A 56323-nucleotide genomic window follows, 5' to 3' on the forward strand; every position below is an offset into this window, starting at 1 on the left:
TGCTGGTCAGCTCATAGGACGTCCGCGCCTTGAGCTGATAAGGCAATGCCCGTTCGATCAACTCCCGACCATAGCTGCCCTTGCGCTCAGGATGCGGCTCGACCTCGCCGTAGAACTCCTCACTCCAGGTCCATCTTCAATGCCGGCGTGCCATCTTCCCAGCGATGGACATGCCAACGCACGGTCAGCTTTCCGGTGTCGGAACCGAGCGCGCCGTACTTGGCTGCATTGGTCGCCAGTTCGTGCAGCGCCAAGGAAAATGTCTGCAATGTGGTCGATCGCAATCCCACGCCTGTTGGCCCATCGAGCACCACGCAGCCGCGTTCGGCACCGTGCGCTTGCAGCTCCTGATGCAGCAGCTTATCAAACGCCACCTTGCCACCGTCGTCAAGACTGGACAGCAGCGACTGGACGCGCGCGATGGCCTCAATCCGGTTGCCGTAAGCGTCGCGGAACTGGTCAATACTTTCGCATTCACTGAGCGTGCGGTCAGCCACCGCACGGATCACCGCCATCAGGTTGCGGGTGCGATGCTGCAGCTCGGCCATCAGCACCTGGGCACGGCCAGCGGCTTCCTTCTCTTCGGTGCAGTCATGGCCAATGCCACCGATGCGCACCACGCGACCTTCGGGATCAAGCAATGGGAATTTGGTGTTGCGCATCCAGCGGATGGCACCGTCTCCTCTGAGAATCCGGTACTCGATCACCATCCGTTGGCCCATGCGGACGCGCTTCAGTGCGTCGTGTACCTTGTGCTGGTCTTCGGGGAGTATGTGGTTGAGCCAGCTCTCGAGTGTCGGGTGGGCCAACATGGCGCCGCATTCGGAGCCATAGAGCCGCTCGAACGCATGGCTGAGGTATTCCAGGTCCAGCGTCTCGGCATTGCGTATCCACAGCACGTCCGAAGATGCATTGCTGAACTGTGCAAACCGCGCCGTGCTCTCCTGCAGGGCGCGCCCGGTGTCGATGTGGTCGGTGATGTCATGGATGGTGCCAACCACACGCTCAGGCTCATCGACCGGCTGCGACAGGAACAGACGCTTCATCAGCACGCAACGTTGCTGGCCATCGGGCAACCAATACCGGAAGCGACAGGTAAATTCGTCGTATTCCTCGCCCGCCCGCAGCAACACCGTGCGAAGTGCTTCCCGGTCACGCTCATGGACGCGGGCCAACAAGGCCTGCATGGTGGGCGCAATGACGCTGGGGCGATAACCGCAGATGTCAAAGCGGCGGTCTGCCCATACGATCGAATCGTCCTCTACCTGCCACACCCAACCCGCAAGATCAGCCGACACCACCGGCGGAATCCCCACGTCCGAGCCACCGCATTCGGGGTCAATGGACATCGCCGTTGATATCCAGCAGCGCCGCCAACTTTTCCCTTACCTGCTCCACGCCAAACGGTTTGGTGCACTGCGGGCTGTCGGCATAACGCGGCGGCACCAGCTCCCGGTCGTAGCCTGAGGTGAACAGCAACGGCACGTGTTCATTGCTCAGTCTGTCCGCTACTGGGTACACACTCTGCCCACCCAGGTTGATATCCAGGATCGCTGCATCCGGCAGCGGGCAAGTGTCCAACAGCACATCGGCGTCTTCGAGGTTTGCAACCGGCCCCAGAACTTCGGCACCGTCGCCTTCTAGAAGATCGCGCAGACACTGAGCCAGAATATATTCGTCTTCGACCACAAGAATCCGTCGTCCGGCGAGATTGCTAGGCATCAGGGCGGTTCCTTTGAATCTGAATGGAAATATCAGCCCGTCCGGGTTCTGCAGCGTGAAAGAAGCGAACAATGAAGTGAGGCCGCCTTCAAGAAACCGGGTACAGGGCCGTGTGGCGAGAGTCAACGCGTATGCGTTTCAACTGACGACGACGTAACGCCTGCGGGACTACGGTTTGTCTGCGTTGGCAGGCGCCGCCCACACCCGCTTCCGCGCGCCGCGGGCAGACAAACGTCATCATCGACAACGCCGGTGCCTGCATACCCCACGTTCAGCGGACACGGCCAAATGGACAATCAGCGCCTGCACCACCTTCGCAACGACTTGAACGTTGTGACCTTGGGCCTGTCCTTGCTTAGAAGGCAGTTGGATGGCAAGGCGCCGACAGAGGCGCTGGACACACTTCGCCACATTGAAAGGGCTGCCGAGCGTTGCGGATCGGCCATACGGTCTCAAAGTCAGGCGACGAAAGCCTGAAGACCGCTGGCACCCATTCATCCGACCTCGGTGCCGATAGCAGCGCAGGAATCCGGGACGCCGAAGAAGGCGCTTTGGAGGTGTTGCAGATGCCTGCTGTTTCATCCTTACGTCACCGCCTGCCGATCCAGGAGATTGAGATGGTCCGCCGCAACCGCGACAGGGACAACGTGTTGCAAACAGGCCGCTGGCCTGCGCTCTCGCACGTCCCCAGCAAGGATCGCGAATGCCGTGATCGGAACCATGAAGATCAGAAAACCGTTGCCAACGGCGTTCACGGATACCGCAAAGGTTCGCAAGCCCGTACCCACGCAAGCGCAGCCGCACTGCTCTCGCGGCACCGCGCTCCATCCTCGAAATGGGCCACCGCCTATTACCATCCTCAGCCAACGGAAGGCGATGCCATGAAGCGGGGCTCAAGGTGACCAAGGCGCTGCCAAGCCGCCTTCCCCCACCCTTTCATTGGGTGGAAGAGCAGGAACGGAAGCATCTGTTCCTGGGAAGCACAAAAGTGCTGGAAATCTGCAAGCGCAACCGGGGATGGATAGTACATATCTTTCTGCAGGACCCCGAACGCCCGCAGCCGATCGTCGCGGTAGGCTCGGCCAACGCAGGCATGCGTTGGGGTGCGAACTGGGCAAAGCTGCGCGTGCGCCTGCTCTCTTCTCTCGCAGCAGCCAGGGATGATCACACGCCCACAACACCGTCCTGAACAGGCCATGGTGACCGCTTTGCAACGCGTTTCAGGCGTGTTCTGATGCAGTTGTTGCCGGTTGGCCACGCAATGAAGGAGCGCAGCCAGGCGACAGGTGATCATCTGCTCACAGCGATCCACGGATGCACAACACCGTGCTTGCCAAGATGCTCGTGTGCGCTGGACTCAGGCACCCCGCATCCACGCTTACGCATACAGCGAAGTGGTCAGCGCCTGCATCCAAATAAAGGAAATGCCCAATGAACATCCGCATCCTCACAACTGCACTTTCCTTGGCCTGCACCATTGCATTGGCCGGCTGCCGGGGCGAACCCGACCATCCCGCGCCGTCAGACCCGGCGCTAAGCCCGCCTGCCACCGCGTCAGCCGGCGGCACCGTCAGCCCTGACGCGGCCGCCGAGAAACTAACAATGCCGGATCAAAGCGCCGGTGAACGCTCCGCGCTCGGCGTGTTGAACGCCATCAACGATCACGAGATCGCTGCGGGCCGCCAGGCGCTGGAGAAGAATGTCAAAGGCGACGTCGCAGACTATGCGCGGCTCATGATCGACGAGCACACACGCAACAAAGAGCAGACCAACGCGCTTAATCCGGATAACCAGAGCGAAGATGCCAAAACCCAGGCGGCCGCCGGCGAAGCGCTGCTCGATCAGATCAACAGCAAACAGGGTGATGCCTACAGCAAGGCGTATGTGGCGGCGATGATCACCGGGCATACCGACGCATTGGCTGCTCTGGACGACAAGCTGATCCCCGCTACAGCCAGCCCGCAGGCCAAGGCCCATCTTCAGCAGACACGGGAGCATGTGGCGCGTCACTTGACCCAGGCCCGCGCACTGGCCAAGGACGAGAAGCAGGCCGCGCCCGACAAGGCTGAGTGACCTGCATCCCGCTCTACGCAGGCTGACCGATGTTGAGCCCATCCGTTCCGAGGAGAACAGTCATGGCAAAGCTGCCGTTCAACCCAACGGGCACTGCAAGCCACCAGAACAAGCCGCACACCGCTGACAAGCTTCGCAACTACAAGGCGTTGTGGAAGGACCATGACATGTCCGACGCCAAACACACCGCCAAGCCGGAGGACTACGAGCGTCCACCACCGCCCGCCCGAAAAGAGAAATGATCTCCCCACGTTGAGCAACAAAAAAGGCCCCGCGATGCGGGGCCTTCTGCTTTTGGAGCTCAATCAACGATTGCGCTCTTACTCGCTGCGGCTCTGGTCCTTCCGGTTCTGATCGTTCTGATCATTGCGGTTCGGGTCCTTGCGGTTCTGATCATTCTGATCAGTGCGCTTCTGGTCGTTCCGGTTCTGATCGTTCTGGTTCTGGTCATTGCCAGTCTGATCATTCGGATTCTGATCATTCTGGTTCTGCTCATTGCGGGTCTGTTCGTTTTCGCGTGGATTCTGGCTCATGGTGTTTCTCCATCCCCGCCAGCGGAATGCTGCGGTACGGTGTCATCCTCGCGCCTGCCGCATGTTGAGGAAGTGCACAGGTGTGACGCGCATGTGCATTGTCTCGACGGTTCAGCAGAACAACTCACGCCTACGCTTCATGGCGCGATCAATGCAGGTTCCCGGGCCGGATTGCGGTGGGCTTCGATGGCGGCAACAAAGTCTGCTATCACCTGATCGTTGAGATCCTCGGCCATCAGCAGCAGCGGATCGTGTTCAAGCACGTTTGGCCCTGCAGTCTCCAGCAACGCCTTGGCATCACCCACGAACAGCAGAGGCTTGCCATGCCGGTAGGCGTCGCGCACGTGCTCCAAGGCGCGCACGTCCCGCGAGAGCGTATCCACCGCCTTCATTCCCGACACGACCACCAAGGCGTCGAACAGCACGCCTGGCTCGTTTTCCAATGACGCATCTGCATCAATGACGCAGCCCTCCTCGCTTTCCAGTGCCCCCACATGCGGCCCCACAACGCGCACCATCGCACCCTGCGCGCTCAGTGCCTCGCCCAGCACGACGATGTCGCCCCGCCGGCTGCCACCCGCCACAAGGATGGCGATACGGCGCGTGCGCACACCGCCTTCGCCTGGCCGTGCCAGCAACGACAATGCAGGCGAGTTGGCAACTTCCACTTTCACTTTGCCTTTTGAAATGCTGGGCATGCGCGGCGGCAGCGGCATACCCAACCCCTGTGCCACCTGCGCTGCGAGTGCCTCGGATGCATTGCGGAGCATGGACACCACGCGTTTGCGCACCGCCGGCACCGTTACCTTGCTCAGCTCGAACCGGAACGCCTCTGCGATGTGGCGCTGCTCCGCTTCGGTCTGGCTTTCGTAGAAAAGCGCGGCCTGGGCGAAGTGCTCCGCAAATTTCTCGGGTTTGGCACGGACTTCGTCGCCCTGTACGGGCTCGGCGAAAGACACAAAGCCGGCGCCGCCAGCCTGGAAAGGGCAACCGCCCGCCAGCGAGTTGGGTTCATAGGACACCCTGCCGCGATGTACCGCTTGGCGGTGCATCCCGTCGCGCTGATTGTTGTGCACCGGAACAACAGGCGCATTTATCGGAATCTCATGGAAATTCGGCCCGCCCAACCTGCTTATCTGCGTGTCCACATACGAATGAATGCGACCGGCCAGCAGCGGATCGTTGCTGAAATCAATGCCGGGAATCACATGGGCCGTGCAGAACGCGACCTGCTCGGTTTCGGCGAAAAAATTGTCGGGATTGCGGTTCAGCACCATGCGCCCGACGGGCTGCACCGGCACCAGTTCCTCCGGCACGAGCTTGGTTGAATCCAGTACGTCAAAGCTGAAGCTCTCCGCCTGCTCTTCAGTGAACACCTGTACGCCCAACTCGTATTCCGGGTATTCGCCGGCTTCGATGGCTTCCCACAGGTCGCGGCGATGGAAGTCCGGATCCGCACCGGCGATCTTTACCGCCTCATCCCATACCAGCGAGTGCGTGCCCAGTTTCGGCGACCAATGGAACTTGCAGAACACGGACTTGCCGCGCGCATTCACCAGCCTGAAGGTATGGACGCCGAAGCCCTGCATCATCCGATAGCTGCGCGGAATGGCGCGGTCGGACATCTGCCACATCAACATATGAGTGGATTCCGGCATCAGCGACACAAAATCCCAGTACGTGTCATGCGCAGATGCCGCCTGCGGCATGGCGTGGTGCGGCTCTGGCTTTACCGCATGCACCAGGTCAGGAAACTTGATTGCGTCCTGGATGAAGAAAACCGGCATGTTGTTGCCGACCAGGTCCCAGTTCCCCTCCTCGGTATAGAACTTGACCGCGAAGCCGCGTACATCGCGTGCCGTGTCCTTGGAGCCGCGCTCACCGGCAACGGTTGAGAAGCGCACGAACACCGGCGTTTGCTTGCCGGCTGTCTGGAAAGGCGCGGCGCGGGTCAGCTCGGAGAGGTCTTCATACGCTTCAAAGTAGCCGTGGGCGCCAGAGCCGCGTGCATGAACGATGCGCTCGGGAATACGTTCGTGATCGAAGTGGGTGATCTTCTCGCGCAGGATGAAGTCCTTCAACAGCGCAGGCCCGCGTACTCCGGCTTTCAGGCTGTTCTGGTTGTCGGCAACCGGCACCCCTTGATTCGTGGTGAGCTGCTGTTCCATCGCATCGTTGCGCGCCCGCGGCAGCGCCCCGCCACCCGAGTCCTGCCCTGGCGCAGCGGCAATCCCCGTCTTTTCGTTTGCGTTCGATTCGCTTGTGGTACTTGCACCCGTTGCCGTGGAGGGGGCGGTGAAGTGCTCACCCTCCGGTGGCGACAGTGCGTTTTTCCGGCCGTGCTCGGCTGCCTTCTGTGCATTGTGTGCACGCGCTGCGGACCAGTCATCCATGGCTTTGGGCACCGCATCCACGTCACGGACAGGTTTACGCGAGCTCGCCTTCGCCGGGCCGCTGTCAGAACGTGCGGCGGATTTTTCCGGGTGAATGGGTGATGAGGGATGTTTGCGGCTGGCCATGACAGGGACTCTTCTGGACGGCTCTCAAACATAGTCACATGGGGTGAAACACACGTGATCCAAATGCCGGTTCAAATCACGGCAGGTTGACCGCAGCCAGCGCAGTTTCCAGCAACACCCAGCCGTCGAGATGATCATGAGAGCACTCACCTATCAGGGCGCCAACAACGTAAGCATGGACACCGTGCCCGATCCTGGAATCATTGCACCTGACGACATGATTCTGCGGGTGACCGCAACTGCCATCTGCGGATCGGACCTGCACATTCTTCACGGAAAGATTCCGGGCATGAAAGATGGCGACATCCTCGGCCACGAATTCATGGGTGTTGTCGAAGAAGTTGGTTCGGAGGTGACGCGCGTGAAAGCCGGCGACCGGGTGGTGATTCCCTTCGTCATCGCCTGCGGTCAGTGCTTCCATTGCTTGCTGAATGAGTACGCCGCCTGCGAAACCACCAATAGCGGCCCCGGCGCGGCAATCAACCCGAAGAGCATCAAGCCGCCAGCGGCGCTGTTCGGCTACAGCCATATGTACGGCGGCATTGCAGGTGGACAGGCAGAACTTGTGCGCGTGCCCAAAGCCAACGTCGGCCCACTGGTGGTGCCGGATGTGCTCAGCGATGAACAGGTGCTGTTTCTCTCTGACATCCTGCCAACCGGCTACCAGGCAGTGCTGAACGCGGGGGTCAAGCCCGGTTCAACGCTGGCGATCTTCGGTGCCGGCCCGGTGGGCTGCATGGCCGCAGCCTGCGCGCGCATGCTCGGTGCCGAAACCATCTACATAGTCGACCACAACCCTTACCGGCTGGAATTCGCACGCGATACCTATGGCGTGCTGCCGATCAACTTCGACCAGGACAACGACCCGGCCGAGCTCATCATCCAGGCAACACAGGGGCGCGGTGTGGACGCCTGTATCGATGCGGTGGGTTTCGAGGCCAAGGGCAGCACCACCGAAACCGTGCTTACCACGCTGAAACTGGAAGGTTCCAGCGGCAAAGCGCTGCGCCAATGCATTGCCGCGACGCGGCGCGGCGGCACGGTCAGCGTCCCGGGTGTCTATGCGGGCTTCATCCATGGCTTCCTGTTTGGCGACGCGTTCGACAAGGGCCTGACCTTCAAGATGGGCCAGACCCACGTACAAGGCTTGATGCCGGAATTGCTGGAAGCCATAGGCGAGGGACGACTGAAACCGGAAGTGATCATTTCCCACCGCATGAAATTGCAGGATGCAGTACGCGGCTACGAGCTGTTCGACAAGCGGCAGGACAACTGTCGCAAGGTGGTACTCACCCCCTGATTGCGGCAGCACTTGGCGATGCCAAACGGAACTGACATCGCCACACAAAGAAGAGCCCCTCAGCGAGGGGCTCTTTGCACGGCGTTCCTGCTGCCATTATCAGCGCCTGCGCAACGGCAGCCAGCACGCGCGCCACCGAAGCGCGGCGTGGAAGTGCGGTTCCGCTTACTTGTTGGCCGCGAGGGTAAGACCACTCGCATCAACGCGTTTCACGCCCTGGACGCCGCCCGCAGTGGCGACCGCCCGCTCCTTCTCTGCGGCACTGCCGACCATGCCACTCAACGCAACCACACCGTTGACGGTCTCAACCTTGATTTCCATGCCCGGTACATTGCTGGTGGTCAGCAGGTCCGCTTTCACCTTGGTGGTGATCCACGTATCGCTGCCCGGCTGCTGGGAATCGGTCTGCGTTGTGTGCCCGGCCTTGGCCTTGTCGTGTGCCGATGGCGGGTTGCCCGCGCTTGCCGCCGCAGCGGCCATGCCCAGTGGAATCACCAGCATCATCGCGAATCGGCTCATGTTTGCTCGGTTCATTGACGTGTCCTTGAACGGAGCAGGAGAGCTCCATCGCCAGCGTCTGCCTGTTGCGGTTAACGAGGCGCATCCCTGCACCCAGGCGTGCTCATCTACCGATGACATTGATGTATGCAGTTCTCACTGCAGCATCGTGGATGATGATCAGCGCGGTTCAGTGTGCTGAAGGGGGGCCATGTTTGACAGCGGGACGACGAGCGTTGGGGATACTGCTGGAATGCAACCGATCGGGAAGCGCATGAACAGCACACACCAGGACCAGACCGCGTTGCTCATCATCGACATGATGAATCTCTTCGACTTCGAGGGCGGGCGTGGCCTGGCCACCTCCGCCCTGCGCTGCCTGCCGGCAATCAAGCGATTGCGGCAACGTTTCGATGCCGAGTACGCGCCCGTCATCTACGTCAATGACAACTTCGCGCATTGGCAGGGTGGCTTTCATGATCTGCTTGCACAATGCACGTTGAGCGGTGGCCCATCGGCGCGGATCGCGATGGCGCTGGCGCCGGGCGCTGGCCACTACTACGTGCTCAAGCCAAAGCATTCAGCCTTTCTATGTACGCCGTTGAGCGTGCTGCTGGCCCAGCTCCACGTGCGCCGTCTTGTACTGACCGGCATTGCATTGGATTCCTGCGTCATTGCCACCGCACTGGACGCCAACATGCGCGAGTTCGACCTATGGGTACCGAACGACGCCGTCGGTGCGATCAGCCAGACCCGCAAGGCGAAAGCACTGGCCCTGATCCGCGCGTCGCTTGATGTGGATACGCGCGGCACCCGTGCGGTGGCAACGCTGTTCCCTGCCACCAACTGAAGCTTGCGGCGGAGCGGTCAGTTCACCTTGTTCGGCCTGAAGGTCGTCATCCGCCGTCCTGCAGGCGTTGAGCGCCTATGAGGAACCGGGTATCGGCGTGTTCGCACGTTCATCCATGATCACCTCGCCATCTTCCTTGACGAACGCAGCAGCCAGCGGCGGCAGGATGGCCAGGACCGCTTCTCCGACGGGCGCGCGAGCCGCACGCCCAGGTCGGTTTCCACAAACGGTCTGTTGATCAGGATGGGATGCGCCAGCATGGTATCGATCAGTGCATCGTCGGTAAGGCCCGGATCGTCCAGGCCGAGCTCGGTGTAGGGCGTTCCTTTCTGGCGGATTGCCTCCCTCACGGTCAACCCAGCCTTGTCGATCAGCTCATGCAGTCGCGCCTTGGTTGGCGTGTCGGTCACGTAGTCGATGATGACCGGTTCGATGCCGGCATGCCTGAGCAGAGCAAGCACGTTTCTGGAGGTTCCACAGTTGGGGTTGTGATAGATCGTCGCCTTCATGCTGCGGCTCCTGCGGCCGCGGGCGACGTGGCGCCGGACGCCGCAGCAAGCGCTGCCACCGCCGCCTCACCCTTGCGCTCGCTGTAGCGGTCAACCAGGTAGTCACTGCGATCCCTGACCAGCAGCGTGAACTTCACCAGCTCTTCCATCACGTCGACGACACGGTCGTAATACGCCGATGGCTTCATCCGTCCCTGCTCATCAAACTCCTGCCAGGCTTTTGGTACCGACGACTGGTTGGGGATGGTGACCATGCGCATCCAGCGGCCGAGCACACGCAAGGCGTTCACCACGTTGAAGGACTGCGAGCCGCCGCTGACCTGCATCACCGCGAGCGTGCGGCCTTGGGTGGGGCGAATGCCGGCGTCCTCCAGCGGCAGCCAGTCGATCTGGTTTTTCAGCACGGCAGTCAATGTTCCGTGTCGTTCCGGACTGACCCAGACCTGACCTTCAGACCACAGCGAGGCGTCGCGCAGTTCGCGCACCTTCGGGTGATCGGCCGGCACTGCATCGAGCATTGGCAGCTCATGGGGATCGAATAGCCGGGTCTCGGCACCGAAGTGCTCCAGCAGGCGCTGTGCCTCCAGGGCGAGCTTCCGGCTGAAGGACTGTGGCCGGAGCGAACCGTAGAGGATCAGGACGCGCGGCCTGTGTGTACTCGGGCGCAGCACGTCCAGATCGGAATGGGCAGGCTGTTGCACGGCGCCGGCGTGGATATTGGGTAGGTCGAGCACGGCTTGTCCCTCTTTATAATTTCCACTGTTCTAGAATTATGGAACATATAACTGCAACGCGGGCGCTGGCCGCACTCAGTCACGGAACCCGCTTATCGATCTACCGGCTGCTTGTCGAAGCAGGCCGCGGCGGCAAGCTGGCCGGCGAAATCGCCGAGGCATTAACGCTTCCCGGCGCCACCCTGTCCTTCCACCTGAAGGAGTTGTCCGCCGCCGGCCTGGTCAGCTCAGAACAGCGCGGCCGCACGGTCTGCTATCGCGCCAATTTCGACGCCATGACCAGCCTGGTCGATTACCTGACCGAGAACTGCTGCGCGGGCGATCAATCCTGCGGCACGCCAGGGCGCTGCTGATGAATGACACGGCTGCGGCGCCTGCCGCGCGCCTGTCATTCCTGGACCGCTTCCTGACCGTCTGGATCTTCTTGGCAATGGCGGTCGGCGTGGGCCTGGGCGCGGCCTTCCCCGGGCTGCAGTACCAAATAGACGCGCTGAGCGTTGGCACCACCAACCTACCCATCGCCATCGGCCTGGTCCTGATGATGTTCCCGCCACTGGCCAAGGTGGACTACGCGCAACTGGGCGTGGTGTTCAAGGACAAGCGCGTACTGGCGCTGTCACTGATCCAGAACTGGCTGATAGGCCCGGCTCTGATGTTCGCCCTGGCGGTGATCTTTCTGCGCGATCAGCCGGGGTATATGACCGGGCTCATTCTGATCGGCTTGGCGCGTTGCATCGCGATGGTTCTGGTCTGGAACCAGCTGGCAAAAGGTGACAACCAATACGTCGCCGGGTTGGTCGCATTCAATTCCCTGTTCCAGATTGCACTGTTCAGCGTCTACGCCTGGCTCTTTTTTCCTGGTTGCCAACTGCGCTGGGGCTGCACGGCGTGGTACTAGATGTTGGCTTCTGGCCGGTTGCCGAGGCTGTGCTGATCTATCTGGGCATCCCCTTCGCTGCCGGGTATCTGGTGCGCCGGGCTTTGACCCGGTCGAAGGGGCTTGATTGGTATGAGCACAGGTTCCTGCCCGCCATCGGCCCGATAACCCTGGTCGCGCTGTTGTTCACGATCACGGTGATGTTCGCCATGAAAGGCGGCGATGTGCTCAAACTGCCGTGGGATGTGCTGCGTATTGCCGTCCCGTTGACGATCTATTTTATGGTCCAGTTCACCGTCAGCTTCTTCATGGGCAAGCTGATCGCCAAAGACTATCCGCGCACTACCGCAATCGCTTTCACAGCTGCCGGCAACAACTTCGAGCTTGCCATCGCTGTGGCGGTAGCTGCGTTCGGCATCAGCTCGCCGGTCGCATTCGCCGCTGTCATTGGCCCACTGATCGAGGTGCCGGTTCTGATCCTGCTGGTACACGTCGCGCTCCGGCTGAAGCGAGGTTTCGCGTAGCGCCCCCTCACGGAGGCAGGTGCGGGCAAGCGTTCGCTGTCGGCTGGAGTGCCCAGCGGCGGCAATAGTGGACTGCTCCACTATTGCGCCGAGCGGGCTACATGAGCGCGGTTCGCCCGTTTCAGCGAAGGCGGTCACCCTTCCTGCCCACCGCCGCCATCAACATGGTCACGGTTGCCCAGGCTGTAGTCCACCTGGCAGTTCTCGCAGAAAAACGTACGACGGTTGGTGGTCCCCATATACCGTTTGCTTACCGGCCCGCCGCATTGCGGGCAGGTTCGTCGGGTATGCACCTGCCAGTGCTGCTTCAGTACGAAGGCACGCTTCCATTCAAGGAACTGGAAACTGTAGAGGCGCGCCTGATTGATCAGTTGCGTGAGTTTGCGCGGCGGCAAATCACCGACTCGGGTGGCTGGATGCACGCCGGTCAGGAACAGAACTTCATTCTTTATGATGTTGCCCACGCCGGAGAAAACGGACTGATCCAACAGAGCATCGCAGACCATCAGTGCCGGTGCGGCCTTGAGCTTGCGCCGCGCCAGTTTCGGGTCCCAGGCATCATTCATGACGTCGGCGCGCCAATCGTATACATCGTCCAGTGGATGTTCGATCAGCTTCACCGAGCACGCATAGAAATTCATTTCACCGCTGTCAAAGTGCAGCGAGACCCTCGGCGGTGACTCCTTGCGCTCATCGATACGCCAACTGCCAAACATCAGCAGATGGATACGCAGACTGACGTTGCTGAACTCAAGCAGGAAGTGTTTTCCCCAGGCGCGTACCGCCTTGACGCGCCTGCCTTCCAGCCGCGCAAGGTCCAAACGGCTGTTGCCGGAAACTTTCGGTACCGTATGGCCCTTGAACCGGGCAGCGGCCTCGCACAGCAGAACGATGGAAGGGCCCTCAGGCATCGGGCTTCTCCCGCAGCAGCGCCTGCAGACACAGGGCATCGGGGACGGCGGAGCCATCGGCGGTATTGTCAAAGATCATCCATGCTTCGCCACTGGCATCGCGCTCGGCCAGATCGCCGGCCAGCTTCCGCAATGCCGGCTCGCCGTAACGGCCGTAGTACATCCGCGGTTGCCCATGCCAACGCCAATAGCTCCAGCTGCGGGTCCCGCCAGGCCATGCTGCCAGCGGGAAACGGGCAGGATTGGCGGCTACACGGGCGACGTCATGTGTCCGCAACATCGCATCCGCAGCCTCGCTGAACCAGCTTGCATGACGCGGCTCGCAGGCCATGCGTGCTGTCGTACGCCTGCGCAAAGCGCGCAGAAAGGACGAGGCAACACGGCCGTCGTAAGCCAGGCTGGGTGACAACTGCAGCAGCAGCGCGCCCAGTTTCCCGCCGAGCTGCTGCGCCGCTTCCAGAAACGGATCAAGCAGCGGTGCTGCACCGCTCAGCCGCAGCTGGTGCGAAATAGTCTGTGGGAACTTCACCGAAAAGCGAAAGCCTGCAGGCACCACCGAAGCCCAACGCGCATAGGTCGCCGCGCGGTGTGGCCGGTAAAAGGATGAGTTGATTTCCACGACCGACAACCGCGTCGCATAGCGCTGCAGTGCGCTGGCGCCGTTGCCGAAAGCCGCAGCGTGCGCCGAAGACAGCGACCATCCTGCGCAGCCCACCAAGGTGTCATGCATTGCGGTGTTGCGAGCTGATCGGTTCATCGCACAGAACATCAGCCCGCATGCGTAGTGCGGCGGTGAAAACGGTTCATGGGCGATGTGAAACCACCTCCCGCGTATCTTCCGCATTGTGGCCTGTCTGCCCGAAGCCGCTCCTCTCGCATATCGAGAGTGGACCGGTGCAGGAAGGGTTCGCCCCAACGCCCATCGGTACATGCGCATCCACATGCTCCCTGCACGCACAAACGCAGCCATGACCAACAAAAAAGCCCGCATTTCTGCAGGCTTGCTGTGGACTCTGGGCTTGCTTGGACGCCATGAAACCAGGCGCTGGTGCTTATCTGACCCAAATAGTCGATGCAAACACATGTTTTAAATGCAGAAAATATAAATATCACATTTAAAAACCCCCGCTTGTACCCCCTTATTTCGTTGGCTTGAACAAGCCCAAGGCTGCGGAATCGCCGCCCTGGCCCTGTTCGCACAGCGCCTCAGGCCTTATCTACACGGGATCCTGTCTCGCTGCCGACACCCGCACAACACTCCAGCATCGTCGAAAACATCAACAACACAATCAAGGTCATCAAGCGCCGAGCCTACGGATACAGGGATCAGGAAGACTTCTTCCTGAAGATCCGCGGAGCCTTCCCCGGTATACCGCGATGAACCAAAAAAAAACCCACCAGCGGCCGGGAAACGACTGGTGGGCAGTGGTGAGCGTCGCTCACGCGTCATGCGCAGCTACTTCTGAGGAGGGCGGCAACCCGCAGCTGCTGAGGACGTAGGTACTTTTCCATTCCACCACTTAAAAGCGCATCAGGGAGCGTGAAGTCATTGTGACCGGGCAAGAGACGCAAATCCCAGAACAAAAGTACGGGTCTATGTCTTCGCATACCGTTAACCAATCGTGTGCCCAGAGTGCGACTACAGGGGCATCCATCGGAGATGCGTTCGTGAACGATTTGCAGATGTTCCTTGAAGGGCCGGGCATGGAGCGAAGGCCTGTAACACTGTTTGCCACCAGTAAGGTTTCAATCGTCACCCGCTTCCGGGGGGCCTCAACGGTAGTGGATGGCCAGATCCTCGTAGACGCGGATGGGCAGATGGCAACGCAGGTGGACGTAGACGGTCTACGCTACCAATTCCAGCGTTCTCCCGTCATTTGGTCACTGCTGTACGGATAAAAAAGCCCGGCGTACCGGGCCCGGTTCTACTCCCCAGTAGAGGGGGCTGATCATGACCACCGCCCTCAATTCAGTCAAGCATTTCTGCGAAGTCCGAGCGGAGATAGGCGGGCTTGCTCTGACGACCTAAAGCAAACCGAGCTGCAAAGGGGGATATATAAGGTCCTCGCCTACCGCTTGGGCCATCGGATTGAGGTGGTGCGGTTCAGCCGCTCGTTCGGTCTGGATATGCAGGACTTGGTGCCCCCGGTGTACCAAGAGGTCCGAAATCAAGCGCCGATGGCAGCGCCACCACAACAGCTCTGCACACATCAGCGCCGTGCGCCCTTGCGCAGTTGCGGCCGAGGCTTGCTCAAGCCCGTCCGCAAACTCCGCGCTGGCCATGTGATCCGCGTACCCCTGAAATGACGAGTTTCTCCACCCGCCATTCGGCGACCCCGGCAGCACTGATCGCCGCCCTCCCAATTTAGGAATCCACTCGTAGCCAACGCCGTCCCGAGGCAACTGCTCGCTCATCGCGTCGCTACCGAACCAAGGAAACTTTCGAGAGCCAGGGAACCGCCTGACGTCAACCACCGTGGTGATCTCGTGGACTCGTAGGACTTCCCGAAAAGCCTCCCAAGTGCGGGTGGAATGACCTATCGTCCACAGCCGCGGGGACTCATCGCGAGGAGCCAGCTTAGCGCTGCCGCCGACTGGATCAGTAGCATTCATAGCGGCCCTTCACACCCCGAATGAATCGGCCACACGAGGTTTTCTGTGTCAAAGCCCTGGCACTCAGCAATCCGCAGCCACTTGCGTGCTTCCGATGGCTCCATCACCGGACTTCGATGCAGAAGCACTAGGCCTTGGCGTCGCGGCTCGCCAATCAAAGCCGTTCGGTAATCGACGTCAACCTTGACCACGAACACCCTGCCGGAGAGAAAAGGCAACCAATGCAATGTCTCCGGATAAGAAATGTCCAAAAGCGAACCTGAGGAATCTTGCGGCGTGGCCACCCCGTGGAAGGTACGATTCCCCAACACTGGATGATCAAATGAACTCAGCACATCAATCGAGCCATCCGCACCGCGTGAATGGTCTACAAGCACATCTCGGAGGCCTTTATCGTCAGCGCTCTGCGGTTTACGGCAGATTTCGTACCAGCGCCCCATATATAGATCCAAATCTACGTATGGCGCTCGCCACAGTTCCGCTTGCACAGGTGTTCTCTCCGGAGGGCCGCTCCGCCATTAGCTTTCACCTGTCCGAAATACGCTGTGACGGCTACAGAGCATTCTTTCACCTCGAGTACGCGGGCGCCTATCCCCCCAATCGGCGGTGGGGCTCCGGCCGACTGTGCAACTTATTGCTCCTTGCCGCAACTCATCCCTCTACCCACATCTTGCCTGGCGGTAGCGACTGGTCTGACACGAAGGACCAGCCTTCCCAATTCAGGGTCAGCTATCCTGCTCGCCTCATGTTCGAAGACCGCAACGGTCCCGTAGTTGAAGCACTGATAGCAGGCGCCGGAGTTATCGAGCCGGTGGTAGCGGTTAGAAAGCATGCCTTGATGCTGGGCCAAGTTTCCTCAGCTGCGCTCGCCCGTGGGGAGATAGCCATCACACTCCCGTTAGCTCTTCACGGCATTTAACAATCCAGCAAGGTTGCCGGGCCTAAGATTGGCGAACAGGGGCCAGGACGCAAGGGAGAAAGGGAATGGGATACAGCGCTCAGTACCTGTCAAATGATGAGTGGATGAAGCTGCACACCGCCTACAAAGCCTATGGAAATGGGCCTGGCTTCTGGCAGGTGTATCAGGAGCTGCAGATTGCAGCGCAGAAGCGCACTGGTGATTCGTGCATCAAGGTTGCCAACGAAATGGCTCGGATTGGCGAGCGCTTGGGCGTCACAGCGCAGGCGATCTTCGTGTAAGTGCGCGACGCGCTCCGGCCTTTACGCGGATTTCATGTTGGTCGGAAAAGAATCCCGGTCCCGCGCCCCAACGCGGGAGCCCACCAACCTAACCAATATGGAGGCAGCCATGGGATCGGTAGCGATGTATTTGGAAGGCCCCGGCCAAGAACGTCGCCCTGTAAAGCTGTTGTCTACTCGAACGATGCCAGTCAAGCCCGGCCTGAGCGACGGCAGACGAATCGCGCATCGGAGTAGTGGAGAAATCGAAGTTCGCACCCTGATTGATGACGAAGGGAAGATCGCCAATCAAATCGATTTCGACGGTTTCAAATTCAAGTATCGGGAGTCCGAGATCCAGTGGAGTCTCCTGTTCGGCTAAAACACAAAGAGCCCGGCCAACGGCCGGGCTCTTTGCTTGAGTGAATACTCACTCTTCCTCGTCGTTGTCTTGACCTGGCGCCTTTCTCTGCTGCTGCCCCTGATCCTGCTGGCCGGGTTGCTTCTGATTCTGCCCAGGGTTGTTCTTATCGCCGAAGTTACGTTGATCGTTCTGACTTTGATCGCGCTGATTGTTCATGACCGTTTCCTGTCGATTACGGCCAGTTGCCGTAGGCGCAGACTGACGGGAGCTGCGTTGCCTGCGCGTGCCGACACGTCAAGCTTCCAGAGACATCACTGACTGTGCACCTGTGCATACCAAAGTGACGTTGCCAATCTTCACGTGGCGACTCGCCTACTTGGATCATCTTTGCCTTTGACCCGCTATCTATGAGACAGGCAATGCACGTAAAAGACCTCTTCAACTCCGTTGCGAGCAAAGCCGCTCGCGGGGCCGGCTCCCTCGGCGCATTCGTTGCAGCGTTAGCCGTGATTCTCATATGGGTGGTAGCCGGCCCCATCTTCGGCTTCAACGATACATGGCAGCTGGTCATCAACACCGGCATCACAATCATCACGTACTTGATGGTGTTCCTCATTCAGCACACCCAGAACGTCGATTCGGCAGCGTTACAGATAAAACTCGACGAGCTGATCAGGGCTACAACCGACGCAAACAACGAGCTGCTCAATCTGGAAGAAATGGACGACGACAAGCTTGAAGAAATCAGGCAGCCATATGAAGCATTGGCGAAGACAGCTGCAATGGCTCAGCAAAAGAAAGGTAAATGCGCCCCAAGCCAGCCTGCTTTTGAGGACTGACAGGACGGCAGTGATCCAAGCCTAAGCCGCAATCTTGTGCTCGTAGAACGGATGCCGCTTGTCGTCGAAGATCGCGTACAGCGCCTGCAGGTTCGCCGGGTCTGGCTTGAGCCAGGCCTCGATGTGCTCGGGCTTGATGTTGCTGATCGCCCGGTCGTGGCCAGCAGCGGCTACTTCCGGCTCCGGGTCATCGGTCACCGCAGCAAAGCAGAGCATGTCCGGCTCTATGCCATCAGGGTCAACCCATTTGGCCCACAAGCACACCACGAACATGGCTTCTCCGGTCCTCGGGGTGAACCGGAGCCTGTGGTTTACCCCCTGCTGGTCCCCCACGTGCTCCTTGAACGTGTCCACGACCATCAGCCCGTCCGTGTATCCGAACTGCTTGCGCCAGTAGCGCTCCAGGTTGTCGCAGCGAGCGTTGTAGGTCCCAGAGAACTGGCGCGCCTTGCCCTCGCCCACATAGTCGGAGGACGCCAGCAGACCCGGCTTCCCCAGCTGGTAGCGCATCGGCTTGATCACGTAGGCGTCGCCCTCCCGAATCATGAACGGGGCATACCACTGGGGGAAGAAGTCCCAATCGCGAGCCCCACAGCGCGCTCGAGAGATACTTCCCTTTGGGATCTTCACCAGTTCCAAGATTGAGTACTTGACCAAGAGATGGCCTCCTGTTGTTCAGGTCGCTGGGCCTGGCGGACGCTCAGCGTCAGTCAGACGTCAAGTTTCAGGCCGCTTGCGGCAGGGCGCGAGCTTCGCGGCGATCTAGATAGCCAGTGGCAAGCGCAAAACCCAGTGCAATGAGCGAGAGCAGTCCGCCAGCCCAGTTCGGCGCGACGTAACCAAGCCCTGCGCTGATGACCCAGCCACCCAACACGGCGCCTATCGCATTGCCGAGATTGAACAGGCCAATGCACTACGGCTACCAGCGCACCCACATCCTGCTGAGTCGTGAAGGCTGGCCGATCAACCTCAAAACGTAGGTCTTACGCGCACGCGTCGTCACTTCGCGTGCTTATCTCACCGGACATCCTTTTCCCGAACAATGCTGCGACGCCGGCAACTTCGGATACCAGCAACGACACTTTTATAGATTATTTATTCATGGGTTAAGCGAGCCAGCTATCATTGGTTGTTCAACCATGAAACGGAAGCCCAGGCAAACGCATGCTTCACAGCGACAATAATGCTCTCATCCTCGAGAAGCCCACTAGCTGGAAAATGGACTCATCGGTCCAGCCTTTGGTCCCCACTAAATTGCGCCCGTCCAACCGACGGCCAACTGGAACATACAACAGCAGTGAAGTTCTCCCAACTATGGGACTGCTGTTTGATTACTTGCTGAGCATGATCAGAAGCGCTCATGAAAACAGACAGTATCAACCAGGCCCATTTGTGGCGCTATGGGCGAAGACATGCAAGCGTCTTGAAAAGGAAGGTAGCGCTACCGCATACGAAAGTTGGAAGCTTGCAAGCATACTAAAGAATCTTGACGCCTTTCAGAAGCTGGATGTCGAGATTGCTGAAGCGTGGAGGGGCGTGGAGCAGACTCAAAACGATGACGGACATACTCAGTACGGGCAAGTTGATCATGAGAAGTTGAAACATCTTCAGCTTCAGCGTAACACCCTTAAGCCCAAAGCAACTATCACCATTGACGGTGCGCTTGAGATTGCAATAGCGTTCTGGATCGAAGCTAGGAATGCATACAACGCTTCCGACGAGCAGCGGGCGATGCACGCCCTTCTTCAATGTAGCTTTTATTTGGGTACAACCCACTCTCCAGTAACCGAAGCAGAATCCAAGCGTGCGACACGTGCAATCGGTGTGGACAATGGACCACGAGATGCCATAGCTGAGGCTGCACTGGAAGTAATGGAGCATTACCAAGTCGCGGAGAGAATTAAATTTCCGGACGCATTAAGCGGAAAAATCGCGCAGCTGATCCAGAACGATCCAAAGTACGACGCGGCCGTTGCAGCTTTCGCCAGTTGGAATGTCACCGGCCAACTGTCGCCAGAAGACGTGGGCGACCGAATGCACCAGATGATTACATCATGGGGTGAGAAGAAGGCCCCCTACGCAAAAGTCCACTCGAGCTTCAACAGGTTACTTAAGAAGACCAGCGACTACGCGCCTAACAAAAACAAATAAAAAAGTAAAGCCAGCCACTAGTTCGCGGCTTCGCAACATTGGCATGACTACCGACAATCCTCGGCAAATCGCGACGCACCGCGATCAACCAAGGAGAAGTTCATGTCGTTCGACGTTTCAACCGCTAACCGTGCCCCTGCCAAAGCTCCTCTGTCGAAGGAAGCCCTCAGCAGCGCGTCCAACTGTGACGCGCTGCTTGTAGACCAGACCGCACTGCGCCACCTGGAGGCGATCCTTCAGTCGCTCCAGGGCGCACCTGCCCTGGATCAGGCAATCCGCCTGCCCGAGGTCCTGTCGATCGTCGGCTTGTCCAAGAGTACTTGGTACGCCCGCCTCAATTCGCGCTTGCCCGCCTACGACGCCCGAGCCCCGAAGCCCTTCAAGCTCGGTACCTCCGACCGCTCGCCTACCGCGTGGTGGCGCTCGGAAGTGATGGCCTACGTCCTGGCATGCGCTGCTGCGCAGCCGGCACGGTAAGGGGAAGGCAGATGAATACCGACAACAATACCGTCATGCATGCCGACGACCACCTGCTGGACCAGGCCAGCCGCTGCACGGATGCACTCAAGGCACTGCAGCCCAAGCAGCAGCATCAGAAAGCCCAGCTGTTTGCATTGCTGTACCCGACCATCGTGGAACTGCTGAACAAGCAGGTGAGCCAGAAGGCAATCTTGGAGGTGCTGGAGACCCAGGGCCTGAAGTTGCACCCCGCCCGTTTCAAGGAACTCATGGCAGCGCAGGCCGCCTTCACCTCCACCTCCAGCACCGACAAGGCACTCTAATGACCAAGCACATCCCCCCCTTCGCGTTCCCGGTGAACGAGTTTTACAAGCCGGTTGCACTGGCAATTGAGGAAACCATGGAGACCATCCAGGCACCGGATGCCCTGGTTGCCACGTCGTTTCTGACCGGCATGTCGATCGCATGCCAGTCCGACGTCGATGTCATGCTGCCTTATGGCGCAACAACGCCCTGTGCGCTGTATCTTGCCACCGTCGCGGAATCCGGCGAGCGCAAGACGGCTACGGACAAGCTGGTTATGAAGCCGATCTACGACTATGAATTGTCGTACGTCAATGTGTACAAAGCTGCAGCGGAGCAGTACGAAGTCGACCACGGCTTTTGGGAGATCGAGAGCAAAGCGATCAATCGCTTGATTACGAGCACGATCGCCAAGGGTGATGACACCGCCGAGTTGCGTGAGCGCTTTGCCGTACACAAGGCAGCCGAACCTGTGAAGCCTGAATGCACTCGCATCATTGTGCAGGACGCCACCGAGCGCGGCTTGATCAATGCGGTACAGGGTGATGGCAAGTCTATCGCCATGCTTAGCGATGAGGGTGCGACCCTCCTGAAGAGCGGCGCGTTCCGCAACTCTGCAACCCTGAACAAGTTGTGGGATGCCCCTTCGCTGCTCATGCTGGACCGCGCTGACGAGGTAGTCCAGGTTACGGATCCGCGCTTGACGCTCAGCTTCATGATCCAGGAGCAGCTGCTCCAGGACTTTCTGAGGACGAAGAACAGCGCGGCACGCGCATCTGGCTTCCTTGCTCGTTTCTTGTTCTGCCATCCCGAGTCGACCCAGGGCTACCGTGCTGCCAAGGAGCTGACCGACGAGAACACGGTACATGGCACCAACGTCCTGGCCTTCCACACGCGCATGACCCAGCTCTTGGAAGCTCGCGACCAGCGCCATGCCGATGGCAACTGTAGCAAGAAGGTGCTTCGCTTCTCCACCGATGCCAAGGCACTGTGGAAGGACACCTACGACATCATCGAGCCGGAACTCGCCAAAGGCGGCGCTTACCACAGCATCCGTGACGCTGCCTCGAAGACCATGGAAATCGCCAGCCGAATCGCCGGGATTTTCCATCACTTTGAGGGAATCGAAGGTGACGTGATCGAGCGCGCGACGCTGCAGCGTGCGATCAACATCGCGCTCTTCTACCAGGAAGAGTTCGTTGAGAAGTTTGGCGACCACAATGATCTTCCGGAGGACGAGAAGGACGCCCGGTCTTTGATGGAGTACATGCGCACGAAGTACTGGATTCGTTGTCGTGACTGGGCATACCGCAATGACGTTCGTAAGTGCGGGCCGGTTCGCCATCAGGGGCGCTTTGCAGCCGCTCTGGAGCTGCTGGTGGAGGACAACGCTATTCGCGTGGTTCCTGAACGCCGCAGCGGCCGCACTAGCAAGCTGATTATCGAGTTCAACCCGTCCGTCTTTGGTCGCACTGGCGCGCTCTGACCCCAACCGTTCCCACAAGAAAGGCCGCTCCGAGAGGAGCGGCCTTTCTCTGTTCCGGTGACTATCAGAAGGGAGCGGCCCCGGCCTTTTCAGACCGGAAGCACATGCACACGATGCGACAACGCCCCAGTTGGGGCGAAATCGCTCGGTTTTCAGGTTAATAGTCCGGCCTAGGTCAAAGCACACTTTGCCCCCGCATGGCTTGCCGGGCATCTACGTAGGCCGACCGCTCGTTCTCCGACATGCCCCGGATACGGAACGCCCCCAGATGACGCTCCGCCCTGCGTCCAACACCCTGTTCCTTCAATGTCCGGTGATCAACACGCTCCGTGATGCCATTGCGCTGCAAGTGTTCGTTAATGATGCTCGCAACCATTTGGCGAGTTTCAATCAAGCTTTCACTTACCTGCACGCTCGTTCTGCCGCACGCATCCTTCCTGCATCCGCCTGTTTCAGGCTTATAGGAGTTGTACCTCCGGAACATCTGCGGGGCGGATCGTTGGAACCCATCCGGCATGCGATCTGACACCATCAGATGCAGGTGCATATTCATTCCTCCTTCGAGGGACGCCTCGGGTGCATGCACTGCGTACTCGTAGGTCTTCGTTTCCGCCAGGAAGTGAATGAGATCCTGCACCAGCTCTCTCGACCGGCTGCCGACGAGCTCGTTTGGAAGCGCAACGATGAACTCCCTGTACGCGGCACCATTCATGCGCTCGTGTGCATCCGCTGCGGCCCAGAACGCTCGAGCACTTCCCTCTGCCCAAGAAGGTAGGTTCCCGCACCCTACGTCGACCAAGTCCTCCCGTGACCGATACCGTCCTTCGCGACAGATATAGGCGCTATGCCCTACGGCTCTTCCCTTGGCGCCAGTCTTTACCTCTAGATGAAATGTTGACACGGTGACCCTCATTGTCTGGAACGAAGAAAGGCCAGTGACGTTGGTCACTGGCCTCTATGGGGTGGCTTGAAAACTGCTCAGCCTGATGGATTTTGAGAAACGGTAAGTGCGCGCTCTGCATTCCCCCCCCTCCCTTCTATTGCATGTAGTGCACGTCATTGGGGGGAGTCATGTAAGTACTAGTAGCCGGCTTCTCTCATACCTTATGCACCTAGGAGTAAGAAACTACTCACCCTGCTCCGAGCAGTAGTTCAATCAGTACGCTGCAGTGACAGGCTTAGCCTCAATCAACTTCCCGTTATGAAGAACGTAGCTGACATTCTTCTCCACCGAGGGACAGCAGGTTGCATCACCCGGTCCTTGGACCAGTATCTTCATGACAACCATCCCTCCCTGCACTGCGAACTCCTGAACTCCCTCCCCATAACCCGACACAGGCAGTGAGTCTGCATACGTCAAACCATTACCTTCTTTGAGGAAGACCGCCAGGTGCGTGGCGTAGCCGTTACCGCCATCAGTGGCCTGCAGTACGAACAGCACGGCCTTGTCACTGACACCGTCGCCATTGAGGTCACCCTCGGCAAAGCGCCTAGCTTCGACGTCTTCCTCTGACTGATTGAAGACGAAAGCATCTCGAGCCAGTGCTTCATTGATGACACTCTCCACCGGAGCAGCTGCAGAGGGCTCCGCTGTGATCTGCGGCTCAGCTTGCGCAGGTGCGCAGCTAACCGCTTCTGCCTGCACGGGCGTCAAACCCGCCGGTACTTCGCATCCAGCAAGATTGATGTCCCCTGCTTGGGTCAGCGCCGGTTCCTTCTTGCAACCTGCAAACGCCAGTACGGCCCACATGGCGCCTACCAGCATACCTACCTTCTTCATCGTCTCTCCTGAGATCCTTTGGCAAAAATCAAAACACGCGCACGCAGCGGGCGTGCCGATGCACGCCCGCTATGTACCCTCTTTACCCCGTCAGTTCCTTTTGTCCGATCCGTCACAGACCCAGCAGTCCGGATCGAGTCCGCGAGCGATCTTGTCGGCCCGGATACTCTCCTGCTCCGCCTGGTACTTCGCTTCGCGCTGGGCCGGCGTCAGCAGGCGTACTGCGTTGTATCGTTTCTCCGCCTCTGTAAGCAGAACTTCCTGCTTGGGCGTCAGAGCGAAATCATCGCTTTGCGAAATTGAACGATGGAGCGCCCACATCTCCGGTTCGGTCAGGTATTCCGTACCGTCTTGCAGATAGTGGGTCTGTGAGACCAGCTTTCCACCCTCGTACAGGCCCCGCTCCGAGATGGCTCCGTTCTCCTCCCAGTAGGCTTCCCACAGCCCTACAGGCACGCTGCCTTTGAAGTTGGCCTTTACCTTGACCTGACCATTCAGGTAGTAGCTGATCGCCTCCCCCTCCAGCCCGTTGTTCACAGCCATGGCTTGATAGGAAAGCTGCCCGGGCTTTTCGGCGAAGTAGATCTTGATCGGCCCTTCCACGCGCCCGTTCTGCATCGTCAGGATGACGCCAGGACTCCCTGTCTTCGTATGGAACACGGTCTCGCCATCCAGACCGCCGTCAGTCCGCTTGCCTTCGTAGGCGACGACCTGTGACTGCGGATAGCGGCAGGTGTACTGGCCGCCTACCAATCCTTCTTCCACCTCCACATCGCAGACATAGTTCAAGTTACCCAGCAGTGCGGTCATGCTGGTGGCCTGATTGGTATTGAGGTTCTGAAGGATGGTTCTCAGAGAGCCCAGGAGCGGTTCGAGCTGCTTGTGCGGTACACCGGTCACCCGTCCGTCGAAGGGTTCATTGGAGCCGGATTCATAGATCTTGCCGTTACTCAGTTCTGCATTGCGCCAGTCCAGGACTGGTTTGCTGCAACCACCAAGAAGAAGTGCAGCCAGCACGGCTGCAATGTAGTTGATACTTTTCATGGAATTCCTTGTCTATATGGTCGGGCGGCCGGCATTCGGTCGCCAGAGGTAACAAGCGATACTGTCGTCGGCCTACTTCGCGGGCAGGACGGCAGGCGCTATCAGGGGTTCCGACACTGACCCGCTGCAACGAACAGCTGCTCGGCGAAGTCGGACGGTGGGTAACCCTGTCTGTTGATGGCCACCAAGCCCTGCTCGCCGTAGTGGTCCTGCAGCTTGTCGATGGCGCACCTGCAGTTGGACTTCGGTGCGCCGCTGCTCATGCAGTTGTCTATGAACTGGCCTCGGACCTTGTCCAGCTCGCTGCTGCAGGCACTGAGTGCCAGCACGACGATCACCATTGGGAGAAGTGCTCGTTTCCGAAGAGTCATGTTTATCGCCTCTTCACCAGGACAAGCAGGGCGAAGATCACCACGATCCAGACCACACCGCCGATCAGCTTTCCGAATGACGGGAAGACCACAACGGGCCAGACAAGGCCCTGCCCGAGGTTGTAGAAGAACCCCTTGTAGGCATAGCGCCCCCAAATATCGAAACATATGGCCGCGATCAGCACGGTCACGCCGTACAGGCCTATCAGGTACTTCATGTCATTCCCCTGTTGGTTGAGATCAGTTGGTTTCTTGCAAGTAATGGCTGACGGCTCTGAACAGCCGTCGCAGGTCATCCGAGTTAGGAATGCTCAAGCTGATGAAGGGCTCGCCATGGATCCGGATGTGCGCACCGTGAGCGGTAATCTCGGTCAGACAACCCAGTAACCGGATCTCAGCCTGCTCGAACTTGGCCTTGCACCGAATCTGGGTTTCGGTGATCAACACGCCTTCCCTAGCACCGCCGAATACGGTGTCGTCGATGAGCACGACAACGTCCTGGGCCCGCAGCTTCTCCCCGTAGCTGTCCAAGGCTGCCTGGAGCTTCTTCTTTGGAATGTCCGGAGCCACAAACACGCGCTCAAAGGGCTCATTGCTGAACTCGAGTCCCTCCAGGGCCTGCCGAAGCGAGCGGAGAGGGGGAGGCTCTGAAGCCTTTGTTCCTGGAGCCTCTGACTCGGGGCTGGGTCTGGCTGTGGCTCGGAAGCTGTCAAATCTCTCCCTTTGGCCAGGGTCTTTAAGGATGACGTAGACCTTGTTGATGGCCTGCATCTTGGCCGTGGCCCACGCCACGGACGACGCGTCTCCCGCGGCGTAACGATCAGGGTGGTACTGGCTTCGCCGACCCTTGTAGGCCAGTTCTATTTCCCAGAGCGGCGCCTCGGGGCGTACCCCGAGGACTTCGTAGTAGTCCTCTTGTGACATTTGGATATCTGTCAATCCTTAGGCGCACGCGCCTCTTGAAAGGTCTGATTGATTGCTACGGGATCGGCTAGGCAAGATCACCGCCCCACTATTTGCCATAATGGCAAATGTGATGCGATGATGAAACAGGCAGACTTGGACACCGCTTGCTTCGTGCCGTTTCCATGCCTGCTCCATCCATTCCCAAATCCGTCTTTGGTCGTCGCCTGCGCGCGGCCCGACTGGAAGCTGGGTTGAGTCAAGCTGACTTGGGGGCTGTCTTGGGCTTGGAAGATTCCAATAGCGCCGCACCACGTATCTCGCGCTACGAGTTGGGGTTACGAGATCCTGATCCCAAAACCGCTGAAGCATTGGCCAAGGCGCTCGGCGTTCCTGTTGCTTACTTCCACGCCACATCCGACGTCTTGGCAGAAGTCATCCTTCTAGTCGCACGTCTTCCAGCATCAAGACAACAAGCCGTTCTGCACTTGATCAAGGACTACACAGAAGGCAAGTCCCCTCCTGCGGGTTAGGGGAAGAGTGGGAGATCCTGCCCTTCGTGATCTTGAGCCTCCACCAGGTATCTCCCAGCTCGCAATCTAAGCCGGCTGGCGGCCTCTCTAGCCCGCGCCTTCATGCGCCAGTTTCCATCGGCAGCTGAGCGCTCTACCTCCCGGGCCTGTCGGTCTAGATCAGCCGCTTTGGCACGAGCTATTGCCGCCCTGGTCGATGACCAGGACGTTTCCGTTTCCTTCATGCTGTTCTCCTAAGTATCCGGGTCTTCAGATCTGCCCGAGCAGAGCCATCGAGGTGCCTTGGCTCGCCGACACCACAAGGTGGTCGACGACCCTCACCTCCACCATCGCCAATACTTCCTTCAACCTCTTGGTGATGGCTCGATCCGCTGCTGACGGCTCGCAATGCCCGCTGGGGTGGTTGTGAGCTAGTAGGACCGCTGCCGCATTCAGTGCCAAGGAACGTTGGACGACAATCCGCGGATGGATCTCAGCCCCGTCTATGGAGCCTGAGAACAACCTTTCTACGGCGATCAGGCGGTTGCGGGCATCGAGGAACGCCACCTCGAAGTGCTCGCGGATTTCACTGCCGAGACGGAGACGGAAGAACCTTCCGGCAACATCCGGATCTCCCAACAGAAGGCCACTGACCATTGCCCTGCTCTCTAGGATTTCCAATGCTTGGGAGAGGACGGAGCTGTCACGTTCGTTCAAACCGCTAGGTAACTCTTCCAGGCATTGCTTCTGCAGCGAGACGTTCATGCGGCTTCCCCCAGTAGTTCCTTCCAGGCCTTCTGCTTTAGCAAGGCCCCCTGGCCAAACCACGCCGCATCCAAGCGGTTCTCCGTACTCTGCGCCCGCCGATGGTGATCCACGAACTCGGTGATGCTGTTAAGCAGGCCAAACGCCGTGCCCTTGCTCGTCTTCAGGCTCGTCCCCCTCCCCTGCCCGTCGTACAGCGACCGCACCTTGGCCACAGCCTGCTCATTCACGATGGCTTTTCCATTCTGAGCAGCCGGATACGTGAGCAAATTCCGCAGAACCCCATCGACCGAATCAGGGTTCACAGGTGTCTCACAGAGGATCCGCATCCGCTCCACGAAGGCATGCCAGCCCTCAACAGCGATACCCAACTGGCTTTTGACCCTGTCAGCATCGAAGGCACTGCGATGCGGGACCTTGATGGCTCCGGTTCGATCCCCAACAGCGATCTGCAGGGTGTTATTGCAAACCACACGGACTGAGGTGAACTGAGCGGTGGTAGCCAGCGTTCCGTCACAGGCCGTAGCCAGAAGAAGGTACCCATTGACCTGATCCTGACCCTTTAGGGCCACACCTTGCCCAGTACGGGCCAATGCCCAGAACTTCCGCCCTCCACGAAGCACGCCCGCAGTTTCCAACTCGAATCCGCTGTAGCGCGTCAGGTCGCGGTAGAACTCAAGGATCTCCCACGGCTGGACCACTTGATAGCGCTTGGACACCACGGCCAAAGGTCGCTTGGTGTCAGAGCGATAAAGCACCTTCTGCCCGGGGAATGCCCGCACCGGATACTGATCTTCAGCCTCGGCGGCGAATCGCACTTCAGCCTCCTCCAAGGACCAGTTCATCCCGGCGCGCTCGCGCCATACTTCAGTGGACTGCCCTGGAGCCAACTGGCTTCCGATGCCATGCCATGGGACTTGGCCTGCATAGGCCATGGTTTCAACGTGATGCATCTCGGTCTCCTTTCATAGACGGCATAACGCACAAGGCCCGGACAATGCCGGGCCTTGTGGGTCTATCTGGATTGTTGGTTTAGTCGTAGGAATCCCGGCCGAACTGGTCCGGGCGGGTGAACGAACAACGGGCTACGGCCGACAAGATGGCCGCAGCCACGATGAAGACGCAGTAGAGGAACTCGGACTTATCTTTCATATGTTGTACTCGAAGCGATACGCCTATGCGAGGCGCACACGCAAAGCAGGAGGATCCTGCTTCAGCGTAGTACTAAGGGTCTGAAATAAATTCAAATAGAAGATAGGTCAAGCGATTATCATGGAACCGTCGGTACGGTGACGCATCCCCACCGGCATTTCCAAGGAACATGTGGGACAAGGAATGGCAAAGGAATGGGGCCCCTCGTGGGTGGGCCGGCACGTAACCGGATCATCGGAGTGGCACTTGCGCTTGGAGGGCTTGGAGCTCTCTTTGGCGCTGAACGGCCGCACCCATCAGGTCAATGTCGAGGACGAAGCCACGTACCGCGTCAACGCCGGCACCTTGTGGACCGATATTACATTTCACCCGGGGCAGAACCGGGAAGTGAAGACCGATGGATTGCCAAACGCCCAAGGCGCTACTTTGGTTCAGGCGTTGAGCATTGCATTGACGGAGAAACGCCTGCGCGAGGACGTGGAGCTCCTCAAGGGCGAGCACCATAAAATCAATACATGGCTGGACTACAAGACAGAACAAGAGCAAGCCTGTTCGGAGCGGCGCCGCTGGTTCACCCACGAACAACAGGCCGACGTCCTGGCGGCCCGCCCTAGGGTTGATTATGCCGCCCTTCGGGCTCGCTTGAAGAAGCCGGGCGTGGCGGTCCGGCTGGGGCCGACGGCCCAGGCGATCGAACGCTCGTTGGCTGCATGGGAAACCGACCACCGCCCAGCCTGGGCCGCGCTCAACGCCGCCCATGTGAAACACGAGTTGGTGGCCTGCAAAGACTTGCTGGACCGGGTGGAGAGCAAACCGCTCACCCCGGAACAGGCAAGGGCCGTGGTGTGCTTCGACAACCGCGTGCAGGTGGTGGCCTCGGCCGGCTCGGGCAAGACGTCGACGATGGTCGCTAAGGCGGCGTATGCCATCCACCGAGGGTTCGTGGCCCCCGAACGGATCGTCCTGCTGGCGTTCAACAAGCAGGCCGCCGAAGAGCTCAAGGACCGCGCAGCCTTGGCGTTTGAGCGCCTGGGCATGACGGAGGTGACCGTGGAAGCCTCCACCTTCCACGCGCTGGGCTTGCGCCTCATCGGCAAGGCCACCGGGGAAAAGCCCGACATTCCCGATTGGGCCACCGACGCGGCCGGTGGGGTGCGAAAGCTCACCGACATCGTGGACCAGCTCAAAGACCGTTGTCCGACGTTCCGCCGCCAGTGGGACCTATTCCGCTTCGTCTTTGGAAAGGACCTCCCAGCGTTTGGTGCCTCGGAGCCGGCGGACGTGTGGGACGCCCAGGGCAAGGGCGCGCTGGTCACCAACCGCGGTGAGCGGGTGAAAAGCATGGAAGAGGCGATGATCGCCAACCTGCTCTTCTTGAACGGGGTCAACTACCGCTACGAGGGCCCCTACCCCCACCGCACCGCCGACGAAACGCACCGACAATACAAGCCCGATTTCTACTACCCCGATCTGGACCTATTCCACGAGCACTTCGCGCTCAACGCAGACGGCGTGCCGCCAACGCACTTCGAAGGTTACCTGGAAGGAGTGATTTGGAAGCGGCAGCTCCACGCGGACAAAGGGACCGCGCTGTTTGAGACCACCAGCCACGGGTTGCGCCACGGCGACGATCTGGACCGCCTGGAGCGCGAACTGACCGCCCGTGGCTTGGTGCTCGACCCCAACCCCGACAGGGAAATTCCCAGGGAGGGCCAAAAGCCCATGGAATCGGTCGAGCTCATTGGGCTAGTGCGCACGTTCATGAGCCACGCCAAGAGTAATGGCTTGAGCGCTTCGGACCTGCAGCAGCGACTGGACGCCATGCCTGCCGACACCTTCAAGCTGCGCCACCAGATGTTCCTGGACATCGTCGTTCCGGTGATGGCGGCGTGGGACCACGCCTTGGCGATCGACGGTGGCATCGACTTTGAGGACATGCTCAACCTCGCCGCCGGCCACCTGGAAAGCGGGCGCGTGGAATCGCCTTACGATCTGGTGATGGCCGACGAATTCCAAGATGCCTCACGCGCCCGGGCCAGGTTGTGCCGTGCACTGGTCCAAGACAAGGGCCGCTTCTTCTTCGCCGTCGGCGACGACTGGCAGTCGATCAACCGTTTTGCCGGCGCGGACGTGTCTGTGATGACCGGCTTTCGCCAGTGGTTTGGCCACGGCCAGGTACTCAAGCTGGAGCAAACGTTCCGCTGCCCCCAGGCTCTGTGCGACGTCTCCAGTGCGTTTGTCTCCAAGAATCCGGGGCAGATCGCCAAGCGCGTGCATTCCGCGACCCCTGCCCAAGGCCCAGTGCTCCGAGCGTTCCAGGTGGACAGCAAAGACCAGTTGGCCGATGCAATCGACCGCTTCGTGGTGAGCCTGGCCGGCGGCGTGCGCGATGGCACGATCCTTCCGGGGCGAAACGGCAAGGTGTCGGTTTACGTCCTGGGCCGCTACAACGCCGACCGGCAGTATGTGCCCATAAGGCAGAGTCGGTTCAACCGCTGGGTGGACGTCTCCTTCCTGACCATCCACCGCTCCAAGGGCAGCGAAGCGGACTACGTCATCCTTCCTGAGATGATCAGCGCGCCGCGTCGGCGAAGTTTTCCCAACACGCGCACCGATGATCCGGTGTTGGCCCTGGCGATGCCCGAGGGAGACACGTTCCCCCTGAGTGAAGAGCGCCGGCTGTTCTACGTGGCCCTGACCCGGGCCAGGCGCACCGTGGCGATGTTTACCGCTCGCGGTCAGCGCTCAATGTTTCTTCGGGAGCTGGAGGAAGACGGTGTCCTGGAGATTACCGACGCCGATGGCGAAGCCGTCAAGGAAGAAGCGTGCCCGGCTTGCAAGCAAGGGGTGCTGGTGCTGCGCACGGGCCCTTATGGGGAGTTTCACTCCTGCTCCAACTTTCCCGTATGCAGCTTCAAACCAAAGCGGCGAGGAACGGGATAGCTCCACGTGGCCCCGCTTCGAATCGGCACACAAGCCAAGCAACCGAACATTGCATGTTCCAACGAACCTACAATGTCATGCACTACTGCGCCTTGCCATGCATCCCCCAATTCAATTCCTCCCGACCTCAGAGGTCATTCTTGAGCACACTGAACCAGGCGCTGGAAGACCTCACGCATAACATCGACCGGGCACGCGTGCTGCAGTCAGCGACGGCAGAGCTGTCGCGACAGATCCACGCAGAAAGAACGGTGAAAGAAGCGGCGCTTCAGTCTGCTCAGCAATCCGTGGACCTAGAGAAGGATTTGGAAGCCAGAGGCCCAGCATTTCGGGCGATATTTGAACAATCCAAGGCCGGCCTTCTCTGCGTGCTTGGCGAGCAGCCCTCCTCCCAGGAGCCAAGGATCGAACGTCACCTCTTGCCCAACTTCAAGCACGTGGGCTCCCATGACCACCCTGACATTCAACAGGCCATCGACTTGAAGGCGGCTGGGATACTGAATGATCGCGAGGCTTTTCTGTCGATGGCTCGCGCGCACCTGATGAGCAACCCGGCGCTGCTGCCCGCCTTTGAAAGCGCCCTACAGCACCTCAACGGCGAGCACTACTGGGAGACACTGGATCCCGACCGCACGTTGACACAGAGGGCCTAGTCGATGGCTCCAACACGCGCCAAGCGCGATGGGGTGAAGTATTGGCGGGCGGTTGCGGCGATCGCCGAGTTGGGCCGTGCAACCTTGGCAGAGGTGGAAGCCTCGGACCGCGAGCGGTTTCCCACCGATCCATTGGGCAATGACCGTGCCGACTTGCAGTTTTTCATGGTAAACAGCGCCAGCCGGATTCACTACAACTACGCCCGCACGAACTGGCGAAGCGACCAGGACCATCCGCACGATCGGCTGTTCAAAGTAGTTGAGGTTGGCCCGCTGCGGCGCATCCGCTACGTGCTGTTCAATCCGGCCCAGTACGGACATTGGGATCTGCTGTCGATGGACGCGTGGAAGTGGCAAGCGGCTCCGTTGGCGATGGGAGAGCAAGCCAAGGCGGAGGCGGAAACGCAGGCCGATGCCTTCAATGCTCCGTTGGACAGCACTCACGTCGCCCGGGTGTGGGCGATGCGTGCGGTAGCCCAGCGCAAGGGGCCAACCGTTGTTTCTCGCCAAGTTGCTGGACGCCTACGGTGGCCGTTGCGCCCTCACCAGGTGCTCGGCGATGGAGGTATTGGAGGCGGTGCTCGTGCTGCCCTACAAGGGCGAGTACACCAACCGTTTGGACAATGGCTTGTTGTCGCGGGCTGATCTCCACACGCTCCTCGATTACGGGTTGCTCTGGGTCACGCCCAAGAACACCGCGGTCTTGGCCCCGTCGTTACTGACCACCGACTACGCGGTTCTTCTGGAGAAGCCTTTGGATCTACCCGCCTCTTCGTCTCTTCGCCCCAATCGGGTACACCTGGGCGAGCAAGCCAATGCGTGCATGGTTCGTCACTACCGAGGATAAAAGCCATGCGACTGTTTGACTTGCTCGGTAATCCCCCACTTTTAGAAGGCTCCAAAAGCGGAGGTAGGCAGCCAGCGTTCTAGCGCCACACTGAGACCCAACCGCGTGTCCGGCGCTAAAGGGAGGACCCCGACCTGGTGAGCGGCATGGAATTCAGGCGCCTCCAACCAAGGCGCGCCGCCACCACCAGGAACCAGCAACAACGAGCACACCGGTCGCGCCTCGTCCCAACGCAATGCGTCCTGATAGAGATGTGCCGAGCGCATAGCGTCCAGAACATTGATCCGACTGGTGCGGTACTTGGCGTCGAGTACAAGCATCCTGCGTACACCACGGTCATCGACTGTGATCACGATATCGGGGTGAAGTTCGGCGGAAATGCCGCGAAACCCGGTCGGCGTACTGTCACCCGCTCGAAATCGACGCTGCAACCACGCTTCCATCTGTACGCCATCGCCCGCCCCAACCACTCGGATGCAGTCGTTTCGCGTCGTCGGATAGTGCGTTGTCCAGCTTAGATCCGGTCGTTGCTTTCGAAGGCACTGCACCACCTGGGCAAAGCACCAACGCTCGTAGATCTCCCAAGTTGGACTCAACCAAGTCTGCTCATCGACTAAATCGCCAGCTACGCCTCCACGGAGTGACGACCAAGCGAACCGATAGGCACGTGCATAGGCGGGATGGGCAGAGATGGCGTTCAAGCCGGCGGCAGTCACCTCGGCGCGGGTAGTCAAAGCGAAAGGGGCGCCTTTGAGTAAGCGCGCAAGAGCTTTCGACAGCCCGTCTAGGTACGCCAACTTTCGGGCCAAGCGAGGCTGCAACGGTGTCCTAGTGCCAGCTTTTTCGTCCACTCGCGCTAGTACCGCGAGTGCATCAGCCACATGTTGGCAACGTAGCCGCACCGACAGCATGACCGCGACCAAAGCCCGATTTGCGGGATTGTCGACGGTGTCGGTGGACTGCGTAACTTCGATTAGTGGCGTCTTCTCATTCAATTCACCGGCATCATCGTTCAAGTACGCGACTGTCGCCGGATGTCGCAGTAGTCTGACGGCCGATGCGACATCGAGTCGTCGTACGTGATGGGCCGGAACTAGGGCGCGGTCACACTGCAGCCGGGTCAAGGGATGGTCCATCACTGCTCGCAAGGCGGCCTGCAGGGCATCACCGTTCCGCCGCAGACGCGCGTACGCCAGAAGCGGCGAAGTCACCTCACCGGACACACCGATACTGGCTTGTGCCGCCTCGGTGCCGAGTAGGAGCGCCGGATCAAAGGCACGAAGTTCCTCCAGCAACGTGTGGAAGACCCCTTCACCAAGCTTGCTGCCTTCAGGAGCGACATCAAGACGGTACTCCGCCAGACGCTGTCCACTATGACTGAGTAATTCGGCGACCACCACGCCTGCATAAAAGCCTGGTGTCCATCGCCAGCCCGACTGGCCACCGACCTGGACGGCTTCCGCAGGCGCCTCGTCGATATACAGATCAACGCCATCCAGCGGGGCGATAAAAAAGTATGTGCCAAGCTCCCGAAACCCAGGCACCGTGACATCGGGCAGAAGCTCTCGGCTGACATTCGCTTGGTCGATGCAACGCAATGCCACCATTGGTTCAACGCCAGAAGCGCGCGCTGCCCAGATGACGCAAATCTTGTGCCAGCTCGGCGACCTTTTCAGCGGACTCGATAAGATTGCGCGTGCGCAAGGTGCTCTCGACCTGATCAAAGGTTGTGCGTAACCGTGGCGTGTCCTCGCCCCGCAGTTTTGGCAGCACCTTGGCGTAGATCGCGTGATCCAAGGCGGCCTCCGTTGTCAGCACGCCGCCGTCGGTTGCAGCTTCAACGTAACCGATGACATCGCCAATCGTGCGCCATCCAAAATGCAGGCGGACCGGACGCAGCTGCTTGACCAATGTTCGTAGGACCTCGCGCACCTGGCTGGCATGTTCGGTGGGCAGCCGCGTGGTTGACCAGCCAGGGAACACATCCACGTCAATGTCCCAGAACTCGATGACCGCTGCGCGATCGAGCACTTTGTCGCTCAATCCATGTGTGGTCTCGTCCATATTGACTGTGCCGATCAGAACCAAATTCTCGGGATATGCGATGCTCGCCGGCACGCCATCCACGGCATCGCCTTGTGCGTGCAGTCGCAAGGGCTCGCCGGTTTCCATTGCTGACAGCATCGGGGCTAGGTATTGCTCCGGGTGAGACAGGTTCATCTCATCCAAAACGATCGTGTAGGCCCGGTCCGGGTCGCCTTGCGCCTGGAGCAGGAACTCCAAAAATGGCGTGCGCACGTAGATGTCGTTCTTGAGGGGGCTGATGTAACCCAGCACGCTCGAGGGGTCGTGCCATCCGGGCTGCACGGGCACGATCTCGAATGCACCATCGGCATTGCCATTGCCTCGCAGGCCTCTCGCGTAGCAGCGAGCGAGCTGGGTCTTGCCGGCGCCACTCAAGCCAGTCAAGACCGCAAAATGCCGGCGCGCATTCGCCCAAAGGCCTGCATGCAATCGGGCCACGAGATGCGGTGGGAACGCGATGTCCTTGGGGAAGGTAGCCAAAATCGAGGCCACCGAAGGCAGCGTAGTGGCCAACGCGGCTTCAGAGGCCGTGGCCGACATCTCATTGGTTGGAGACAACGTTGGCGCGGACGCCAGAACGCCGGGTTCCCAAGTCACGCGAGCGGCCCATTCCTCACCGCTTTCGGTCAGCTTGACTTGCTTACCAGGCGCGGATTCTACCAAGCTGAGGTAGCGCATCCAGTTGATCAGCACTGTGGGGGCGAAGTTTGTCGTCCACCCAGGATTTACACGCTGCAATGAATCAACGATCTCAGTGAGCAATCTTGGCCCGGCACGCAGCATGACCAACAGATTGTCGAAGCCAAGGATGCGGGTGAGCATCCAGTCCGACACTTCCTCTGGATCACCCGTTTCAAGCAGGGCCACACCGCGGTCTGTCAATTGCAGCTCGTCGCCCTCTGCCCGAATGACACCCCATTCCGCCATGAGGCAGTTAAGGTTCGTATTAAGTGTCGCGCGGGTGTGCGTGGGATTTTGCGAACGGAGATGCTCGATGAAGTCTTCGCGCTTGCAACCATCCTTCGCGAACTCCAGCATGCCAAGAACAGTCGACAACCCGCCGCCGATGCCGGTCATGCCGCGGCGGCGGCGATTGGCGGGCAACGGGTTCAGTTGGATCTCACCAGGCTTATCTCCGGCGACCTCCGTGGCATCGCTGCTTTCGTCCTGAATGAAGTGCACGAATAGCAACCAAGGCAGTGTCATTTGTTCTTCAACGCTTCCAGCCTGATCATTGACCTCGGCAAGGCGATCAAGCACACGCTGATGCAACGCCGTACGATGCTCAAGTCCGGGAATCAGGCCCATGGCACTCCCCAACCTGCGCAGCTTGTGGAAGTGCGCAACGGTCGTGAAATGGTGGGGCCAGAGGGAGGCAAACAGGCGATACATCTTCAATCGTGGCCGACGGGCCGTGAGCGCCCGAACACGCGTTTCGATGTCGTCCCATGCCTTAGCGAACCATTGAATGCATTCCAGGGGATCAGCAGGGATGGGCGATTGCTTTAGCTCCCACAGCTGGCGCGCGATTGCCGGATCGGCGATCACGCGGGATACGTCGATGTGTCCTTGGCCGGTGGCAGAAACGGTCTCGTTCTCCCACAGCTCCTTCTGGAATTTCGGGCTCGTAAAAGTCGCTTCATTTACACTGGCCACATACTGAAGCCACTCAGTAAGTCTCTTCAGCCAATCATCCAGGTGGCGCTGACTCCGATGCCGCTCTTGCGCCACCCTGCACGCCTCGCGCAATGAATTTTCATCCTTGAGATCCGTCACCATTCGTTCCCCGCCCTGATATTGGAATGTCAGCAACACGCCAACTAACCCTGGATTTTCCTACTTATCGTGCCACACATTCGCAATGTATGTGCCCCATCTTAAGCCTCCGAAACTCCCCCACCCAGTGACCTGCTCCGAGCCTTCAGGGCCAATCTGACTTGAGCAGAATCCGTGAGGATGAGGGTTAACCAATGCTCGCATCACGAGTACAGCTTTCGCCTCTTCTTCCTCGGCGGAATCTCGGACGGGCACTCAATTCTGAACTGATCGCGAAAGTGTCGAAAGGAAGGCCTCGGCATCCCCTCCCCAAGCCTATCGAGCGCGAACTGGCATGGGATCCTTGCCTGTCAAATTCACCGCGCCGTGCTACGTGACGCATGTCGGTCCTGTGACCGCGCACCGCGCCCAATGCCGGAACGGCCTGAATTCACGCGCTGCCAGCAGTGCAAAGCCTGTTACGCTTGGCGATATACTGCGCGAAATGTTATTGAGGTCCGCCTTCATCCCAGCTTTGCTCATGCCCCCTCCCTAACGTTTGTGTCGGGCCATACGCCAGTTCCAGAACTTGTCACACACTCGGAACGAGAAATAGATGGTGATGAGCTGCAACGCCATGAGTCCCATGGTGTATATGCTGCCAAATAGCGTTAACAGCACCCAGAAAACGGTTGCTGCTTTTAGCCACCCTCGCCCCATGAGGATAGCGACGAACATGCTGATGAAGATCATCAGCTGGAACCCCAGTACAGCCATCGTCATCATTCCTCCGTAAAAAAGCGTTTCCTTGAAGCGTTGATCATCCCAGCTTCAGCAGATCACCCGAACCGTACGCAGTGGTAGCCACGATACTATTTATCCCGCGAGATCGCGGCTCATCTGAGGGCCTCCCAAATCTTGAGCCGATCTAAGGTAGAAAAATCGGCGTGTTTGGGGCTGTCCGAAATGCCTCGGCGAACTGCGCTGGCGCGGCATTTTCCAAGGACGAATGCGGACGAAAATGATTGTAGTCGGTTCTCCAGTTTTCGATCTTCTGGCGGGCGTCGTCAAGGGACAGGAACCAGTGCACGTTCAGACATTCGTCCCGGAATGAACCATTGAAAGATTCGACGAACGCGTTATCGGTCGGCCTACCCGGGCGCGAAAAATCGATCGTAACACCGTGATCGTAAGCCCATTTGTCCAGCACGATACTGATGAATTCAGGCCCATTATCCGCCTGAACCCGACGCGGTGAACCGCGTTCCTGCCGCAGGTGTTCCAGCGTTTCGACAACATCACCGCCGCGCAGGCTGTGCCCCACGACAATGGCCAGACACTCGCGGCTGAAGTTGTCGACCACGGTTAGCGATCGGAAACGGCGTCCATCGAAGAGCGCATCGCTAACGAAATCCATGCTCCAATTCTGGTTGGGTGCGGTGAGTAGTGGCCGATCCAAGCGGTCCGCAGCCGCCCTGCGCCGCCGCGGTCGCTTTGAGCGCAGATTCAGCCCTGCCAGCTTGTACAGCCGATGCACGCGTTTGCGATTGATTGGCCAGCCTTCACGACGCAGCAGGATGTGGATGCGCTGGTAGCCGTAACGCACCCGCGTCTGGGCTATCTCCTCGATGCGCCGCGTCAATGGCGCATCCAGGATCCTGCGCACCGGTTTGTACGCCAGCCCGGAACGGGCTTGGCGCATCACGCCGCATGCCCGCCGCTGGCTGATTCCGTAAGCACGCTGCAGAAAGCCGATGAGCGTATGTCGCTGCACCGGCCTCAGAGCTTTTCTTGAATGACGTCCTGAAGCATCACTTTGTCCAGGCTCAGATCTGCGACCAGCTGCTTGAGCTTGCGGTTCTCTTCCTCCAGTTGCCGTAGCCGCCGCAGCTCGGACACGCCCAAGCCGCCGTAAATCTTCTTCCAGTTGTAGAACGTAGCCTCGGAAATGCCCATCTCCCGGCACGTCTCGCCGACCGATGTGCCGCCCTCGGCCTGGCGCAGGGCAAACGCAATCTGCTCTTCGGTGAATTTCGACTTCTTCATGGCAAAGCCACCTCTCTGCTTGGGGTTAGTTTCGCCGAATTCCTCTACTTCTGAATGGCTCAAAAAGCTGGGAGGTGGTCACTGCCGCTGAGTGGTGTGCGGGCACCCGCCCACGAAAGGTGCTGGTCGCTCGCCAGACTCCCAGATCAGCGCGGGAGCGAGACGCAACAGGGTGAACAAATGGGACCAGCCGGTCGTGCTGGTCACGGTCGCGCGCCAGACCGCTTTGCCGTCCGAGGTGGGCTGGAGCATGCCGTGGTCTTGCTGTTGATTTCCACGCATTGAGGTGGACTTCTCATTGTCCTCGCTACGTGTGATTCGGGTCTTGGAGCAAATCATGCAGTGGCGTGGCAAACCCCAATTCATTCGCTGTGACAACGGGCCTGAGTACATCAGCGCAACACTGCAAAACTGGGCGAGCGCCAAAGGTATCTGCCTGGAATACATCCAGCCAGGTAAGCCTCACCAAAATGCCTATGTGGAGCGCTTTAACAGAACCGTTCGCTATGAATGGCTGTCGCAGTACCATTGGCGCAATCTTGATGAAGTGCGAGATTACGCCACGCAGTGGATGTGGCGGTATAACCATGAACGCCCAAATATGGCATTGGGCGGAATCACCCCCAAACAGCGGCTGGCCATGGCCGCATAGCTCTACTTCTCAGAGAGATGGTTTATGGGGGGATTACCACATCACCAATTCCTTGAAACGTGAATTCGCCTCAGACAGCGGCACTGAACTGAATGCTGTGCTGCCCAAGATGAGCCCTCTGAACCCGTAGTACCTCACCAAGAAGCAGACGGTGTTTCAGAAGATCGCTGCGTTTGTGGAGAAGTTCAAGGGTGTGGGTGGGCAGGTTTGAATCTGCCCTTTTCTCGCCGGAAAATCCATAGACTGCAAGAATGACAGCAAGGAGGTTGGGATCGCACGTAGGGCTGTGTGACCCCCATCCTGCAGCGTGACCTGATTGGGTCAAGGCCGAGTTGTCATGCAGGCAGTTTGGCTGCAAGCAGTTCGACCTCCTCGATATTGGGCGGAGAACTGAGCAAGGCCGCTGCGTTGGCCATCAAGGCCGCGGCGATCTGGCCGTTCAGATGTGCCTGGCGACCTGCCTCATCGGCAAAGGCATCGAACACACCAAACGTCGAAGGGCCAAACTTCAATGCGAACCAGGCCGTGGTGCCGGACTCGGCGTTGGCGAGCGGCAGTGCGCTGGCCAGGAAGTCGGCAAGCGCAGCCTCCTGGCCGGGTTTAGCTTCGAGGCGAACAAACAGGGCGAGCTTGGTCATGCTGTATTCCTTTGGGTAAATGGAAAAGTGGGTGAAGGGATCGAAGAGACTGCAGTCTGAGTCTTCATGACGGACATCTCTATAGGCAATAATGACAACATTGATATCATTGTTGCCATGAAACTCCACCTCCTTGTTTGTGATGGCGTGTTTGATCTGGGGCTTGCGGCGCTCACAGACACAGTGGGCTTAGCCAATGCGATGGCGGGCTCGCTGCCACAGGCTCCCGCGCACATAGAGCTCACGCTGGTGGGCGTGCGGCGTCGCATCCGAACTGCGCAAGGCTTGACGGTCCCCGTGGTCACTGCGCATGGTGTGCCCGAACCAGACGTCGTGCTCGTGCCAGCGTTTGGCGACAAGATGCCTGACACGCTCTCGGCTCGGCTCACACGCCCCGATGTGCCCGACGCGGTCGCGGCGCTACAGCAGTGGTCCACCGCTGGCGCGCACCTTGGTGCCGCTTGCTCCGGTAGTTTCTTGTTTGCAGAGAGTGGCCTGCTTGATGGGCATCGTGCGACGACGTCATGGTGGCTGGGGCCGATGTTTCGGCAGCGCTATCCGAACGTCACGCTGGACGAGTCACGCATGATCGTGAACTCGACACGCTTCACCACCGCGGGTGCCGCTTTGGCCCACGTCGACTTGGCCTTGCGCATCATCCGAGGGCGCAGTCCGGCGCTGGCGGCCCTGGTGGCACGCTATCTGCTGGTCGAGACACGCAGTTCGCAAGCCGAGTTCGTGATTCCCGACCACCTTGCGCATGCTGACCCGATGGTGGAGCGCTTCGAGTGCTGGGCCAGACGTCGGCTCGCGCAGGGGTTCTCGCTGGCCGAGGCGGCCAGCGCCGCGGGCACAAGCGAGCGCACCTTGGCCCGGCGGCTGCAAAGCGTTTTGGGAAAGACACCGCTGTCGTATTTCCAGGACCTGCGCGTGGAGCATGCCGTCCATCTCTTGCGCACCGGGAACGCCAGCGTCGACCAGGTCGCCGCACAGGTCGGGTACTCGGATGGGGTGACCCTGCGGGCCCTGTTGCGCCGCAAGCTGGGCCGGGGTGTCAGGGAGTTGCGACGCGGTGGATGACCAAAGGCGTTTGGTGCATGTACGGCTGGAGACCACCGCGAAACTGTCGGAAGCAAAGGCTTACCCACTTGCGTCTACTACATCGTGCGTTGGGTGCAAAAGCACCAGCCGTGCCAAAGCAGTCTTCAGTGACCTTTCAAAGTCTGAGTATTGGGAATACTGTTAGCTTTACCACTGTTTTCTGGTCACTAATCTGGGTTTTCATCCACATGCTATTCAATCCACTTCAAGTAGGTTCTCTCACCCTGCCCAACCGCATCCTTCTGGCACCATTGACACGCGCCCGTGCCGACGCTGGCCACATGCCCAACGCGCTGATGGCCCAGTACTACAGCCAGCGAGCCACCGGCGGCCTGCTGATTTCCGAATGCACCATGGTGGCGCCCGGTACATCGGCCTTCGTCAATGAGCCTGGCATCTACAACGGCGCGCAGATTGCAGCCTGGAGGCAGGTGACCGACGCGGTGCACGCCAAGGGCGGACGCATCTTCCTGCAGATCTGGCACGCTGGCCGCGCAGCCTACCCTGGCGCTGCCGATGGCGCCCCCATTGTCTCCAGCAGCGCTACCGCTATTGAGGGTGAGATCCACACGCCCCAAGGCAAGGTGCCTCACGCGGTGCCCCGCCCCCTGACCGTCGAAGAGATTCCCGGCATCGTGGCTGCGTTTGCTCAAGGCGCACGCAACGCCATTGCTGCCGGCTTTGATGGTGTGGAAGTACACGGCGCCAACGGCTACCTGATTGACCAGTTTCTGCGCGACACGCCCAACCAGCGCACCGATGCTTACGGCGGATCGCTGGAAAACCGTGCACGTTTGCTGTTCGAGGTACTTACTGCCGTGACCCAGGCGATCGGTTCCGAACGTGTGGGTCTGCGCCTGTCGCCCCTCAACAGCTTCAACAGCATGAAAGACAGCCACCCGCTGGCCCTCATCGGCTTCCTGGCCGATAGGCTCAATGCCTTCAAGCTAGCCTACCTGCACGTGATGCGTGCCGATTTCTTCGGCGTGCAGAAGGCCGATGTCATGCCCGTAGCGCGTGAAAAGTACAAGGGTGTATTGGTGGGCAATATGGGTTACAGCGCTGATGAGGCAGAGGCAGCTATTGCCGAAGGTAAGCTTGACGCTGTGGCCTTTGGCACCGCCTTCCTGGCTAATCCGGACCTGCCCGCACGCATCAGGGCCAAGGCACCGCTGAACGCGCCTGACTCCAACACGTTCTACGCAGGTGGCGCCAAGGGCTATACAGACTATCCGACACTGCAGGTCGCGTAAATCACCGCCCCAGAAGACCGAAGAAACGAGCCACTTTATACCCAAGGCTCTGCCCTTCGATCTTGCGAAGCTGTGAATCGATGGCATCTACCGAGTGAACCGCACCGGGTTTCGTGGAGGCAGTTTGGTTTAAGTCAGGTCGCCACCGAGGTGGCCTGACTGGCGAGTTGCCGGTAGTAGTTTGCCTCAGCTTCTGCGGGCGGAATGTGCCCCATGGGCTCAAGGAGCCTGTGGTGGTTAAACCAGGACACCCATTCGAGGGTGGCCAGTTCCAGAGTTTCTTTCGTTTTCCACGGTGCCCGGCGGTGAATCAACTCGGCTTTGTACAAGCCGTTGATGGTCTCGGCCAAGGCGTTGTCGTAGCTGTCACCGCGACTGCCCACCGAGGGTGCAATTTTGGCCTCTGCCAGCCTCTCGGTGTAGCGAATTCCGACGTATTGAGACCCTCTGTCGGAGTGGTGGGTCAACGACCCATCACGCTCGGGTCAGCGGGCTTACAGCGCCTGCTCCAGCGCATCCAAACGAAGTCAGTGCGCATCGAACTGCTGACCCGCCAACCGACGAGCGACCAGCACCTTTCGCGGGGACGGTAGAGATCGACGCGACGCCCGCGGAAAACGACGCCAGCATGTCGGCTCCCGCGCCTTCCGTCTCGGTGAACCCAGCGCAGGGAGGTCAAGAGCCTCCGATTGGCAACGAAGCCATCCGGGGAACAGTTCATGGTTTGGCTGAAGCAGGGAATCGCCTCACGACGGCTCATCATCAACGACGCGAAGGCACTCGTGCATACGGTGAATGACACGGCCTACCTGGTCAGCCCGGGTGTGTTCCAACGCTATGCGCAGGAGCATCCCGAAGTGGCCGCACTCGCCAAGCAGGAGAATCAACAGGATTGGCAGTGGGTGCAGAAGCGCTTCGAGAAGCTGCAGCTACATCGAAAGCAGCCCAATGGCCTGAACATTTGGACCTGTGAAGTCATGGGCCCGAGGAAGTCCCGCCGACTGCATGGCTACCTCCTCGAAGATGGGTCCTTGGCACTCGCCGAAATACCGCCCAACAACCCCTATCTTGCTCTGACTCAGGAAGGATGACGCGATTCGGGCATTGATCGCCACCGTCGTGTGGCGACGATCAATGCCCCGCGAAAATTGGCAACATTTGGCGAACTGAGCTACTCGGCCCGCGCCAACTCCTGTGCAAGGAACGGAGCGGTTCTGCTGCCAGACGTTCGGGCCACCTGCTGAGGGGAGCCCGCCACCACGATGCTGCCGCCGGCAGCGCCTGCACCAGGCCCCACGTCGATCACCCAATCGGCCTGGGCCACCGCGCGCATATCGTGTTCGATCATCACTACGGTATTGCCGGCATCGACCAGGCGCTGCAACTGCACCAGCAGCCGGTCGGCGTCCGACGCATGCAGCCCGGTAGTCGGCTCGTCGAGCACGTACAGGCTTCGGCCGCGCTGGCTGCGCTGAAGCTCGGTCGCCAGCTTGATACGCTGCGCCTCGCCACCGGAAAGCTCTGTGGCCGGTTGCCCCAGGCGCAGGTAGCCCAGTCCGATATCGCGCAGCAGTTGCAGTGGCCTTGTCACAGCGTCTTCACCCGCGAAGAATTCGCTGGCTTCGTCCACGGTCATCTGCAGCACCTCGGCGATGTTGCGCCCGTTCCATTGCACCTTCAGCGTGGCCTCGTTGTAGCGTGCGCCATGGCACGTCGGGCACGGCGCGTACACGCTGGGCATAAACAGCAGTTCCACGCTGACGAAGCCCTCGCCCTCGCAGGTCTCGCAGCGCCCCTTGACGACGTTGAACGAGAACCGCCCGGCATCGTAGCGGCGGCGTCGCGCATCGGGCGTGGCAGCGAACAGCTTGCGCACATGGTCGAACAGGCCCGTGTAGGTGGCCAGGTTCGACCGCGGCGTGCGCCCGATCGGTTTCTGGTCCACCTGCACCAGACGCTGTACGGCGTCCACGTCGCCCGCCAGATGGCCGCCGGTCGCTTCGATCACTGCCGGCCCTTCGCTGGTGGCGCTTTCGGCTACATCGTCTTCCGGCTCGTGGCCCAGGTGCAGCAGCACCAGCTCCGGCAGGGCCTGCGCGACGAGGCTGGACTTGCCCGAGCCGGAGATGCCGGTGACGGCCGTCAGCACGCCCAGCGGAATGCGCGCATTCACGCCATGGAGGTTGTGGCGGTGAATGTCTTGCAGCTCCAGCCACCCGGTCGCTTCGCGTGCCCGGCTTCCCGGCGCGGGGATCTCATCGAACAGGTAGCGTGCAGTACGCGATTCGGCAATCTTGCGCAGGCCATCCGGCTCGCCGCTGTAGAGCACGCGGCCGCCACGCTCCCCAGCATCCGGCCCGACATCCACGAGCCATTGCGCGCGGCGCATCAGGTCCAAGTCGTGCTCCACCACGAACACCGAGTTGCCGGCGTCGCGCAGCCGGTCGAGTGCGTCGTACAGGGCCTGGCTATCGGAGGGGTGCAGGCCCGCGGAGGGCTCGTCGAGCACGTACACGACACCGAACAGCAGGGAACTCAATTGCGTGGCCAGCCGCAGGCGCTGCAACTCGCCGGCCGAAAGCGTCGGCGTGACCCGGTCCAGCGTCAAGTAGCCCAGGCCCAGCCCACGCAGTTGGCGCAGGCGTGCCATCACGCCACCGGCCAGGCGCTGCGCGGCGAGGCGCTTTTCTTCCGATAGCGCCGAGGTGCGGCGCACGTCGGGCGATACCGCATGGACGGCGCGACCGGAGGCCGCGCGTTCGGCACGGTCGCGTCGGGTCGCTTCCTTGTCCGTAGCCGCCCCCGCTGCATGGGCGCGGAAATCGCCCTGGGCGATGGGTTCGAGCAAGGCCGCCAACTGGTCCAGCGGCATCTGCATGAACGCGCCGATGTCCACGCCGGCGAAGGTGACCGACAGCGCCTCGGACTTGAGCCGCTTGCCGTGGCAGGTGGGGCACGGTTTGCCCTCCATGAACCGGGACACGCGCTTTCTCATCAGCGCGCTCTGGGTGTTGGCAAAGGTGTGCAGCACATACCGCCGGGCGCCGGTGAAGGTGCCCATGTAGCTCGGCTCCATCTTGCGCTTGAGCGCGGCGCGGGTTTCGGCGGGCGTGAAGCCGGCGTACACCGGCACCGTCGGTGTTTCCTCGGTGAACAGAATCCAGTCGCGATCCTTCTTCGGCAGGTCCTTCCACGGTCGGTCAACGTCGTAGCCCATGCTGACCAGGATGTCGCGCAGGTTCTGGCCTTGCCAGGCGGGGGGCCAGGAGGCGATCGCCCGCTCGCGGATGCTCAGGGAGGGATTGGGCACCATGATGGCCTCAGTCACCTCGTACACATGGCCCAGGCCGTGGCAGGTCGGGCACGCTCCCTGCGGTGTGTTGGGCGAAAAATCCTCGGCGTACAGCATCGGCTGGTTGGCTGGGTAGGCGCCGGCGCGCGAATACATCATCCGCACCAGGCTGGACAGGGTGGTCACACTGCCCACGGAGGAACGCGCATTGCTGGACCCCCGCTGCTGCTGCAGCGCAACCGCTGGTGGCAGGCCGTCGATCGCATCCACGTCCGGCACGCCCGCCTGGTCGATCAGGCGCCGTGCATAGGGGGCCACCGACTCAAAGTAGCGTCGCTGCGCTTCGGCATAGATGGTGCCGAAGGCCAGCGAGGACTTCCCGGAGCCGGAGACACCCGAGAACACCACCAGCGCGTTCCGCGGGATGGAGACGTCCACCTCTTTGAGGTTGTTCTCGCGCGCGCCACGCACCTGCACGAGGCCGCTGGCCGCAGCGGTACAAGAGGATTCACCGAAAGAATTGTTTGGCATGTTCTTATCCTGTAGTTCGTCCCGCTCAGGACGGGAGTTCCTGAGTTCGGGTGCCGCGGCGGCTGGCTTCGAGCGCTGCGGTGAGAGTGCGGGCGTCGTAACTGCCGAGCAGACGACGACCCTCGATGAAGAACGTAGGAGTGACGTGCGCACCGCTGGCGACCGCGCTGAGGAGGTCACGCTCGACACGCTCTATCACTGCCGGACTGTCGAGATCCGCGATGAACCGATCGACGTCGAGCCCAAGCTCTACGGCGTAGCCGATCAGATCCTCGCGCTCCAGCGCGTGCTGACGGGTGAACACGAAGTCCAGCCACGGCCAGAACATCCCCTGATTCGATGCCGCCTCGGACGCACGCGCGGCGATCGGCCCATGCGGGTGGTGCGGCAACTGGCGCACCACATACCGAAGGTCGTCCCCGAAGTGGGCGCGCAGATCCTCCCAAGAACCGGTAGCGTGCGCACAGTACGCGCACTCGAAGTCCACGTACTCCACCAGCGTGAGCTGCGCGTCCTCTGGCCCGCGAATGTGATCGACCTCGGGATCGACCGGCGGCTCAAGCAACATCGGCAGATCGGCGGTCTCCTCACCCCACCTGCGAGCGGCAACCTTGAAGATGAGCCGCCCGAGCAACGTGGCGAGCATCATCGACACGAGCACGCCGACCGTCGCCCGGCGGCCCAGGTCGGAGGTCGTGCCGAACGCGAGCCCGATGATGAGCAGCGACACGGTGAACCCGATTCCGGACAGTGCCGCACCACCGAACACGCTCCCCATTCCGACACCCGCCGGCAGGCGCCCCAGGCGCCGAGGCGGACCGCGGCGAGTGTGATGAGCCCGATGCCCAGGAGCTTGCCGAGCACGAGCCCCGCGATGACGCCCCAGGTCACGGGCGAGCCGAAGGCCTCAGCGAGCAGCCCACCACGCAGGTCCACCCCGGCGTTCGCCAAGGCGAACACCGGCACGATCAGCAGCGCTGTCGGCAGCCGCAGGAACTCGTGCAGCCGCTCGTTCACCGAGATACCCTGGGACAGCCCGCAGTCCACTGCGCGAGCCGACGCGGCACTTGGAGACTGCCAGAAGTCACGGAACAACTGTCTTGCCGCGACGACCTTGTGACGTTGCGTTGCGTAGGCGGGGATCAGCAGCCCCGCGGCCATCCCGGCGAGGGAGGCATGGATGCCGGAGTACACGGTCGCGAGCCACAGCACGATCACGATCAGCACATAGGGCGTTGCCCGCCACTGGCGGTTGCGCCCTAGCAACCACAACCCGACGAGACTGGCGAGGGCGATCAGCAACGGGACGACCCGGATCTCCTCGCTATAGACGATGCCGATGATGGACACGGCGAGGAAGTCATCGACCACGGTCAGGGTGAGCAAGAACACGCGCAACTGACCGGATAGCCGCGGGCCGACGATCGCCAGGGTGCCCAGCATGAACGCCGTATCGGTACCGACCACAGCCCCCCACCCGTGCAGGCCCTCACTTCCGGCCAGCCCCACGATCAGGACATACACCAGCGCGGGAAGCACGACACCCGCGACCCCCGCGATCAGAGCGAGACGGGCACGGCTGCGGTCCCTGAGCGACCCGTGGGCGAATTCCTGACGCACCTCCAGGCCGATCAGGAAGAAGAAGACGACCATCAGGCCGTCGTTGACCCAGTGATGCAGATCCATGTGCAGGCCCAGCGGCCCGAAGTCAAACCCGACGTCCAGGTGCCACAACTCGAAATAGGCATCGGATAGCGGCGAGTTCGCCCACGCCAGCGCCACGACCGTGACGATCACCAGCAGCACCGCAGCACCAGACTCCGTGTGCAGATAGCGGGCAACTCGTCTTCGTCGGATACTCGCCGAGGATTCACCGAGAGAAGCGTCTGGCATGTTCTTATCCTGTAGTTCGTGAGGTAACGATGGGCCGATTTCGGGGGGATGTCGGTCAAGCGTCCGGGCTTGGCGGCGTCGCATCATCGAGCGAGCGCAGCCAAGTAAGCCTTTCTCCCAGCCTTCGCTCGACGCCCCTGTCCGTTGGCTGGTACCAACCCGGCCGCGCCACGCCCTGCCATCGCCATCGGCAAAGCCCTTTAGCAGGTCCAGCGCGTCCGCGTCCAACGTGACGCCCTGGAGATGCGGCAGTGCGCGTTCGTAGAGCTGGTTCAGTTCGTCGCTGGACAGCGGTTCGAGGGTATAAACCTGCGCGCGCGAGAGCAGTGCGGAATTGACCGCCAACCCCGGATGCTCGGTCGTCCCCCCCACCAGGGTCAGGAGCCCCGACTCGACATGCGGCAGCAGGGCATCCTGCTGCGCCTTGTTGAAGCGATGGAACTCATTGACGAAAAGCACCGTCGATCGACCATGGTTGTCCAGTTCGGCCTGGGCCTCGTCGATGGCTTGCCGGATGTCCTTCACCCCGGCCAGGCGCCCTAGGGTGGTCTTGCCCACGCCTGGCGCCCCCCAGAGGATGAACGAGTGCAACTTGCCCGCCTCGAACGCGAGACGCAGCGGCTTGCCGGGGCCGAGCAAGTGCCGTTGCCCGACGAATTCGTCCAGCGTCTTGGGCCGCAGGAGTTCGGCCAAGGGAGGCTTGGGCTTTGTCGTGAATAGAATAGATCGGTCAAGTTCCTCTCCCTGGAATTTCTGATAGTTGACGTTCCGATAAGGTGGGCACCTCAATCCAGAGAGCCGGATTTATCCAACGCCGTGGGCTCTTTGTCGGCAATCGCATGCATGATGATGCGAGAGCCGCGGTAGCCGATGCTGTGGTTCCATACCCAGCTCAAAGCGACGCTGAGACGATTTCGCGTACCGATCAGAAAGTAGATATGCGCGACCTTCCAGATCCATCACGCAGCTTAACCCGCCCCATGTCAATCACGGCCAGGCTGCGGCCGATGGTGGCCAGGTTCCCCTGATGCCGGTATTTGAAAGGCCCGTCAGCGGACTTGCCTTTCAAACGCCGTCCAATGAGGTTGGTGTTGAATGGATAGTGAGTGATCAGTAGTGAATCACCGTGCGAATCGACTTGCCTTCATGCATCAGGTCGAAGGCGTGGTTGATCTCGTCGAGACCCATGGTGTGAGTGACGAACGGGGCGAGATCGATCTCGCCTTTCATTGCGTCTTCCACCATGCCCGGGAGTTGGGTGCGCCCCTTGACCCCGCCGAAAGCCGACCCCTTCCAGGTCCGGCCGGTGACCAACTGGAACGGACGGGTCGAGATTTCCTTGCCGGCCCCGGCGACGCCGATGACGATCGACTGGCCCCAGCCACGGTGGGCTTGGAATCTAGATAGCGGGCGGCATATACTGGCCGCGGCGCCCGCCCTGCTTGCACACGAGCAAAAACAGGCTGTATCCCCTGATCAACTCTTCTTCTGGCCAGCTGCCGGGAACTTAAACGTGTGCGTCTGACCCGGATCGGCTTGGCCATCGAGGACGAGTCATGACCATCAAGCAATACGCGTTTAATGCCCATGCGCACCTTCGGGCCCAGGGCCTGCCGTCGCTTACCCGCAGCCAGGTCCATGAGCTGTTGGCTGCGGCCGCTGGATTTGCCACCCATGCCGCGCTCCAGCGCCAAGCGGCGTGGTGCGACGTGCCATGGCGCGCTACCGCCTTCCCGCCGGATGAGGACCGGGTCATCCAGCGGTGCCTGCAGTTCGGGCTGTCAGCCGAAGAGGCGGCGCGTGCCGCCCAAGGCCTGGCCGACTTCCTGGCTGCGTCCGGCTACGCGCCGGTGCGGTTCGAGGAGCTGATTGCCGCGTTCGAGGACAACGAGGACGAGTGGTCGAAAGCTGAGGAGGCGGAGGCGCCTGCCGTCGCCGAGTGGGTATCGAACGCCCTGATCAGCCGAATGGATCAGGGGCTTGAGACACTGCGCGAGGAACTTCCGCTGCTGCTGGAAGGACTGGAAGCGGCCGCGGCCCGTGGTGTTGCCGCTGCGCACCTAGCGACCGCGTACATGCTCGAGCCGTACGGTGGCCTGCCGGAAGAGGACGACCGCCGCTTCGGGCGCGAGCTGCGCCGGCACGCGCAGTGGTCTGCCGAGCCAGTTAGCTTCGCGGAGATCACCACGGGGGTCGGCGGGTTCGTTCGGGTTGTGGCGAAACACCGGTACCACCTCCTTGCGGCTGCACGGGGCGGGGACAGGCGCGCAATGCTGCTCACCGCGGAGCGCTACGGCGATCCTTCGGCGCTCGAGCTCGAACCGTCGGATGAAATGGACCCGTACGACATGGCTGACCTGGCCGATGCACATGGTCGACCCGAGCTGGCGCACCAATGGCTGACCGTGCTTGCACGCGACGGCGACGTATCGGCCATGCGCGCGCTTATCGAAGACAGGAACGAAACCCCGTTCCGCTCTTGGGTCTGGATGCACCTATCACGTATGCTGGATCAGGACCTGAGCCAAGACAGACACGAAGCGATCAACGAGGACGGCACACTCTATGACGATGATGTCGGCGGGCCAATGTATGTGGGGGGGAGCGACGGAGTCGAATTGGCGCCACTCGCGCCCGAGGACAACGCCCGCGCCAAAGAAGAGGCTGCTCAGCTGTTCTCCGGAATCGAGGAGCGCTACGACCTGACCTGATCATACTAGGTCTTGGGCGGGCTCCCGCTCAGGGGGCTCGCCCGGGTTTTCTGCGCCATGCCCGCACCGTTAGATCGGACTCATGCGTCGCGGTAAGCGGGATGCTTCGCTGTAATCGACCAGGTCCGCTTTCGGCCAGGAACGGACATGCTCCCGAATGATGGCCAGCTTCAAACCGGAGCGCTTCAAATTTCCGTCTACACAAGAATCTGCACACACGTCGTGCTCAGTTTCCACTCATCCCCGTGCGGTCTGCTCGCCAAAGGCCAACCGTAGCGCTTCGGTGTCGCCGCTCAGCGCGGCACGCATGCGGCCTTCGTCCAAAGGGCGTACCACCCAGTCGACATCCCATTGGAAGCCTTTGCGTCTTGAAATCGGAATGGCCAGATACCAACTTGGCCCGGGCCCGACGCAGTACCAGAATGCATCGTCTGAGGCCTGTGCCATCCAGCGCGGCCCCGGTTGCTGCATACCATCGACCCGTCCGTGCACCTGCTTCACCACCTGTACCTGGGCACCGGTGAAGGCAGCACCATCGCGCGACGGAAACCGCAGCTGCTCGAATGTTTCCTGGCGGGCAGCCCGCAACGGCTGCGGGCCGTTGAGTTGCGCAGCCGCCGCCATCACCACCCCCATTCCCAGCAATATCACCAATGCGCTCTTCATTACGCCCTGCCCGTAGTACTACCGAAATCGTCAATGATAGCGATCAGCTGCAGCAGGACACTGCACTACGGCACCGGAAGGAAAGTGTCGAGTAAGCGACCAGAGCTGGAGAGCCGCAGCCGGATTGACCCCTGCCCCCTCAACTTGAATCACCCATTTCTTTCCAGACAGCGTAGGTCTGCTTTGGGTCGGATGACGCCTTGCGGCCAGGAGCGTACGTTCAACTCTATATTGTCTGCATTTCCTTAAGCAGAGGCTCGAGCTCGACGATCCGCGAGATGGTAACGCTCTCTAGCGCGCTGGCGTGGATGAGAGGCTGGATGCTCCCGCCGTGGTACTGGCTGGACTGAAACTCAGCGCTAGCCTCGCGATATCGAAGCCACATCTGCTGAGAATTCTCGAATGAGTCTAGGCGGCCACCAGAAAGATGCTGTCGCAAATCTTCAACCAGAGCGGCAAGCCTTTCTTCGGCTCTGTGAAACGACGCTGCAGCATGTCGATTCATGTCCGCTTGAGTCATGTGTTCCGAGTGATCAGTGGCGTAGATCTGGAAGGCCTGCTCTTGGTAGGCGGCGGCCAGTGTCTTCGCTGAGTTGGCCTTTCCCATAATCGTGTCTTCAAGCACCTTCAGATCATCAAGGGTAGTACCTGACGCCTCTAAGTTCTTCTTCAGATCGAGCAGCTTTTGCTGCTTATCGATCTGTTCGAACATGGGTTTCTGCTCGATGCGGCGCCGCACGAAAAATCCAACTGCCGCTATCAGTGCTCCGAAAACGGCATAGAGGAATTTCTCTAGCATTTGCCACGCACCCCTAAAGTCTACAAGGCCATCCAACTACCCAATAGCCGGACCCGTGGGTCCGGCTACACGACTTGCCCTCAATGCACCGTTTGGTGGACTTTCCCTCTAACACGGCTCGATCTTAGGGCGCTGGGGTCCAGCTAACAAGCCAGCGTATAAAAGGACCCAGCGGTAGGATCGGCGCCGGCACGAATGGCCGCTGTGGGTCGATGGCCCCCTGCGCGACAGCAGCCGCGCAGGGCAATCTAAGACTTAAAAGGTAGGGTCAGCCCACCAACTTTAGGTGCGGCTGACCTTTCCCTTCAGCTTATCCAAGTAGTCTGCCCACGCTTGCATCATCTTCCTGCGCTCAGGCAAGTGTTCCGCTCGATTGTAGGCAGCCTTGATGGGATTTCTTTCAGAGTGAGCAAGCTGTCTTTCGATCGCATCTGATGTCCATCCCATCTCATGCAGTAATGTGGAGGCCATGCTTCGGAAACCATGTCCGGTCATGTCATCAGTCCCGTAGCCCAAGCGACGAAGCGCCGCATTGACTGTGTTCTCGCTCATTGGATCCCTTGAACTCCGAACGGACGGAAACACGTAGCGACCATTTCCCGTGACCGGTCGCAGTTCCTCAAGTACTGCAACTGCCTGCTTGGAAAGCGGAACGACGTGAGCTACCCCCATCTTCATTTTCGCTCCAGGGATGTTCCATTTCTTCGCAGCAAGATCGAACTCCTCCCATTCCGCCTTACGCAGCTCCCCGGACGAGTGAAGACTAGGGGAGCAAAGCGGAGCGCACACTGCGTGACGAGCTGCCCTGTGTATCGGGGCTGTCTAGGCAAATGGTAGGTCTGGGTGCGTGACCCGACATGAATGCTGATGATTCCGCGTCCTGTGATCGGGGACTGAGCTGCCCATCACACATGCGGCGAATTAGCGGCCGCTTTAACAATTCAGCAAGGTTCCACTGCTTATGGTCGGGGAACAGGGGCAGGACGCGAGGGAGATTGAAATGGGATACAGCGCACAGTACCTGTCGAACGACGAATGGATGAAGCTGCACGCCGCCTATAAAGCTCATGGAAATGGGCCTGGCTTCTGGCAGGTGTACCAAGAGTTGCAGGCTGCAGCGCAGAAGCGTACTGGTGATTCGTGCATCAAGGTTGCGAACGAGATGGCTCGGATTGGCGAGCGCTTGGGGGTCACAGCGCAAGCGATCTTCGTCTAACTGCGCGGCGCGCTTCGCGCCTGCACAAGGATTTCCTCCTGATGAAAGAAGAGTCTCGATCCCGCGCCCCAACGCGGACATCTACCAACCTAACCAATATGGAGGCAGCCATGAGATCGGTAGCGATGTATTTGGAAGGCCCCAGCCAAGAGCGTCGCCCTGTAAAGCTGGCGTCTACTCGAACGGTGCCAGTCAAGCCCACGCTGGCCCACAGGCCGGCCAGAGGGGCAGCTTGAGACCCTGGTCCGTGTGCCAGATGTGCCCGTCTTGGCGTTAGTGCTTACCAACTCGGTCATCAACTCATGCTGGGGAACCGCGGGCAGGCTCGGTGCCTCCAAAGTTCCAGACTTCACCTCATGTACGAGGTTGAGCCAGAGCGCTTTTTCGTCTTCTTAGAGCCCAGCGGACAGCTCAACACTGACGATGTATTCCACACTCATGATCTTCTCTTCGCTCACGCTGCTGTCGAAAATCACGCACTGGATGACGACGTCGTTGAAGACTGAGCGCTAACGGTGCGCTTCCATCTGCGCAGCCATTTCCCAGTTATAGAAGTGGAAGCCATCCACGGAGGCGTTCAACGTGACGATTGGCGGCCTGTCCTGAAGGACCACGGCCCCGGCATCGGCACCTAGGTCTTGGTGCTCTCGTCCGCACCGGGCGTCTCGACACCTGACTCCGTCTCGTCGCTTCTACAACCACCAACAAGCAGACACCATGGATGTAGCTGCCCAATGAGAGGTCTTCGCCACAGGCCGCTCCTACTCACCCTGCTCCCAACGCGCCAAGTTCTGCTTCACCCTGTCGATCCCGTCCCAGGGATCCTTCCGGCGACGCTTCAACTTGGCCGGCACGTCCTTGATCGTGAAGGCATTGGCCTTAGTGAGCTTGGAGAGCTCGCTCCAGGCCAAGGGCATCGCCACAGGCGCCCCGGCACGCCCACGTATGGAATAAGAGGCCACTGCGGTGGCGCCGCGTCCGTTGCGCAGGTAGTCCACGAAGATTCGCTTGTTACGCTTGCTCTTGGTGGCGGTGGACAGGAAGCGCTCCGGCTCCGAACGGGCGAGCGCGTCGGCGAACCCGCGGGCGAAGCGCTTGGTCAGGTCCCAGTCGCAGCCGGGATTCAACGGCACCACTACGTGGAGCCCCTTACCACCCGACACGCGCAGGAACGATTCCAGCTCCAATTGCTCCAGCAACTTGCGGATGTCCTTGGCCGCCTTCTTGATCTCCGAGAAGGGGACGCCTTCGCCCGGGTCCAGGTCGAACACCACCCGGTCAGCCCTATCGGGTTCTTTGGCGTGCGAGCCCCACGGGTGGAACTCCAACGCGTTGAACTGGACCAACTCCATCAGCCCCGGCAAGTCTTCGACGACCAAGTAGTTGGCGTTGGTGCCCGATTCTTCCTTGAGCTTGACGGTGTTCACCCTCTCCAGCCCCGCGGTCAGGTGCTTCTGGAAGAAGCAAGGGTGCTCAATGCCGGCGGGGCAACGAACGATGGACAGCGGCCTCCCAGCGATTTCCGGCAGGAGGTGATCGGCCACCGCCAAGTAGTAGTCCCACACATCCCGCTTGGTGACGCGACTGTGGGGGAACAGGATCTTCGTGGGGCTGGAGAGCTTGGGAAGCTCGGTGGTTGCAGTACTACTCTTGCCCCTCTTGGTGACTTTCTTGCTGGACTTGGCCAAGCTTGCCGCTCTAGACGGATTCTTAGCACGGTCGCTGTCGGCCAGGTCTTTCACATCCTTGTCCTCGCGTATGGTCTTGAGCGAGGGCTGACGCAGTAGGTCCTGACGTCCAATGCCGCGGAAGAACACCTCCACCACGAAGCGCGGAGGAAACCAGGTGGCAGTGCGCAGATCGGTGTCCGTCGTGCCCACATGAGCCGTGGGTTTCTTGCCACCACCCTTGGTCAGCTTCTTGGTGAGCTCGCGCATCAGCTGGTCGTTGAATCCTGTACCTACCCGACCCACGTAGCGCCAGCCGCGCTCAGGGTCCGGCTTGGCCAGCAGCAGCGATCCAAACCCGGTGCGGCTGCCTTTTGGCTCCGTGTAGCCCACGACAGCGAACTCATCGCTGGCCAGTTGCTTAGTCTTGCGCCAGTCCTCGCTGCGCCCACCTTGGTAGGGCTGATCGCCACGCTTGGAGATGATCCCCTCGAAGTGCTGTTTGCCGGCGAGCTCGAAGGCCGCTTGCCCGTCGCCCTTGATGTGGGAGCTGAAGGCCAAGTGGGCGGGCGCATCTTCCAAGAGCTCTTGGAGCAGCGCTTTG

General features: G+C 60.2%; 55 protein-coding genes and 9 pseudogenes (1 of these 64 running past the window's edge). 27 read left to right on the forward strand and 37 right to left on the reverse strand.

Translation table 11 applies throughout. From position 1 onward, the window contains the following. Window positions 1-119: 119 nt before the first annotated feature. Together B2527_RS17855 and B2527_RS17860 are read right to left on the reverse strand one after the other, a co-directional pair. The gene (locus tag B2527_RS17855) at window positions 120-1349 is read right to left on the reverse strand and encodes a sensor histidine kinase (protein WP_293716766.1); all 1230 of its coding nucleotides are present in this window, start codon (window positions 1347-1349) and stop codon (window positions 120-122) included. Continuing rightward, window positions 1339-1722: a response regulator gene (locus tag B2527_RS17860; RefSeq protein ID WP_293716768.1), complete on the reverse strand. Its 384-nt coding sequence runs from the start codon at window positions 1720-1722 to the stop codon at window positions 1339-1341. The genes B2527_RS17855 and B2527_RS17860 overlap by 11 nt, the downstream gene beginning before the upstream one ends. Window positions 1723-2153: 431 nt before the next feature. On the opposite strand from B2527_RS17860, the gene B2527_RS17865 reads away from it, so the two are divergent. The 4 genes from B2527_RS17865 (at window position 2154) to B2527_RS17880 (ending at window position 4037) form a co-directional block, all read left to right on the forward strand. Continuing rightward, entirely contained in the window at window positions 2154-2624 is a 471-nt protein-coding gene (locus B2527_RS17865; protein ID WP_293716770.1) for a hypothetical protein, read from the forward strand. Then, window positions 2621-2911 carry a hypothetical protein gene (locus B2527_RS17870; RefSeq protein ID WP_293716772.1) on the forward strand — a complete coding sequence of 97 codons (291 nt, stop codon included), beginning with the start codon at window positions 2621-2623 and terminating at the stop codon, window positions 2909-2911. Before B2527_RS17865 ends, B2527_RS17870 begins: the two co-directional genes overlap by 4 nt. A 242-nt stretch (window positions 2912-3153) precedes the next feature. Then, window positions 3154-3795: a DUF4142 domain-containing protein gene (locus tag B2527_RS17875; protein ID WP_293716774.1), complete on the forward strand. Its 642-nt coding sequence runs from the start codon at window positions 3154-3156 to the stop codon at window positions 3793-3795. 62 nt (window positions 3796-3857) lie between these two features. Then, entirely contained in the window at window positions 3858-4037 is a 180-nt protein-coding gene (locus tag B2527_RS17880; RefSeq protein ID WP_293716776.1) for a hypothetical protein, read from the forward strand. Between the two features lie 78 nt (window positions 4038-4115). On the opposite strand, the gene B2527_RS17885 is transcribed toward B2527_RS17880, so the two are convergent. After that, complete coding sequence (locus tag B2527_RS17885; RefSeq protein ID WP_293716778.1) at window positions 4116-4328, reverse strand: hypothetical protein; 213 nt, start codon at window positions 4326-4328, stop codon at window positions 4116-4118. Between the two features lie 137 nt (window positions 4329-4465). Then, window positions 4466-6847 (reverse strand): catalase, encoded by a 2382-nt coding sequence (locus B2527_RS17890; RefSeq protein WP_293716780.1) that lies wholly within the window; start codon window positions 6845-6847, stop codon window positions 4466-4468. A gap of 136 nt (window positions 6848-6983) precedes the next feature. Between B2527_RS17890 and B2527_RS17895 the strand changes: the two genes are divergently transcribed. Then, window positions 6984-8147 carry a zinc-dependent alcohol dehydrogenase gene (locus tag B2527_RS17895; protein WP_293716782.1) on the forward strand — a complete coding sequence of 388 codons (1164 nt, stop codon included), beginning with the start codon at window positions 6984-6986 and terminating at the stop codon, window positions 8145-8147. Between the two features lie 165 nt (window positions 8148-8312). On the opposite strand, the gene B2527_RS17900 is transcribed toward B2527_RS17895, so the two are convergent. Then, entirely contained in the window at window positions 8313-8666 is a 354-nt protein-coding gene (locus B2527_RS17900; protein ID WP_293716784.1) for a BON domain-containing protein, read from the reverse strand. 253 nt (window positions 8667-8919) lie between these two features. Here B2527_RS17900 and B2527_RS17905 point away from each other — a divergent pair, with 253 nt between their 5' ends. Beyond that, window positions 8920-9495: a cysteine hydrolase family protein gene (locus tag B2527_RS17905; RefSeq protein ID WP_293716786.1), complete on the forward strand. Its 576-nt coding sequence runs from the start codon at window positions 8920-8922 to the stop codon at window positions 9493-9495. 75 nt (window positions 9496-9570) lie between these two features. Here B2527_RS17905 and arsC read toward each other — a convergent pair. Then, window positions 9571-10004 (reverse strand): annotated as a pseudogene (gene arsC, locus B2527_RS17910) (arsenate reductase (glutaredoxin)). After that, entirely contained in the window at window positions 10001-10720 is a 720-nt protein-coding gene (gene arsH, locus B2527_RS17915; RefSeq protein ID WP_293716920.1) for an arsenical resistance protein ArsH, read from the reverse strand. Before arsH ends, arsC begins: the two are co-directional and overlap by 4 nt. 56 nt (window positions 10721-10776) lie before the next feature. On the opposite strand from arsH, the gene B2527_RS17920 reads away from it, so the two are divergent. Next, entirely contained in the window at window positions 10777-11091 is a 315-nt protein-coding gene (locus B2527_RS17920) for an ArsR/SmtB family transcription factor (RefSeq protein ID WP_293716788.1), read from the forward strand. Further along, window positions 11091-12139, forward strand: a pseudogene (gene arsB, locus B2527_RS19535) (ACR3 family arsenite efflux transporter). Before B2527_RS17920 ends, arsB begins: the two are co-directional and overlap by 1 nt. A gap of 134 nt (window positions 12140-12273) precedes the next feature. Here the strand turns inward: arsB and B2527_RS17935 are convergent. Both B2527_RS17935 and B2527_RS17940 read right to left on the reverse strand, forming a co-directional pair. After that, window positions 12274-13050: a DNA-formamidopyrimidine glycosylase family protein gene (locus B2527_RS17935; RefSeq protein ID WP_293716922.1), complete on the reverse strand. Its 777-nt coding sequence runs from the start codon at window positions 13048-13050 to the stop codon at window positions 12274-12276. Then, window positions 13043-13807: a DUF72 domain-containing protein gene (locus B2527_RS17940; RefSeq protein ID WP_293716924.1), complete on the reverse strand. Its 765-nt coding sequence runs from the start codon at window positions 13805-13807 to the stop codon at window positions 13043-13045. The genes B2527_RS17935 and B2527_RS17940 overlap by 8 nt, the downstream gene beginning before the upstream one ends. Window positions 13808-14195: 388 nt before the next feature. On the opposite strand from B2527_RS17940, the pseudogene B2527_RS17945 reads away from it, so the two are divergent. Next, window positions 14196-14431 (forward strand): annotated as a pseudogene (locus tag B2527_RS17945) (transposase); the annotation flags it as partial. Window positions 14432-14718: 287 nt separating this feature from the next. Next, window positions 14719-14949 (forward strand): hypothetical protein, encoded by a 231-nt coding sequence (locus B2527_RS17950; RefSeq protein WP_293716794.1) that lies wholly within the window; start codon window positions 14719-14721, stop codon window positions 14947-14949. A gap of 126 nt (window positions 14950-15075) precedes the next feature. Here B2527_RS17950 and B2527_RS17955 read toward each other — a convergent pair whose 3' ends face one another. Together B2527_RS17955 and B2527_RS17960 are read right to left on the reverse strand one after the other, a co-directional pair. Further along, a complete protein-coding gene (locus B2527_RS17955) occupies window positions 15076-15663 on the reverse strand; it encodes a DUF488 family protein (protein ID WP_293716796.1) in 588 nt (195 codons plus the stop codon). Continuing rightward, window positions 15660-16151, reverse strand: coding sequence for a lipocalin family protein (locus B2527_RS17960; protein ID WP_293716798.1), 492 nt, complete (start codon window positions 16149-16151; stop codon window positions 15660-15662). The genes B2527_RS17955 and B2527_RS17960 overlap by 4 nt, the downstream gene beginning before the upstream one ends. Before the next feature lie 496 nt (window positions 16152-16647). Here B2527_RS17960 and B2527_RS17965 point away from each other — a divergent pair, with 496 nt between their 5' ends. Both B2527_RS17965 and B2527_RS17970 read left to right on the forward strand, forming a co-directional pair. Continuing rightward, window positions 16648-16863 carry a hypothetical protein gene (locus tag B2527_RS17965; protein ID WP_293716799.1) on the forward strand — a complete coding sequence of 72 codons (216 nt, stop codon included), beginning with the start codon at window positions 16648-16650 and terminating at the stop codon, window positions 16861-16863. Between the two features lie 109 nt (window positions 16864-16972). After that, on the forward strand, window positions 16973-17224 hold the full coding sequence (locus tag B2527_RS17970; RefSeq protein WP_293716801.1) for a hypothetical protein: 252 nt from the start codon (window positions 16973-16975) through the stop codon (window positions 17222-17224). Window positions 17225-17272: 48 nt separating this feature from the next. Here B2527_RS17970 and B2527_RS17975 read toward each other — a convergent pair whose 3' ends face one another. Continuing rightward, on the reverse strand, window positions 17273-17422 hold the full coding sequence (locus tag B2527_RS17975) for a hypothetical protein (protein WP_293716803.1): 150 nt from the start codon (window positions 17420-17422) through the stop codon (window positions 17273-17275). 203 nt (window positions 17423-17625) lie between these two features. On the opposite strand from B2527_RS17975, the gene B2527_RS17980 reads away from it, so the two are divergent. Continuing rightward, window positions 17626-18045 carry a low affinity iron permease family protein gene (locus tag B2527_RS17980; RefSeq protein WP_293716805.1) on the forward strand — a complete coding sequence of 140 codons (420 nt, stop codon included), beginning with the start codon at window positions 17626-17628 and terminating at the stop codon, window positions 18043-18045. Window positions 18046-18066: 21 nt separating this feature from the next. On the opposite strand, the gene B2527_RS17985 is transcribed toward B2527_RS17980, so the two are convergent. Next, on the reverse strand, window positions 18067-18675 hold the full coding sequence (locus B2527_RS17985; protein WP_414717129.1) for an SOS response-associated peptidase family protein: 609 nt from the start codon (window positions 18673-18675) through the stop codon (window positions 18067-18069). Between the two features lie 684 nt (window positions 18676-19359). Between B2527_RS17985 and B2527_RS17990 the strand changes: the two genes are divergently transcribed. The 4 genes from B2527_RS17990 to B2527_RS18005 all read left to right on the forward strand — a co-directional run bounded on the left by B2527_RS17990 (window position 19360) and on the right by B2527_RS18005 (window position 22444). Then, on the forward strand, window positions 19360-20196 hold the full coding sequence (locus B2527_RS17990; protein ID WP_293716807.1) for a hypothetical protein: 837 nt from the start codon (window positions 19360-19362) through the stop codon (window positions 20194-20196). Between the two features lie 102 nt (window positions 20197-20298). Continuing rightward, on the forward strand, window positions 20299-20673 hold the full coding sequence (locus B2527_RS17995; protein WP_293716809.1) for a helix-turn-helix transcriptional regulator: 375 nt from the start codon (window positions 20299-20301) through the stop codon (window positions 20671-20673). A gap of 11 nt (window positions 20674-20684) precedes the next feature. After that, window positions 20685-20978: a hypothetical protein gene (locus B2527_RS18000; RefSeq protein WP_293716811.1), complete on the forward strand. Its 294-nt coding sequence runs from the start codon at window positions 20685-20687 to the stop codon at window positions 20976-20978. Further along, the gene (locus tag B2527_RS18005; RefSeq protein ID WP_293716813.1) at window positions 20978-22444 is read left to right on the forward strand and encodes a YfjI family protein; all 1467 of its coding nucleotides are present in this window, start codon (window positions 20978-20980) and stop codon (window positions 22442-22444) included. Before B2527_RS18000 ends, B2527_RS18005 begins: the two co-directional genes overlap by 1 nt. 175 nt (window positions 22445-22619) lie before the next feature. On the opposite strand, the gene B2527_RS18010 is transcribed toward B2527_RS18005, so the two are convergent. The 6 genes from B2527_RS18010 to B2527_RS18035 all read right to left on the reverse strand — a co-directional run bounded on the left by B2527_RS18010 (window position 22620) and on the right by B2527_RS18035 (window position 26563). Continuing rightward, complete coding sequence (locus B2527_RS18010; protein WP_293716926.1) at window positions 22620-23357, reverse strand: MobA/MobL family protein; 738 nt, start codon at window positions 23355-23357, stop codon at window positions 22620-22622. Between the two features lie 243 nt (window positions 23358-23600). Continuing rightward, on the reverse strand, window positions 23601-24224 hold the full coding sequence (locus tag B2527_RS18015; protein WP_293716815.1) for a hypothetical protein: 624 nt from the start codon (window positions 24222-24224) through the stop codon (window positions 23601-23603). Window positions 24225-24314: 90 nt separating this feature from the next. Continuing rightward, window positions 24315-25268 carry a toxin-antitoxin system YwqK family antitoxin gene (locus B2527_RS18020; protein ID WP_293716817.1) on the reverse strand — a complete coding sequence of 318 codons (954 nt, stop codon included), beginning with the start codon at window positions 25266-25268 and terminating at the stop codon, window positions 24315-24317. A 101-nt stretch (window positions 25269-25369) separates the two neighbouring features. Continuing rightward, entirely contained in the window at window positions 25370-25609 is a 240-nt protein-coding gene (locus B2527_RS18025; RefSeq protein ID WP_293716819.1) for a hypothetical protein, read from the reverse strand. Between the two features lie 32 nt (window positions 25610-25641). After that, on the reverse strand, window positions 25642-25857 hold the full coding sequence (locus B2527_RS18030) for a hypothetical protein (protein WP_062168854.1): 216 nt from the start codon (window positions 25855-25857) through the stop codon (window positions 25642-25644). 22 nt (window positions 25858-25879) lie between these two features. Then, window positions 25880-26563 (reverse strand): J domain-containing protein, encoded by a 684-nt coding sequence (locus B2527_RS18035; protein WP_293716822.1) that lies wholly within the window; start codon window positions 26561-26563, stop codon window positions 25880-25882. Between the two features lie 164 nt (window positions 26564-26727). On the opposite strand from B2527_RS18035, the gene B2527_RS18040 reads away from it, so the two are divergent. Further along, entirely contained in the window at window positions 26728-27075 is a 348-nt protein-coding gene (locus tag B2527_RS18040; protein WP_293716824.1) for a helix-turn-helix domain-containing protein, read from the forward strand. Between the two features lie 249 nt (window positions 27076-27324). Here B2527_RS18040 and B2527_RS18045 read toward each other — a convergent pair whose 3' ends face one another. Beyond that, on the reverse strand, window positions 27325-27819 hold the full coding sequence (locus B2527_RS18045; RefSeq protein ID WP_293716826.1) for a JAB domain-containing protein: 495 nt from the start codon (window positions 27817-27819) through the stop codon (window positions 27325-27327). Beyond that, complete coding sequence (locus B2527_RS18050; protein ID WP_293716828.1) at window positions 27816-28772, reverse strand: DUF932 domain-containing protein; 957 nt, start codon at window positions 28770-28772, stop codon at window positions 27816-27818. Before B2527_RS18050 ends, B2527_RS18045 begins: the two co-directional genes overlap by 4 nt. Before the next feature lie 382 nt (window positions 28773-29154). Here B2527_RS18050 and B2527_RS18055 point away from each other — a divergent pair, with 382 nt between their 5' ends. From B2527_RS18055 to B2527_RS18065, 3 genes are all read left to right on the forward strand, one after another. After that, on the forward strand, window positions 29155-31914 hold the full coding sequence (locus B2527_RS18055) for a UvrD-helicase domain-containing protein (protein ID WP_293716830.1): 2760 nt from the start codon (window positions 29155-29157) through the stop codon (window positions 31912-31914). A 140-nt stretch (window positions 31915-32054) separates the two neighbouring features. Then, complete coding sequence (locus tag B2527_RS18060) at window positions 32055-32567, forward strand: hypothetical protein (protein ID WP_293716832.1); 513 nt, start codon at window positions 32055-32057, stop codon at window positions 32565-32567. A 3-nt stretch (window positions 32568-32570) separates the two neighbouring features. Continuing rightward, window positions 32571-33212 carry a hypothetical protein gene (locus tag B2527_RS18065; RefSeq protein ID WP_293716834.1) on the forward strand — a complete coding sequence of 214 codons (642 nt, stop codon included), beginning with the start codon at window positions 32571-32573 and terminating at the stop codon, window positions 33210-33212. A gap of 243 nt (window positions 33213-33455) precedes the next feature. Here the strand turns inward: B2527_RS18065 and B2527_RS18070 are convergent, their stop codons facing one another. The 4 genes from B2527_RS18070 to B2527_RS18085 form a co-directional block, all read right to left on the reverse strand. Next, window positions 33456-35021 (reverse strand): DUF2357 domain-containing protein, encoded by a 1566-nt coding sequence (locus B2527_RS18070; protein WP_293716836.1) that lies wholly within the window; start codon window positions 35019-35021, stop codon window positions 33456-33458. Window positions 35022-35025: 4 nt separating this feature from the next. Next, window positions 35026-37275, reverse strand: coding sequence for an McrB family protein (locus B2527_RS18075; protein WP_293716838.1), 2250 nt, complete (start codon window positions 37273-37275; stop codon window positions 35026-35028). A 531-nt stretch (window positions 37276-37806) separates the two neighbouring features. Further along, window positions 37807-38037: a hypothetical protein gene (locus B2527_RS18080; protein WP_293716840.1), complete on the reverse strand. Its 231-nt coding sequence runs from the start codon at window positions 38035-38037 to the stop codon at window positions 37807-37809. A gap of 145 nt (window positions 38038-38182) precedes the next feature. Further along, a protein-coding gene (locus B2527_RS18085) for an IS3 family transposase (protein ID WP_293716842.1) occupies window positions 38183-39300 on the reverse strand; the annotation gives its coding sequence in 2 pieces (ribosomal slippage) (window positions 38183-39048 and window positions 39048-39300; 1119 coding nt in all). Window positions 39301-39580: 280 nt separating this feature from the next. On the opposite strand from B2527_RS18085, the pseudogene B2527_RS18090 reads away from it, so the two are divergent. Beyond that, window positions 39581-39952, forward strand: a pseudogene (locus tag B2527_RS18090) (integrase core domain-containing protein); the annotation flags it as partial. 335 nt (window positions 39953-40287) lie between these two features. Here B2527_RS18090 and B2527_RS18095 read toward each other — a convergent pair. After that, window positions 40288-40590, reverse strand: a complete 303-nt coding sequence (locus B2527_RS18095) for a putative quinol monooxygenase (RefSeq protein ID WP_293716844.1) — start codon at window positions 40588-40590, stop codon at window positions 40288-40290. 771 nt (window positions 40591-41361) lie between these two features. Between B2527_RS18095 and B2527_RS19630 the strand changes: the two genes are divergently transcribed. After that, window positions 41362-41670, forward strand: a complete 309-nt coding sequence (locus B2527_RS19630; RefSeq protein ID WP_202935623.1) for a helix-turn-helix domain-containing protein — start codon at window positions 41362-41364, stop codon at window positions 41668-41670. A gap of 128 nt (window positions 41671-41798) precedes the next feature. Beyond that, the gene (locus tag B2527_RS18105) at window positions 41799-42944 is read left to right on the forward strand and encodes an alkene reductase (RefSeq protein WP_343124771.1); all 1146 of its coding nucleotides are present in this window, start codon (window positions 41799-41801) and stop codon (window positions 42942-42944) included. Window positions 42945-43078: 134 nt separating this feature from the next. Here the strand turns inward: B2527_RS18105 and B2527_RS18110 are convergent. Further along, a pseudogene (locus B2527_RS18110) lies at window positions 43079-43509 on the reverse strand (DDE-type integrase/transposase/recombinase); the annotation flags it as partial. On the opposite strand from B2527_RS18110, the pseudogene B2527_RS18115 reads away from it, so the two are divergent. Further along, window positions 43507-44035: pseudogene (locus tag B2527_RS18115) on the forward strand (conjugal transfer nickase/helicase domain-containing protein); the annotation flags it as partial. The pseudogenes B2527_RS18110 and B2527_RS18115 overlap by 3 nt on opposite strands. Before the next feature lie 80 nt (window positions 44036-44115). Here B2527_RS18115 and B2527_RS18120 read toward each other — a convergent pair. From B2527_RS18120 to B2527_RS18135, 5 genes and pseudogenes are all read right to left on the reverse strand, one after another. Further along, window positions 44116-46767, reverse strand: coding sequence for an excinuclease ABC subunit UvrA (locus B2527_RS18120; RefSeq protein WP_293716848.1), 2652 nt, complete (start codon window positions 46765-46767; stop codon window positions 44116-44118). Window positions 46768-46792: 25 nt separating this feature from the next. Further along, on the reverse strand, window positions 46793-47518 hold the full coding sequence (locus B2527_RS18125; RefSeq protein WP_293716930.1) for a DsbA family protein: 726 nt from the start codon (window positions 47516-47518) through the stop codon (window positions 46793-46795). Continuing rightward, complete coding sequence (locus tag B2527_RS18130) at window positions 47413-48747, reverse strand: Na+/H+ antiporter NhaA (RefSeq protein WP_343124772.1); 1335 nt, start codon at window positions 48745-48747, stop codon at window positions 47413-47415. The genes B2527_RS18125 and B2527_RS18130 overlap by 106 nt, the downstream gene beginning before the upstream one ends. An 87-nt stretch (window positions 48748-48834) precedes the next feature. Beyond that, window positions 48835-49383, reverse strand: a pseudogene (locus B2527_RS19540) (recombination factor protein RarA); the annotation flags it as partial. Window positions 49384-49770: 387 nt separating this feature from the next. Further along, window positions 49771-50052, reverse strand: a pseudogene (locus tag B2527_RS18135) (S-(hydroxymethyl)glutathione dehydrogenase); the annotation flags it as partial. Between the two features lie 164 nt (window positions 50053-50216). Between B2527_RS18135 and B2527_RS18140 the strand changes: the two are divergent. Further along, entirely contained in the window at window positions 50217-51371 is a 1155-nt protein-coding gene (locus B2527_RS18140; protein ID WP_293716851.1) for a hypothetical protein, read from the forward strand. A 237-nt stretch (window positions 51372-51608) separates the two neighbouring features. On the opposite strand, the gene B2527_RS18145 is transcribed toward B2527_RS18140, so the two are convergent. From B2527_RS18145 to B2527_RS18155, 3 genes are all read right to left on the reverse strand, one after another. Beyond that, entirely contained in the window at window positions 51609-52037 is a 429-nt protein-coding gene (locus B2527_RS18145; RefSeq protein ID WP_293716853.1) for a hypothetical protein, read from the reverse strand. A gap of 226 nt (window positions 52038-52263) precedes the next feature. Then, the gene (locus tag B2527_RS18150; protein WP_099475907.1) at window positions 52264-52836 is read right to left on the reverse strand and encodes a lysozyme inhibitor LprI family protein; all 573 of its coding nucleotides are present in this window, start codon (window positions 52834-52836) and stop codon (window positions 52264-52266) included. A 282-nt stretch (window positions 52837-53118) separates the two neighbouring features. Beyond that, a complete protein-coding gene (locus B2527_RS18155) occupies window positions 53119-53625 on the reverse strand; it encodes a tyrosine-type recombinase/integrase (protein ID WP_293716858.1) in 507 nt (168 codons plus the stop codon). A gap of 211 nt (window positions 53626-53836) precedes the next feature. Between B2527_RS18155 and B2527_RS18160 the strand changes: the two genes are divergently transcribed. Beyond that, window positions 53837-54052: a hypothetical protein gene (locus tag B2527_RS18160; RefSeq protein ID WP_293716860.1), complete on the forward strand. Its 216-nt coding sequence runs from the start codon at window positions 53837-53839 to the stop codon at window positions 54050-54052. 392 nt (window positions 54053-54444) lie between these two features. Here the strand turns inward: B2527_RS18160 and B2527_RS19635 are convergent. Next, a pseudogene (locus B2527_RS19635) lies at window positions 54445-54540 on the reverse strand (DUF1264 domain-containing protein); the annotation flags it as partial. A gap of 273 nt (window positions 54541-54813) precedes the next feature. After that, window positions 54814-56323, reverse strand: partial view of a DNA ligase D gene (gene ligD / locus B2527_RS18165; RefSeq protein ID WP_293716862.1) — the 3' portion only. It continues 1037 nt past the right edge of the window; the window shows 1510 of its 2547 coding nt (coding positions 1038-2547); the start codon falls outside the window, past its right edge; it ends in the stop codon at window positions 54814-54816.

Origin of the sequence: Stenotrophomonas sp. UBA7606, from assembly GCF_002477705.1 — a bacterium.
Taxonomy (GTDB): Bacteria; Pseudomonadota; Gammaproteobacteria; order Xanthomonadales; family Xanthomonadaceae; genus Stenotrophomonas.

Coding starts and splice junctions, on each gene's coding strand:
- B2527_RS17920 (WP_293716788.1), top strand. CDS start 10,777: ATGGAACATATAACTGCAACGCGGGCGCTGGCCGCACTCAGTCACGGA.
- B2527_RS19630 (WP_202935623.1), top strand. CDS start 41,362: ATGGTGGAGCGCTTCGAGTGCTGGGCCAGACGTCGGCTCGCGCAGGGG.
- B2527_RS18120 (WP_293716848.1), bottom strand. CDS start 46,767: ATGCCAAACAATTCTTTCGGTGAATCCTCTTGTACCGCTGCGGCCAGC.
- B2527_RS17860 (WP_293716768.1), bottom strand. CDS start 1,722: ATGCCTAGCAATCTCGCCGGACGACGGATTCTTGTGGTCGAAGACGAA.
- B2527_RS18015 (WP_293716815.1), bottom strand. CDS start 24,224: ATGAAGAAGGTAGGTATGCTGGTAGGCGCCATGTGGGCCGTACTGGCG.
- B2527_RS17905 (WP_293716786.1), top strand. CDS start 8,920: ATGAACAGCACACACCAGGACCAGACCGCGTTGCTCATCATCGACATG.
- B2527_RS18055 (WP_293716830.1), top strand. CDS start 29,155: ATGGCAAAGGAATGGGGCCCCTCGTGGGTGGGCCGGCACGTAACCGGA.
- B2527_RS18150 (WP_099475907.1), bottom strand. CDS start 52,836: ATGCTAGAGAAATTCCTCTATGCCGTTTTCGGAGCACTGATAGCGGCA.
- B2527_RS18000 (WP_293716811.1), top strand. CDS start 20,685: ATGAATACCGACAACAATACCGTCATGCATGCCGACGACCACCTGCTG.
- B2527_RS17895 (WP_293716782.1), top strand. CDS start 6,984: ATGAGAGCACTCACCTATCAGGGCGCCAACAACGTAAGCATGGACACC.
- B2527_RS17940 (WP_293716924.1), bottom strand. CDS start 13,807: ATGAACCGATCAGCTCGCAACACCGCAATGCATGACACCTTGGTGGGC.
- B2527_RS18070 (WP_293716836.1), bottom strand. CDS start 35,021: ATGGTGGCATTGCGTTGCATCGACCAAGCGAATGTCAGCCGAGAGCTT.
- B2527_RS18160 (WP_293716860.1), top strand. CDS start 53,837: ATGGGATACAGCGCACAGTACCTGTCGAACGACGAATGGATGAAGCTG.
- B2527_RS17885 (WP_293716778.1), bottom strand. CDS start 4,328: ATGAGCCAGAATCCACGCGAAAACGAACAGACCCGCAATGAGCAGAAC.
- B2527_RS18040 (WP_293716824.1), top strand. CDS start 26,728: ATGCCTGCTCCATCCATTCCCAAATCCGTCTTTGGTCGTCGCCTGCGC.
- B2527_RS18065 (WP_293716834.1), top strand. CDS start 32,571: ATGGCTCCAACACGCGCCAAGCGCGATGGGGTGAAGTATTGGCGGGCG.
- B2527_RS18020 (WP_293716817.1), bottom strand. CDS start 25,268: ATGAAAAGTATCAACTACATTGCAGCCGTGCTGGCTGCACTTCTTCTT.
- B2527_RS17875 (WP_293716774.1), top strand. CDS start 3,154: ATGAACATCCGCATCCTCACAACTGCACTTTCCTTGGCCTGCACCATT.
- B2527_RS18030 (WP_062168854.1), bottom strand. CDS start 25,857: ATGAAGTACCTGATAGGCCTGTACGGCGTGACCGTGCTGATCGCGGCC.
- B2527_RS18080 (WP_293716840.1), bottom strand. CDS start 38,037: ATGACGATGGCTGTACTGGGGTTCCAGCTGATGATCTTCATCAGCATG.
- B2527_RS17995 (WP_293716809.1), top strand. CDS start 20,299: ATGTCGTTCGACGTTTCAACCGCTAACCGTGCCCCTGCCAAAGCTCCT.
- B2527_RS17990 (WP_293716807.1), top strand. CDS start 19,360: ATGGGACTGCTGTTTGATTACTTGCTGAGCATGATCAGAAGCGCTCAT.
- B2527_RS18045 (WP_293716826.1), bottom strand. CDS start 27,819: ATGAACGTCTCGCTGCAGAAGCAATGCCTGGAAGAGTTACCTAGCGGT.
- B2527_RS17900 (WP_293716784.1), bottom strand. CDS start 8,666: ATGAGCCGATTCGCGATGATGCTGGTGATTCCACTGGGCATGGCCGCT.
- B2527_RS18010 (WP_293716926.1), bottom strand. CDS start 23,357: ATGAGGGTCACCGTGTCAACATTTCATCTAGAGGTAAAGACTGGCGCC.
- B2527_RS18140 (WP_293716851.1), top strand. CDS start 50,217: ATGACCATCAAGCAATACGCGTTTAATGCCCATGCGCACCTTCGGGCC.
- B2527_RS18035 (WP_293716822.1), bottom strand. CDS start 26,563: ATGTCACAAGAGGACTACTACGAAGTCCTCGGGGTACGCCCCGAGGCG.
- B2527_RS17880 (WP_293716776.1), top strand. CDS start 3,858: ATGGCAAAGCTGCCGTTCAACCCAACGGGCACTGCAAGCCACCAGAAC.
- B2527_RS18145 (WP_293716853.1), bottom strand. CDS start 52,037: ATGAAGAGCGCATTGGTGATATTGCTGGGAATGGGGGTGGTGATGGCG.
- B2527_RS18005 (WP_293716813.1), top strand. CDS start 20,978: ATGACCAAGCACATCCCCCCCTTCGCGTTCCCGGTGAACGAGTTTTAC.
- B2527_RS17890 (WP_293716780.1), bottom strand. CDS start 6,847: ATGGCCAGCCGCAAACATCCCTCATCACCCATTCACCCGGAAAAATCC.
- B2527_RS17980 (WP_293716805.1), top strand. CDS start 17,626: ATGCACGTAAAAGACCTCTTCAACTCCGTTGCGAGCAAAGCCGCTCGC.
- B2527_RS17955 (WP_293716796.1), bottom strand. CDS start 15,663: ATGAATGCTACTGATCCAGTCGGCGGCAGCGCTAAGCTGGCTCCTCGC.
- B2527_RS17975 (WP_293716803.1), bottom strand. CDS start 17,422: ATGAACAATCAGCGCGATCAAAGTCAGAACGATCAACGTAACTTCGGC.
- B2527_RS18130 (WP_343124772.1), bottom strand. CDS start 48,747: ATGATGCGACGCCGCCAAGCCCGGACGCTTGACCGACATCCCCCCGAA.
- B2527_RS17970 (WP_293716801.1), top strand. CDS start 16,973: ATGGGATCGGTAGCGATGTATTTGGAAGGCCCCGGCCAAGAACGTCGC.
- B2527_RS17855 (WP_293716766.1), bottom strand. CDS start 1,349: ATGTCCATTGACCCCGAATGCGGTGGCTCGGACGTGGGGATTCCGCCG.
- B2527_RS18095 (WP_293716844.1), bottom strand. CDS start 40,590: ATGACCAAGCTCGCCCTGTTTGTTCGCCTCGAAGCTAAACCCGGCCAG.
- B2527_RS18025 (WP_293716819.1), bottom strand. CDS start 25,609: ATGGTGATCGTCGTGCTGGCACTCAGTGCCTGCAGCAGCGAGCTGGAC.
- B2527_RS17965 (WP_293716799.1), top strand. CDS start 16,648: ATGGGATACAGCGCTCAGTACCTGTCAAATGATGAGTGGATGAAGCTG.
- B2527_RS18050 (WP_293716828.1), bottom strand. CDS start 28,772: ATGCATCACGTTGAAACCATGGCCTATGCAGGCCAAGTCCCATGGCAT.
- B2527_RS17935 (WP_293716922.1), bottom strand. CDS start 13,050: ATGCCTGAGGGCCCTTCCATCGTTCTGCTGTGCGAGGCCGCTGCCCGG.